Origin of the sequence: Streptomyces sp. NPDC092369 (genome assembly GCF_044755245.1) — a bacterium.
Lineage (GTDB): Bacteria > Actinomycetota > Actinomycetes > Streptomycetales > Streptomycetaceae > Streptomyces.
Genome location: NZ_JBIVQP010000004.1, coordinates 1 through 57,671 on the forward strand (window position 1 = coordinate 1; position 57,671 = coordinate 57,671).

42 protein-coding genes and 2 pseudogenes (1 of these 44 running past the window's edge) are annotated in these 57,671 nt (G+C 71.2%); 28 read left to right on the forward strand and 16 right to left on the reverse strand.

Going from position 1 to position 57,671, the window contains the following annotated elements:
* From ACIQI8_RS23900 to ACIQI8_RS23955, 12 genes are all read left to right on the forward strand, one after another.
* Positions 1-2,820 (forward strand): amino acid adenylation domain-containing protein (locus ACIQI8_RS23900; RefSeq protein WP_402354169.1); only part of this gene is annotated, 2,820 nt, incomplete at its 5' end.
* Positions 2,821-2,854: 34 nt separating this feature from the next.
* Positions 2,855-9,427: an amino acid adenylation domain-containing protein gene (locus tag ACIQI8_RS23905; protein WP_402354172.1), complete on the forward strand. Its 6,573-nt coding sequence runs from the start codon at positions 2,855-2,857 to the stop codon at positions 9,425-9,427.
* Positions 9,428-9,557: 130 nt separating this feature from the next.
* Positions 9,558-10,748: a cytochrome P450 gene (locus tag ACIQI8_RS23910; RefSeq protein ID WP_402354175.1), complete on the forward strand. Its 1,191-nt coding sequence runs from the start codon at positions 9,558-9,560 to the stop codon at positions 10,746-10,748.
* Between the two features lie 8 nt (positions 10,749-10,756).
* Positions 10,757-11,965 carry a cytochrome P450 gene (locus ACIQI8_RS23915; RefSeq protein ID WP_402354178.1) on the forward strand — a complete coding sequence of 403 codons (1,209 nt, stop codon included), beginning with the start codon at positions 10,757-10,759 and terminating at the stop codon, positions 11,963-11,965.
* Positions 11,966-11,976: 11 nt separating this feature from the next.
* Entirely contained in the window at positions 11,977-12,240 is a 264-nt protein-coding gene (locus ACIQI8_RS23920; protein WP_402354181.1) for a ferredoxin, read from the forward strand.
* Positions 12,237-12,548 (forward strand): phosphopantetheine-binding protein, encoded by a 312-nt coding sequence (locus tag ACIQI8_RS23925; protein WP_402354184.1) that lies wholly within the window; start codon positions 12,237-12,239, stop codon positions 12,546-12,548. The genes ACIQI8_RS23920 and ACIQI8_RS23925 overlap by 4 nt, the downstream gene beginning before the upstream one ends.
* A 157-nt stretch (positions 12,549-12,705) precedes the next feature.
* Positions 12,706-13,269, forward strand: a complete 564-nt coding sequence (locus tag ACIQI8_RS23930; RefSeq protein WP_402354187.1) for a hypothetical protein — start codon at positions 12,706-12,708, stop codon at positions 13,267-13,269.
* On the forward strand, positions 13,266-14,579 hold the full coding sequence (locus tag ACIQI8_RS23935) for a peptidoglycan-binding protein (RefSeq protein WP_402354190.1): 1,314 nt from the start codon (positions 13,266-13,268) through the stop codon (positions 14,577-14,579). The genes ACIQI8_RS23930 and ACIQI8_RS23935 overlap by 4 nt, the downstream gene beginning before the upstream one ends.
* Entirely contained in the window at positions 14,576-15,301 is a 726-nt protein-coding gene (locus ACIQI8_RS23940) for an ABC transporter ATP-binding protein (RefSeq protein ID WP_402354193.1), read from the forward strand. Before ACIQI8_RS23935 ends, ACIQI8_RS23940 begins: the two co-directional genes overlap by 4 nt.
* On the forward strand, positions 15,298-16,554 hold the full coding sequence (locus ACIQI8_RS23945; protein WP_402354196.1) for an ABC transporter permease: 1,257 nt from the start codon (positions 15,298-15,300) through the stop codon (positions 16,552-16,554). The genes ACIQI8_RS23940 and ACIQI8_RS23945 overlap by 4 nt, the downstream gene beginning before the upstream one ends.
* Positions 16,555-16,659: 105 nt before the next feature.
* Positions 16,660-17,724 (forward strand): 3-deoxy-7-phosphoheptulonate synthase, encoded by a 1,065-nt coding sequence (gene aroF, locus ACIQI8_RS23950; RefSeq protein WP_402354199.1) that lies wholly within the window; start codon positions 16,660-16,662, stop codon positions 17,722-17,724.
* A gap of 305 nt (positions 17,725-18,029) precedes the next feature.
* Positions 18,030-18,980 carry a ParB N-terminal domain-containing protein gene (locus ACIQI8_RS23955; protein ID WP_402354202.1) on the forward strand — a complete coding sequence of 317 codons (951 nt, stop codon included), beginning with the start codon at positions 18,030-18,032 and terminating at the stop codon, positions 18,978-18,980.
* A gap of 194 nt (positions 18,981-19,174) precedes the next feature.
* Here ACIQI8_RS23955 and ACIQI8_RS23960 read toward each other — a convergent pair whose 3' ends face one another.
* Together ACIQI8_RS23960 and hppD are read right to left on the reverse strand one after the other, a co-directional pair.
* Positions 19,175-20,296, reverse strand: coding sequence for an alpha-hydroxy acid oxidase (locus ACIQI8_RS23960; protein ID WP_402355944.1), 1,122 nt, complete (start codon positions 20,294-20,296; stop codon positions 19,175-19,177).
* 46 nt (positions 20,297-20,342) lie between these two features.
* The gene (gene hppD / locus ACIQI8_RS23965) at positions 20,343-21,467 is read right to left on the reverse strand and encodes a 4-hydroxyphenylpyruvate dioxygenase (protein ID WP_402354205.1); all 1,125 of its coding nucleotides are present in this window, start codon (positions 21,465-21,467) and stop codon (positions 20,343-20,345) included.
* Between the two features lie 216 nt (positions 21,468-21,683).
* Between hppD and ACIQI8_RS23970 the strand changes: the two genes are divergently transcribed.
* From ACIQI8_RS23970 to ACIQI8_RS24005, 8 genes are all read left to right on the forward strand, one after another.
* The gene (locus ACIQI8_RS23970) at positions 21,684-22,952 is read left to right on the forward strand and encodes a prephenate dehydrogenase (protein ID WP_402354208.1); all 1,269 of its coding nucleotides are present in this window, start codon (positions 21,684-21,686) and stop codon (positions 22,950-22,952) included.
* Positions 22,953-23,624: 672 nt separating this feature from the next.
* On the forward strand, positions 23,625-26,855 hold the full coding sequence (locus ACIQI8_RS23975; protein WP_402354211.1) for an AAA family ATPase: 3,231 nt from the start codon (positions 23,625-23,627) through the stop codon (positions 26,853-26,855).
* Between the two features lie 159 nt (positions 26,856-27,014).
* A complete protein-coding gene (locus tag ACIQI8_RS23980) occupies positions 27,015-28,415 on the forward strand; it encodes a PLP-dependent aminotransferase family protein (protein ID WP_402354214.1) in 1,401 nt (466 codons plus the stop codon).
* Positions 28,416-28,545: 130 nt separating this feature from the next.
* Positions 28,546-29,703 carry a 3,5-dihydroxyphenylacetyl-CoA synthase DpgA gene (dpgA, locus tag ACIQI8_RS23985; RefSeq protein WP_402354217.1) on the forward strand — a complete coding sequence of 386 codons (1,158 nt, stop codon included), beginning with the start codon at positions 28,546-28,548 and terminating at the stop codon, positions 29,701-29,703.
* Positions 29,704-29,729: 26 nt separating this feature from the next.
* Positions 29,730-30,395 carry an enoyl-CoA-hydratase DpgB gene (gene dpgB, locus ACIQI8_RS23990; protein ID WP_402354220.1) on the forward strand — a complete coding sequence of 222 codons (666 nt, stop codon included), beginning with the start codon at positions 29,730-29,732 and terminating at the stop codon, positions 30,393-30,395.
* On the forward strand, positions 30,392-31,699 hold the full coding sequence (dpgC, locus tag ACIQI8_RS23995) for a (3,5-dihydroxyphenyl)acetyl-CoA 1,2-dioxygenase DpgC (protein WP_402354223.1): 1,308 nt from the start codon (positions 30,392-30,394) through the stop codon (positions 31,697-31,699). The genes dpgB and dpgC overlap by 4 nt, the downstream gene beginning before the upstream one ends.
* Complete coding sequence (gene dpgD / locus ACIQI8_RS24000; RefSeq protein ID WP_402354226.1) at positions 31,696-32,514, forward strand: enoyl-CoA-hydratase DpgD; 819 nt, start codon at positions 31,696-31,698, stop codon at positions 32,512-32,514. The genes dpgC and dpgD overlap by 4 nt, the downstream gene beginning before the upstream one ends.
* A gap of 53 nt (positions 32,515-32,567) precedes the next feature.
* Positions 32,568-33,368: an alpha/beta fold hydrolase gene (locus ACIQI8_RS24005; RefSeq protein WP_402354229.1), complete on the forward strand. Its 801-nt coding sequence runs from the start codon at positions 32,568-32,570 to the stop codon at positions 33,366-33,368.
* 68 nt (positions 33,369-33,436) lie between these two features.
* On the opposite strand, the gene ACIQI8_RS24010 is transcribed toward ACIQI8_RS24005, so the two are convergent.
* Positions 33,437-34,924 (reverse strand): MFS transporter, encoded by a 1,488-nt coding sequence (locus ACIQI8_RS24010; RefSeq protein ID WP_402354232.1) that lies wholly within the window; start codon positions 34,922-34,924, stop codon positions 33,437-33,439.
* 86 nt (positions 34,925-35,010) lie between these two features.
* Between ACIQI8_RS24010 and ACIQI8_RS24015 the strand changes: the two genes are divergently transcribed.
* Positions 35,011-35,388 (forward strand): MarR family transcriptional regulator, encoded by a 378-nt coding sequence (locus tag ACIQI8_RS24015; protein ID WP_124001032.1) that lies wholly within the window; start codon positions 35,011-35,013, stop codon positions 35,386-35,388.
* A gap of 20 nt (positions 35,389-35,408) precedes the next feature.
* Here the strand turns inward: ACIQI8_RS24015 and ACIQI8_RS24020 are convergent, their stop codons facing one another.
* Positions 35,409-36,149, reverse strand: coding sequence for a maleylpyruvate isomerase family mycothiol-dependent enzyme (locus ACIQI8_RS24020; RefSeq protein ID WP_402354236.1), 741 nt, complete (start codon positions 36,147-36,149; stop codon positions 35,409-35,411).
* Between the two features lie 147 nt (positions 36,150-36,296).
* Between ACIQI8_RS24020 and ACIQI8_RS24025 the strand changes: the two genes are divergently transcribed.
* From ACIQI8_RS24025 to ACIQI8_RS24035, 3 genes are read left to right on the forward strand one after another with little or no spacing between them, the layout of a single operon-like run.
* Positions 36,297-36,896: a sulfite oxidase-like oxidoreductase gene (locus ACIQI8_RS24025; protein WP_402354239.1), complete on the forward strand. Its 600-nt coding sequence runs from the start codon at positions 36,297-36,299 to the stop codon at positions 36,894-36,896.
* Between the two features lies 1 nt (position 36,897).
* Entirely contained in the window at positions 36,898-37,608 is a 711-nt protein-coding gene (locus tag ACIQI8_RS24030; RefSeq protein ID WP_402354242.1) for a ferredoxin reductase, read from the forward strand.
* A gap of 12 nt (positions 37,609-37,620) precedes the next feature.
* Positions 37,621-37,938, forward strand: a complete 318-nt coding sequence (locus ACIQI8_RS24035) for a DUF6510 family protein (RefSeq protein ID WP_402354245.1) — start codon at positions 37,621-37,623, stop codon at positions 37,936-37,938.
* Between the two features lie 48 nt (positions 37,939-37,986).
* Here the strand turns inward: ACIQI8_RS24035 and ACIQI8_RS24040 are convergent, their stop codons facing one another.
* Together ACIQI8_RS24040 and ACIQI8_RS24045 are read right to left on the reverse strand one after the other, a co-directional pair.
* Complete coding sequence (locus tag ACIQI8_RS24040; protein ID WP_402354248.1) at positions 37,987-39,156, reverse strand: MFS transporter; 1,170 nt, start codon at positions 39,154-39,156, stop codon at positions 37,987-37,989.
* Positions 39,157-39,225: 69 nt separating this feature from the next.
* Positions 39,226-40,341 (reverse strand): annotated as a pseudogene (locus ACIQI8_RS24045) (IS110 family transposase); the annotation flags it as partial.
* 408 nt (positions 40,342-40,749) lie between these two features.
* Between ACIQI8_RS24045 and ACIQI8_RS24050 the strand changes: the two are divergent.
* Positions 40,750-41,517 carry a Stf0 family sulfotransferase gene (locus ACIQI8_RS24050; RefSeq protein ID WP_402354251.1) on the forward strand — a complete coding sequence of 256 codons (768 nt, stop codon included), beginning with the start codon at positions 40,750-40,752 and terminating at the stop codon, positions 41,515-41,517.
* Here ACIQI8_RS24050 and ACIQI8_RS24055 read toward each other — a convergent pair.
* From ACIQI8_RS24055 to ACIQI8_RS24080, 6 genes are all read right to left on the reverse strand, one after another.
* Positions 41,482-42,129 carry a DUF5825 family protein gene (locus ACIQI8_RS24055; protein ID WP_402354254.1) on the reverse strand — a complete coding sequence of 216 codons (648 nt, stop codon included), beginning with the start codon at positions 42,127-42,129 and terminating at the stop codon, positions 41,482-41,484. The two genes, ACIQI8_RS24050 and ACIQI8_RS24055, sit on opposite strands and share 36 nt — an antisense overlap.
* Positions 42,126-44,069, reverse strand: coding sequence for a RiPP maturation radical SAM C-methyltransferase (locus ACIQI8_RS24060; protein WP_402355947.1), 1,944 nt, complete (start codon positions 44,067-44,069; stop codon positions 42,126-42,128). The genes ACIQI8_RS24055 and ACIQI8_RS24060 overlap by 4 nt, the downstream gene beginning before the upstream one ends.
* Before the next feature lie 26 nt (positions 44,070-44,095).
* Complete coding sequence (locus ACIQI8_RS24065) at positions 44,096-44,863, reverse strand: hypothetical protein (protein WP_402354257.1); 768 nt, start codon at positions 44,861-44,863, stop codon at positions 44,096-44,098.
* Complete coding sequence (locus ACIQI8_RS24070; RefSeq protein WP_402354260.1) at positions 44,860-45,876, reverse strand: DUF692 family multinuclear iron-containing protein; 1,017 nt, start codon at positions 45,874-45,876, stop codon at positions 44,860-44,862. Before ACIQI8_RS24070 ends, ACIQI8_RS24065 begins: the two co-directional genes overlap by 4 nt.
* The gene (locus ACIQI8_RS24075) at positions 45,873-47,900 is read right to left on the reverse strand and encodes a B12-binding domain-containing radical SAM protein (RefSeq protein ID WP_402354263.1); all 2,028 of its coding nucleotides are present in this window, start codon (positions 47,898-47,900) and stop codon (positions 45,873-45,875) included. Before ACIQI8_RS24075 ends, ACIQI8_RS24070 begins: the two co-directional genes overlap by 4 nt.
* Positions 47,901-47,961: 61 nt before the next feature.
* Positions 47,962-48,114, reverse strand: coding sequence for a hypothetical protein (locus tag ACIQI8_RS24080; protein WP_365440292.1), 153 nt, complete (start codon positions 48,112-48,114; stop codon positions 47,962-47,964).
* A gap of 243 nt (positions 48,115-48,357) precedes the next feature.
* Here ACIQI8_RS24080 and ACIQI8_RS24085 point away from each other — a divergent pair, with 243 nt between their 5' ends.
* Positions 48,358-51,441 (forward strand): lantibiotic dehydratase, encoded by a 3,084-nt coding sequence (locus ACIQI8_RS24085; RefSeq protein ID WP_402354266.1) that lies wholly within the window; start codon positions 48,358-48,360, stop codon positions 51,439-51,441.
* 672 nt (positions 51,442-52,113) lie between these two features.
* Positions 52,114-53,169: pseudogene (locus ACIQI8_RS24090) on the forward strand (helix-turn-helix domain-containing protein); the annotation flags it as partial.
* 34 nt (positions 53,170-53,203) lie between these two features.
* Here the strand turns inward: ACIQI8_RS24090 and ACIQI8_RS24095 are convergent.
* On the reverse strand, positions 53,204-54,343 hold the full coding sequence (locus ACIQI8_RS24095) for a M23 family metallopeptidase (RefSeq protein WP_402354269.1): 1,140 nt from the start codon (positions 54,341-54,343) through the stop codon (positions 53,204-53,206).
* A gap of 96 nt (positions 54,344-54,439) precedes the next feature.
* Between ACIQI8_RS24095 and ACIQI8_RS24100 the strand changes: the two genes are divergently transcribed.
* Complete coding sequence (locus ACIQI8_RS24100; RefSeq protein WP_402354272.1) at positions 54,440-55,066, forward strand: DUF2461 family protein; 627 nt, start codon at positions 54,440-54,442, stop codon at positions 55,064-55,066.
* A 25-nt stretch (positions 55,067-55,091) separates the two neighbouring features.
* On the opposite strand, the gene ACIQI8_RS24105 is transcribed toward ACIQI8_RS24100, so the two are convergent.
* The 3 genes from ACIQI8_RS24105 to ACIQI8_RS24115 form a co-directional block, all read right to left on the reverse strand.
* A complete protein-coding gene (locus tag ACIQI8_RS24105; protein WP_402354275.1) occupies positions 55,092-55,892 on the reverse strand; it encodes a DUF427 domain-containing protein in 801 nt (266 codons plus the stop codon).
* A gap of 105 nt (positions 55,893-55,997) precedes the next feature.
* Positions 55,998-57,410 (reverse strand): NAD(P)/FAD-dependent oxidoreductase, encoded by a 1,413-nt coding sequence (locus ACIQI8_RS24110; RefSeq protein WP_402354278.1) that lies wholly within the window; start codon positions 57,408-57,410, stop codon positions 55,998-56,000.
* Positions 57,407-57,671: the 3' end of an MAB_1171c family putative transporter gene (locus ACIQI8_RS24115; RefSeq protein ID WP_402354281.1), read on the reverse strand. Its footprint extends 911 nt past the window's final position; the window shows 265 of its 1,176 coding nt (coding positions 912-1,176); its start codon lies beyond the right edge, outside the window; its stop codon occupies positions 57,407-57,409. Before ACIQI8_RS24115 ends, ACIQI8_RS24110 begins: the two co-directional genes overlap by 4 nt.

Consider the following 57,671-nt stretch of genomic DNA (forward strand, 5'->3'; position numbering starts at 1 on the left):
TTGGTGGCGCTGCGGCCGGATCATGCGGCGTATGTGATCTACACGTCCGGCTCCACGGGCACGCCCAAGGGCGTCATCGTCCCCCACGCCGGACTCGGCAATCTGGCGAAGGCGCAGATCGAACGCTTCGCGGTGGGACCGGAGTCCCGGGTGCTGCAGTTCGCGTCGGTGAGTTTCGACGCGGCCGTCTCCGAACTGTGCATGGCCCTGCTGTCAGGCGCGTCGGTCGCCGTATCCGCCCCGGACCGGCTGCCGCCGCAGGTGTCCCTGTCCGAGGCGCTGCGCGAAACCGGCGCCACCCATGTCACCGTGCCACCGACCGTCCTCGCCGTGGAGGACGAACTGCCCCCGGAACTAAGGACGGTCGTCGTGGCCGGTGAAGCCTGCCCCGTCGGGGTCGTGGACCGCTGGTCACGGGACCGTCGCATGGTGAACGCGTACGGTCCGACCGAGGTGACCGTCTGTGCCACCATGAGCGAGCCGCTGACACCTGGTGCGGACCTGGTGCCGGTAGGCCGCCCGATCTCCAACGTGCGCACCTTCGTCCTCGACCCGTTCCTGCTGCCGGTGCCGCCCGGCACGGCCGGTGAACTCTATGTGGCCGGCGCAGGGTTGACGCGGGGCTATCTCGGCCGCCTGGCACTGACGGCGGAGCGGTTCGTGGCGTCTCCGTTCGCCTCGGGCGAGCGGATGTACCGCACGGGCGACGTGGTCCGCTGGACCGACGACGGTGAACTCCTCTTCGTGGGCCGGGCCGACGACCAGGTCAAGGTCCGCGGCCACCGCGTCGAACCGGGTGAGATCGAGGCGGTCCTGGCCACCCACCCGTTCGTCGCCCAGGCCGCGGTCGCCGTACGCGGGGACCGCCCAGGTGACGAGCGTCTGATCGCCTACGCGGTGGCCGACCCCACCACGGACGCCGTACGGCGGAAGGACGATCTGCCCGCCGTCCTGCACGACTTCCTGCGGGACCGCCTTCCGGAGTACATGGTGCCGACGGCCGTGATGGTCCTCGACACCCTCCCCCTGACCCCGAACGGCAAGGTGGACCGGGCATCGCTGCCCGCTCCCGATTTCGCCGAGCGGGCTGTGGGGCGGGCGCCCGTGGGTGAGTTGGAGGAGTTGCTGTGTGTGCTGTTCGCCGAGTCCCTGGGGCTGGAGCGGGTGGGCGCGGATGACAGCTTCTTCGAGTTGGGCGGGGACTCGATCATGTCGATGCAGTTGGCATCGCGTGCTCGCAGGGCCGGTCTGGTGATCACGCCTCGGCAGATCTTCGAGGAGAAGACCGTCGAGCGACTGGCCGACGTCGTCGAATCCGCGGACTCACAGGCGAACATCGTCATAGAAGACGTGGCCGAAGGAGAAGTGCCGTGGACGCCCGTCATGCGGACACTCGGCGACCGGGTCGTGCGCCCCGACTTCGCGCAGTGGACGGTGGTCGGTGCTCCATCGGACCTGGACCCGGACGTACTGGGCCGGGCGGTGGGCGTACTGCTGAACACGCACGGCATGTTGCGGGCGCGGGTGGCCGCAGGCGGCGAGTCGAGGTTGATCGTGGACGAGCCGGGTTCGGTGGATCCGTCGGCCCTGATCACTCGGGTCGAGGCGGGCGTTGAGGAATTGGACGCGGTGGCGGGGCGTGCGGCCCGTGAGGCGGTCAGCCGTCTTGATCCGGCGGCCGGGGTCATGGTCCAGGTCGTGTGGGTGGACGCGGGCCCGGGTCGGGTGGGCCGACTGGCATTGGTCGTGCATCACTTGGCGGTGGACGGGGTGTCGTGGCGGATTCTGCTGCCGGATCTGCAGACTGCGTACGAGGATCTGGTGGCCGGTCGTTCGCCTGTGCTCGATCCGGTGGGTACGTCCTTCCGTCGCTGGGCGGGGGTTCTGGCCGAGCAGGCTGTCAGCCCCGAGCGGACTGTCGAACTCGACGCCTGGCTGGCCTTGTTGGGCGAGGAGGGCCCGACGCTGGGCCGTCGCCTCTTGGACCCGGTTGTGGATGTGGCCCGGACGTTGCGGCGCCGTGAGTGGGTGGTGCCTGCCGGGCAGGCGGCCACGCTCGCTGGTCGGACGCCGGCGGCGTTTCACTGCGGTGTTCATGAGGTGTTGTTGTCGACGCTGGCCGGCGCGGTGGCCAGTCGTCGGCCGGACATGAGCAGCGTGCTCGTGGACATCGAGGGCCACGGTCGTGAGCCGTTGGAAGGTACCGAACTGTCGCGCACCGTTGGTTGGTTCACCAGCGTGCAGCCAGTCCGACTCGACGTGAGCGGCATTGACGTGGAAGGGGTGTTCCGGGGCGGATCCGCGGCCGGGGACCTGGTGAAGGTGGTCAAGGAGCAGGCCCGCGCGGTGCCCGGTGACGGGATGGGCTACGACCTGCTGCGTCACCTCAACCCGGAGACGGCGCGGGTGCTTTCGGCGGCTCCGGCTGCGCAGATCGGGTTCAACTATCTGGGCCGGTTCTCCGCCGCCTCGGCGGATGCGGGTCCGGCCAGGCCCTGGCAGATGGCCGGGAACAGTGCCGTGGGTGGTTCGGCCGATGCCGACATGCCCGTGGCGCACGTACTGGAAGCGGGTGCCGTCATCCGTGACACGGCTGAGGGTCCGGAGCTGACGCTCACTCTGAGCTGGCCCGAGGGAGCACTGGACACAGCCGATGCGGAAGCCCTCGGCACGGCCTGGACGGACCAACTCGCCGGACTTGCCGCGCACACCGACGCGCCCGCCGCCGGCGGACACACCCCCTCCGATTTCCCCCTCCTGAACCTCGCGCAGAGCCAGATCGAGGAACTCGAAGCCGGACTCGCCGGCGAACAGCAGTAGCCACAGTCGCAGGACTCTGTGAGGAGAGAGTGCAATGACCCGATCCCTTGTCGAAGACGTGTGGCCGCTGTCGCCGTTGCAGGAGGGCATGTTGTTCCACGCGGCCTTCGACGGAGGCCCCGACGTCTACACGGTGCAGTCCGCCCTGGACATCGACGGACCCGTCGACGCGGTCCGGTTCCGGGCCTCCTGGCAGGCGCTCGCCGCCCGTCACGCGGCCCTGCGTGCCTGCTTCCGCCAGGTCAGCGGTGGCCAGATGGTCCAGGTCGTCGCACGGGAGGTGAAGCTGCCCTGGCGGGAGACCGATGTCTCGCAGCTGACCGAAGGCGAGACGGCGGCTGAGGTGGACCGGCTGGCCGCGGAGGAACTGGCCGAACGGTTCGACCTGGCGACCGCGCCCTTGTTGCGGTTGCTGTTCATCCGGCTCGGACAGAACCGGCACCGGCTGATCATGACCTTCCATCACGTCCTGATGGACGGTTGGTCCATGCCGGTCCTGCTCGGCGAACTGTCCGCGATCTACGCGGCCGACGGCGACGCCTCGCGCCTGCGCCGAGCCCCGTCCTACGGCCAGTACATGAGCTGGCTGGCACGCCAGGACAAGGAGGAGGCGAGGACCGCCTGGCGAAGGGAGCTGTCCGGTGCCGACGAACCGACCCTGGTCGCACCGGCGGATCCCACCCGGGCCCCCGTCTTCCCGAACCATGTCTTCGGCGAACTCCCCGAGGACACCACCCGTGCCCTCGGTGACCTCGCCCGCAGCCACGGCCTCACCATGAACACGGTGGTGCAGGGCGCGTGGGCACTGGTGCTGGCGCGCCTGGCCGGACGCGACGACGTCGTCTTCGGAGCGACGGTGGCCGGTCGGCCCGCCGAACTGCCAGGCGTGGAATCGATGGTGGGACTCCTCATCAACACGCTCCCGGTACGGGTCGCCCTCGACGGCACGCAGTCGGTGCTCGACCTGCTGCAACGGCTTCAGGAACGGCAGACCGGGCTCATGTCCTACCAGTACATGGGACTTTCGGAGATCCAGAAGGTGTCCGGCCCCGGAGCCGTGTTCGACTCGCTTGTCCTGTACGAGAGCTTCCCTGCCCCGCCTGCCGCTCCGGCGCTCCCCGACGCCGTGTCCATCAGGCCGTCGGGCATGGCGCGCGACGCGTCCCACTATCCGATCACCCTGGTTGTCACTCCGGGTCCGCGGCTGCGCTTCAAGCTGGACTACCGCCCCGACCTCTTCGACGAGACCACCGCGGAGTCGATCTTCCGGCGAGTGGTCCGGGTGCTGGAGCAGATGGTCGCTGATCCCGCGGCTCGGGTCGCCTCCATCGACGTACTGGATGAGCGTGAACGCGCGGCGGTGGTAGGGGAGTTCAACGACACGCGGCGGTCGTTCCCCGACGGGACTCTGCTGGATCTGTTCGGTTCTCATGTGCGGGCGATACCTGAGGCGGTGGCGGTTCGTTCCGGCAACGAGGGGTTGTCGTATGGGGAGTTGGATGCGCGGTCGGATCGGCTTGCGCGGTTTTTGGTGGGTGCTGGGGTAGGTCGTGAGCGGGTGGTGGGTCTGTGTCTGCCGCGTGGGGTCGACATGGTGGTGGGGGAGTTGGCGGTGTGGAAGGCGGGTGGTGCCTTCGTGCCGTTGGATCCTGACTATCCCTCGGACCGGTTGCGGTTCATGGTCGAGGACAGTGGTGCGGGTGTGGTGCTGGCCACGGCGGAGACCCTGGCCCGGGTGCCGACCGGCCCGGCCCGTGTGGTTCTGCTGGAGGAGGTGCCTGAGGCACCTGAGGCGAGTGCACTGCCGGGTGTGACCGATCAGGGTCAACTGGCCTATGTGATCTACACGTCGGGTTCGACGGGTCGTCCCAAGGGCGTGGCGGTCGCTCATCGCGGTGTGGTGAATCTGGTGCAGGCGATGGCGCCTGCTCTGGGTGCGGGTCCTGGTGTGGTGACGTTGCAGTTCGCGTCGTTCAGTTTTGATGCGGCGATCCTGGACGTGGCGGTCGTGCTGGGGTCGGGCGGGACACTGGCGGTTGCTACCGGTGAGGAGCGTGCGGAGCCCGGCGCGTTGGCCGGGATGATTGCCGCGCACGGCGTGAGCACGGCCAGTGTGGTGCCTTCCCTGCTGGGAGTGCTGGATCCGGAGCAGGTGTCCGGTATGAACACCTGGGTGCTGGGCGCGGAACGCCTCAGTGCCGACCTGGCGGCGAAGTGGGCGCCTACGGCGAAGATCTTCAACACCTACGGCCCGACCGAGGCCACGGTCATGGTGACGGCCGGCCCTGTCGTCGACGACATCAAACCGACCAGCGAGGCACCCGCCATCGGCCGCCCGTTGTCCAACTCCCGTGTGTACGTGCTGGATTCCTTCTTGCGGCCGGTGCCTCCGGGGATCACGGGTGAGGTGTATGTCACGGGTGCGGGTCTGGCCCGCGGCTATGTCGCCCGCGCCGATCTGACGTCGGAGCGGTTTGTGGCCTGCCCGTTCGCGGACGGTGGGCGCATGTACCGCTCGGGTGACTTGGCCCGCTGGAGCACTGATGGTGAGTTGTTCTTCGTCGGTCGGGCGGATGCGCAGGTGAAGGTGCGTGGCTTCCGTATCGAACTCGGCGAGATCGAGGCTGTGTTGACGGCGCATCCTGCTGTTGCTCAGGCCGTGGTCGTCGCACGTGAGGATGGTCCCGGCGACAAACAACTCGTCGGCTACCTCGTACCGCAGAGCCGGCCCGAGAGCCAAGGGCAGGACATCGACATGCGCCAGGTCCGCGCGCACCTCGCCGACCGGCTTCCGGAGTACATGGTCCCGGCCGCACTCCTGGTTCTCGACGCGCTGCCCCTCACTCCCAACGGCAAGATCGACCGGGCCGCCCTGCCCGCCCCCGACTTCGCCGGACGGGTCTCGGACAGTGCGCCGGTCGGGGAGACGGAGGAGAAGCTGTGCGCGCTCTTCGCCGAGGTGCTGGAGCTGGAGCGGGTCGGCGTCGACGACAACTTCTTCGACCTGGGCGGTGATTCGGGGCTGGCGATGCGGCTCGCCGCCCGTATCCGCGAGGAACTCGGTTCCGACCTGAGCATGCGGCAGTTCTTCGGCGCTTCGACGCCCGTGGGTGTGGCCCGCATGCTCGCGGCGAAGGCACGGCCGGAGCTCGGGCCGGCCGAACGGCCGGAGGAGATACCGGTCTCGGTGGAACAACAGCGCACCTGGCTGATGGCGGGCCTGGCCGAGGAGGCGGGTGGCGCCCACCGGAGTTCGGTCGCCCTGCGGCTCAGCGGCGCCCTGGACCGGTCGGCTCTGGAAGCGGCGCTCGGGGACGTCGCCGTGCGGCACGAGATTCTGCGCACGCGGTTCACCGGCGGACGGGCCGACGACCTGCGTCAGCGGGTTCTGGATGCCGACGATGTCGCGGCCAGGCCCGCGCTGTCCTTGACCCGTGCCGGTGAGGAGGATCTCGCCGGACTGCTCGCCGAGCGGTCGGGTCGCGCGTTCGATCTCGCGCGTCAACTGCCCTGGACGGCGGACCTGTTCGAGTTGTCCGAGACGGAGCACGTGCTGTTGCTGGTCGTGCACCGGATCGCCGCCGACGACGCCTCGCTGGAGATCGTCGTCCGTGACCTGGCCGCCGCCTACGGTGCCCGCCGTACGGGACGCAGGCCCGAACGGGCCGCGCTGTCGCTTCAGTTCGCCGACTACGCGCTGTGGGAGCGGGAGCTGCTGCGGGGCGCGGAGGAACCGGACAGTCTGGTCAGCGACCAGCTCACCTACTGGAAGGAGCGGCTGGCCGATCTGGAGCCGGAGCTGCCGCTGCCGTTCGACCGGCCGCGACCGGTGCTGGCCGACCACCGGACCGGGTCCGTGCCGCTGAGCCTCGACGCGGACACGCACGACCGGCTGGTGGACACCGCCGAAGCCGAGGACGCCTCGGCCTCCATGGCCGTACAGGCAGCCCTGGCGCTGCTGTTGACGCGGCTCGGTGCCGGTGACGACATCGTGCTCGGAACCCGGCTCTCGCGGCGCTACGAGGAGGGCGACCTGGAAGGCGTGGTCGGGCCGCTGACCCACCCGCTGGTGCTGCGGACCGACACGTCCGGTGATCCGACGTACCGGGAACTGCTGCGCCGTGTGCGGGAGGTGAACCAGGAGGCTCTGCGGCACGCGGACGTCCCGTTCGAGCGGCTCGTGGACGTGCTCGGGCAGCCGGCCTCGGCGGCCCGCCACCCGGTGTTCCAGGTACTGGTGGAGGTCAGCGACCTGAGTGTGGACGAACTGGACGCGGCGGACCTGCCCGGACTGCGCACCACGCGGCTGGACGGCGTCCTGGGCGACACCGAGCTGGATCTGTGGTTCGCGCTGAACGAGCGCACCCACGGGGACGGCACGCCCGACGGCATCGAAGGCCTGCTGCGGTACGCCACCGAGCTCTTCGACGCCTCGACGGCAACCGCGCTCGCGGGTCGGCTCGTTCGGGTGCTGGAGCAGGTCGCCGCCGATCCGGAGGCACGGCTGAGCGAGGTGGACGTGCTGCTCGGGGAGGAGGAGCGGCGCCGGCTCCTCGGCGAGGCCGGGGACCCCGGGGGGGACCTCGCCCACGACACCGTGCTCGGTCTGCTCGCCGAGCAGGTGGCACGGACGCCGGAGGCCGTCGCGGTGAAGGGGCAGGACGGGACGCTCAGTTACCGGGCGCTGGACTCGGTGACCGACCTGCTCGCGCGCCGGCTGTCCCGGCGGGGCGTGGGTGCGGAGCAGCGGGTCATCGTGATGCTGCCGCCCGGTGTGGGCTTCACCGTCGCCCTGATCGGCGTACTGAAGGCCGGTGGTGTGTGCTCCTTCGTCGATCCGACCCGGCCGTTCATCGGCGGCGCGGACGGTCCGGGGACGCGCAGTCGGCCCGCCGCGCTGGTCTGCACGGCGGCCATGGCGGGGCGGATGAACGCGGACAGCAGGATTCCGGTGCTGTGGATCGACGACCTGACCGAGGAGGGCGCGGAGTTTCCGGCCGTCGGGGCGACGGACGGGATCGCTCCGCCGTCCTTCCGGTCCGGTGGGGCGGCCGTCGTTCTCGACGCGCCGGTGGCGGACGGATCCGTTCCCGGCTCGGTCGTCGACCACCGGGCGCTGCTGCACCAGACGGCGCACCGGCTGCGTACCGCGGTCACCGGCACCGCACCCGCGCTGCTGGACGCGCGTGCTCCCGTCGGCGCGTTCCTCGTGCCGCTGCTCGCGTCGCTGAGCGGGGGCGGTGGCGTCCGGTTCGTCGTGCCGGGAGAGGACGCGGTGGCCCTGGCCGACGGGCACGACACGACCCTGGTCACCACCCGGGAACGGCTGCGGAAGGTCATCGGGCCGGAGGCGGGACACCGTCCGTTCGCCGAGGTCACGGTGGTGGAGGACGGTCGGCCGGTCACCGACGAGGAGGCGCGCGAATGGCTGGACCTGCATCCGCGGACCCCGCTGGTGAGCAGCTTGGCCGCGGTCGGGACCGCGGGGCCGTGGCTCGAACACCGGCCGCTGCCCAGCGATTCGGCGCCGGCGCGGCTTCCGGCGGGCAGGCCCGTGCACGGCAGCCGGGCGCTCGTCCTGGACGACCTGCTGCGCCCGGTTCCGCCGGGGGTCGTGGGCGACGTCTACGTGACCGGCACCCCGCTGTCCCGCGGACTCACGGGCGGCGCCTCCCTGACCGCCGAACGCTTCGTGGCCTTTCCCTACGGAAAGGCGGGCGAGCGGATGCTGCGCACCGGGGAACGGGCGCGGCGGAGCTCCACCGGGCTGCTCGTACTGCGCGACCCCGGCGAGGAGCGGGACAGGACGTCCCGGGCCCGGCGCACGGTCACCGACAGCCGGGAGCTGGAGGTGCTGCTCCCCCTGCGGGCCACGGGCGACCGCCCGCCCCTGTTCTGCCTGCACGAGACGACCGGACTGAGCTGGATCTACGCCGCCCTCCTCCAGTACCTGCCGCAGGACCTGCCGGTCTACGGCGTCCAGGCACGGGGTCTGACCGGCGCCGAACCGCCGGCGGACAGTATCGAGGAGATGGCGGCGGACTACGCCGAGCAGATCCGCTCGGTGCAGGCCACCGGCCCCTACCACCTGCTCGGCTGGTCGCTCGGCGGGGTCCTCGCCCACGCCGTGGCCGCCCGGCTGGAGGAACTGGGCGAGGAAGTGGCCCTCCTCGCGATGCTCGACGCCTATCCACGCAACGGCGTCGGCACGTCCCTCTACAGCTACGACGACGAGGAGACACCCGAAGGACGGGACAGCGGGCGCCGGATGCAGCGCGGCCCCGGCGGTCAGGACATCACCGGGGTGAGCGGCCCGGCCCTTGAGAACGTCAGGAAGGTCATCCAGAACACGGCCGGATTCATGCCCGACCACACACCGGGGCACTTCCGCGGCGACCTGTTGGTCTTCGTCGCGACGCAGGACCGCCCCGAGGACAAGCCCATAGGGGAGGCCGTCGCGAGCTGGACGCCGTACGTCGGTGGAGACGTCGAGTCCCATGAGATCGCCGCCCGGCACAAGGAGATGCTCAAGCCCACCCCGGCCGCGCACATCGGACGCGTGCTCACCGAGAAACTCGGTAAATACGTCGGCGCGGAAAAGGAGTGAGATTCCGGCACTCCCGTATTCCCTCTCGGAATTGGTCAGTTGGACATTCGTTGACGCTCACGCCGTGCGATTTCACACTCGGACAGTGGGCCACGGAACCCGCGGTGAGAACTGAGAAAGGGAATCGCCGATGCCGAAACCCCCGGAAATACCTCTGCACAACCGCCGGGCCGGACTCGATCCGCTGCCCGAACTGGGTCGTACGAGCCGGGAGTGCCCCTTCACGGAGACCGCCGCGCCGGGCACCTCGGCGCGTGCCTGGCTCGCCTCCGGCAATGAGACGGTCCGCACGGTCCTCGGCGACGCCGAACGGTTCAGCACCCTGCCGCCGGCGGACAGCAAGGAGGACTCCCGCCGGCTCATCCAGCCCGGCAACCTTCTCCAGTACGACCCGCCCGAGCACACCAGGCTCCGCCAGCTGCTCACCCCCGAGTTCACCCTGCGCCGGATGCGGCGGCTGGAGCCCCTCATCGCGGACATCGTCGCGGACCGGCTCGACGCCCTCGAACTGGCCGGTCCGCCCGCCGACTTCATGCGCCACTTCGCATGGCCCGTGCCCGGCCTGGTCAGCTGCGCGCTGCTGGGCATCCCGCAGGACGACCACGCCGAACTGGCCCGGAACCTCGACATCACGCGCGCCACCAACCGCAGCCGGCAGCAGCAACAGGCCGCCGGAAAGGCCTACATGGCGTACATGCACAAGCTGATCGGGAACAAGCGGCGCGATCCCGGCGAAGACCTGCTCGGCAGGCTGATCCGGGAGCACGGCGACGACATCACCGACGACGAACTGGTCGGCACCGCGGCCACCACCATGGCCGCCGGGTTCGAGAACGTGGCGGGCACCCTGGGCCTCGGCGCCCTGGCGCTGATGCAGCATCCAGACCAACTGGCGCTGTTCCAGGACCGGCCCGAGGTGGTCGACCGGGCCGTCGAGGAGCTGATCCGGTACGTCTCGGTCATCGCGACGGCCTCCCCGCGCACCGCACTGACGGATCTGACCATCGAGGGACACGAGGTCAAGGCGGGGGAGACCGTGGTGTGTTCACTGATGGCCGTCAACCGGTTCCAGGCCGTGCCGTCCCCGCAGGCCTCGCGCGAAGAACTCGACATCACCCGGGAGATCACCTCCCACCTGGCCTTCGGACACGGCATCCACTACTGCCTGGGTGCCCCGCTGACCCGGCTGACCCTCCGGATCGCCTTCCCGGCGCTGCTCGCCCGCTTCCCCAAGCTGCGGCCCGCGGTGCCGCCGGAGGAACTGCGCTACCGCACGCTGGCTCCCAACTACGGCGTCGACGCGCTGCCGGTCACCTGGTAGGGGACGAGATGCCACGCGAAACGACCGAGCTGCCCGTACACACCCGCCGGACCCGCTTCGACCCCTCGGACGACCTGCGCACGCTCGCCGGCGGTCGCCCCGTCGCGCGCCTCCCCGTGGGCCCCGGCACGGACGGCCGGCCCGTCTGGCTGGTCACCGGATACGAGGAGGTGCGCCAGGTCCTGGGCGACCACACGCGCTTCTCCACCCGCCGGCGCACTGGCACCCCGCACGGGCCGCGGACGCCCGACACCGGCCGGCCGGAGCAGTCCGTCGGCCAGCTCATGGACTACGACCCGCCCGAGCACACCCGCCTGCGCCGCCTGCTGACACCGGAGTTCACCCTCCGCCGGCTGCGCGGGATGGAGCCGTACATCACCGAGACCGTGACCGAACGCCTCGACGCCATGGAGGCGTTCGGGCCACCGGCCGACCTGGTGGAGCGGTTCGCGTCGCCGGTGCCGGGGGCGGTGCTGTGCGAGCTGATCGGAGTGCCCCGCGACGACCGCGACGACTTCCTGCGCCGGGGCCACGCGCACCTGTCGGCCGCACGGGGACGACAACGCCGGGCCGGCGCGGGGGAGTCGTTCCTGCGGTACCTCACCGGCCTGGTGGAACGCCAGCGCAAGGAGCCCGACGACGGCTTCCTCGGCGCCCTCGTGCGCGACCACGGCGACGAGCTGACCGACGAGGAACTGCGCGGCCTGTGCGTCCTGTTGATGCTCGCCGGACTCGACAACATCTCCGGCATGATCGGCCTGGGCACCCTCGTCCTGCTGGAACACCCCGCCGAACTGGCCGCCCTGCGCGCGGACCCGAAGACCGCGGACCGGGTGATCGACGAGCTGCTGCGCTATCTGTCCGTCCCGCACGCCCCCACACCCCGGATCGCCCTGGAGGACGTCCTGATCGGCGGGGAGCTGGTCCGCGAGGGCGAGAACGTCGTCTGCTCGCTGCCGATGGCCAACCGCGATCCCGCCCTCACCCCGGACCCCGACCGCTTCGACCCCGGCCGCGCCCCGGTGCCCCATGTCGCCTTCGGGCACGGCATCCACCACTGCCTGGGCGCCGCGCTGGCCCGCGTCGAACTGCGCGTCGCGCTCACCGCGCTGCTGACCCGCTTCCCTTCGCTGCGCCCGGCCGTACCCGCCGAAGAGGTGCGCTTCCGGGTCCGGTCGCCCGCCTACGGGCTGGAGCGGCTGCCGGTCGCCTGGTGAGAGGAGAACGCGTGGACGGGGAGCTGGAGATCGAGGTCGACCGGGACAGATGCGTGGGCGGCGGCATGTGCGCGCTGTTCGTGCCCGCGGTCTTCGACCAGTCGGACGACGACGGCAAGGTCCTGCTCAGGATCCCGGTACCGGGTGCCGGGCTGACCGGATCGGTGCGGGGGGCCGCCACGCGGTGTCCCTCGGGCGCGATCACACTCCATGAACGGCGAGGGGACACCATGAAACACGGGGAGGACACCATGAGTACGAGGGGGACACCATGAACGAGGACACCGCCGGCCAGGCCGGCCCGGGGGAGCTGCGCCGGTTCGTGGTCACCCTGTGGTGCGCCGAACTCGGCGTACCGGACGTGGGCGACACGGACGACTTCTTCGCCCTGGGCGGCCATTCGCTGGCCGCGCTGAACGTGCTGACCGACGTCGAGGACGCCTACCAGGTCGAGTTGGACACCCGGGCCGTCGTCGAGCATCCGACCTTGTCGGACTTCATCTCGATGCTGGCCTCGCTGATCGGCGTCGCCCCCGCGACCCCCGACGACGTCCGTGCGGCGGCCTCCGGGAGCGCCGCCTGACCGACCACCGCACACCGACCCACGGCCCGGTGGGCGGCGGGACGAGAGACCCTCGTCCCGCCGCCCGCCGGGCCTCTTCGTGCCTCGATGTCATGGGTGTTGCTGGTGCCGCCTTTTGTGTCCGTCGTGTGACCGCCCGCTGCGTAGAACTGGGCGCATGTTCACTCCGAAGAAGCGAGCTCTCTCGCACACCGCACTGGCCGCGTCGGCACTCGCTGTCGCCCTCTTCGTGACCGGGTGCTCCGACGACCCCAAGACCGAGGCGTCGACCGACGTCGGCGCCGGCGCCTCGGCCTCGCCGACCAGCCCCTTCGAGAAGGCCCTGGACTACGCGCAGTGCATGCGCTCCAACGGCGTCCCGAGCTTCCCCGACCCACAGCAGGACACCGGTGGGGTCCGGATCAGCCCGGGTGACGTCGACCCGAACTCCAGCGAGTACCAGAAGGCGGAGGAGGCCTGCCGCGACAAGATGCCGCAGGGCGGGGGCGGCGCGGCCGCCGGCGGCGGCCAGCTCGACTCGGCCAAGGTCGCCGAATGGGCCAAGTGCCTGCGGGAGAACGGGCTCACCAAGCTGCCCGACCCGGAGATCAACGGCGGCAACATGACCATCGACCCCAAGGCGGCGGGGATCACGCCCGAGCAGTTCCAGCAGGCGCAGCAGGCCTGCCAGGACAAGTACCCGGGCGGTGGCCTGATGCTGGGACCGGGGCCGGGCCAGTGACGACCTCCGACGAGACCGAACTCGCCGTGCGCGGCGAGGAACCGAACGCCCTGGAGCGCAGGGCACCGGACACCGTGGCGGACACCCGGGCCGGCGAGGGCGCCGAGCCGCCCGCCACCACGGGCGACGACGGCGGATCCGACACCGACGACCCGGCGCCCGCCCGCGGTGGCCGCAGGCGCCGTCCGCTGCGCACCGCGCTGCTCGTGGTGATCGCCATCGCGGTGGCGGCGGCCGCCGGGATGGCCGCGTCCGGCACGTTCGGCAGCGACGGCGAGAACTCCGCGGACACCGCGCCGTCCGGGCCGCCCGCCACGACCAAGGTGCAGCGCACCACGCTGACCGCCACCGAGACGGTGAACGGCAACCTCAGCTACGGCGACGCGACCGACGTACAGGCGCCCGCCGCCGCGTCCGGCACCGGCCAGCAGGGCTCCGGCGGGAGCACCGGGGCGGGCGTTATCACCTGGCTGCCGACCGACGGCGTCGTCCTCAAACGCGGCGACACCGTCTACCGCGTCGGACAGGAGAAGGTGCCGCTGCTGTACGGCTCCATCCCCCTGTACCGCACCCTGGAGACCGGGGACGAGGGCGAGGACGTCAAGATCCTCGAGAAGAACCTCAAGGCCCTGGGCTACACGGGGTTCACCGTCGACGACACCTACACCTCCGACACGGCCGACGCCGTCGAGGAGTGGCAGGAGGACCTCGACCGGCCCGAGACCGGCACCGTCCAGGTGGGCGACGCCGTCGTGGCCTCCGGTGCCCGCCGCGTCGCCGAGGTCAAGTCGGTCCCCGGCGCCCTTCTCAACGGCAGCGTGCTGTCCTGGACGGGCACCGCGCGGGTCGTGAACGTCGACCTCGACCCGCAGTACGAGGACCTTGTGAAGAAGGGCACCAAGGCGACCGTCACCCTCCCCGACGACACCACCGTCGAGGCCGTGGTGACCGACGTCGGCACCCCGCCGCCCACCCAGGGCGGCTCCGGCACCGACTCGGGGGAGCAGTCCGGCAGCGGCGGCAGCGACGAGGCCACCATCCCCGTACAGCTGGAGATCAAGGACCAGAAGAAGCTGGGCCGTTACCAGGCCGCCCAGGTCGACGTCGTCCTCAAGGCCGAGACCCGCGAGAACGTCCTCGCCGTACCCGTCAACGCGCTCACCGCGCAGCGCGGTGGCTACGCCCTGGAGGCCGTCACCGACAAGGGCGTCGAGTACGTCCCGGTCAAGCTCGGCATGTTCGCGGGCAACCTGGTCGAGGTGACCGGGACGGACATCAAGGCCGGCATGGTCGTGGGGGTTCCCAAGTGACCGGTCCGTCCCACCCCGTCGTCCATCTGAGCGGGGTAACCAAGACATACGGCGACGTCCACGCCCTCAAGGGCGCCGACCTCGTCATCCGGCGCGGCGAACTGCTCGCCATCGTCGGGCCGTCCGGCTCGGGCAAGTCGACGATGCTCAACATCATGGGCACCCTCGACCGGCCCACCGACGGCACGGTGCGCATCGCCGGACACCGCACGGACGAACTTTCCGACCGTGAGCTGTCCGCACTGCGGGCCGGCACCATCGGCTTCGTCTTCCAGCAGTTCCACCTCGCCCCCGGCGTGGCGTCGGTGGACAGCGTCGCGGACGGGCTGCTCTACAGCGGCAGGCCGCGCGCCTGGCGGCGCCGCAAGGCCGAGACCGCGCTGCGCCGGGTCGGCCTCGGCCACCGGCTCGACCACCAGCCGCACCAGCTGTCCGGCGGTGAGAAACAGCGGGTCGCCATCGCCCGCGCCGTACTGGGCGATCCGCCGCTGCTGCTCGCCGACGAACCGACCGGCGCGCTGGATTCGCGCTCGGGCGCGGTGGTGATGGAACTGCTGCACGAACTTCACGAGGCGGGCACGACGGTGGTGGTCATCACCCACGACCGGGACATCGCCGGGTCCCTGCCCCGCGAGGTCCGGGTCAGGGACGGCCTGATCGAGTACGACAGCGGCCGTCCGGCGGAACTCGCCGACCGAGTCCCCCAGGAGATCACCTCATGAGCACGCTCCACACCGAGCCGGACACGGCGGAACGGGACCGGGTGGCGCTGCCGCCGCCGGCCCGCCCCAAGCCGGCCAGGATGGGCCCGGCGGACGTGGTCCGCGTGGGCGGTTCCGGTCTGCGGTCCCGGCCGATGCGGGTCTTCCTGTCCGCGCTCGGCATCGCGATCGGCATCGCCGCGATGGTCTCGGTGGTCGGCATCTCCAGTTCGTCCACCGAGGGGCTCAACCGCAGGCTCGCGGCGCTCGGCACGAACCTGCTCACCGTCACCCCGGGGCAGTCCATCAGCGGCGACACCGCGCATCTGCCCGACGAGGCGGTCGGCATGATCGGCAACATCGACGCCGTCGAGTCGGTCTCCGCCATCGGCAAGACGAGCGCGAAGGTCTACCGCAACGACCACATCCCCAAGGAGGAGACCGGCGGCCTCACCGTCGACGCGGCCCGCACGGACCTGCCGAAGAGCATCGGGGCCACGCTCGTCGACGGACGGTGGCTGAACGGCGCCAACAACCGCTATCCGGCGGTGGTGCTCGGCGCCAAGGCGGCGCAGCAGGTCGGCGTGCACCAGGCGGGCGAGGACGTCCAGGTGTGGATCGGCGGACGGTGGTTCACCGTGGTCGGTCTGCTCGCCCCCAACGAACTCCTCCCGGAACTGGATTCCGCGGCCCTCGTCGGATGGCCGGTCGCCGAGCAGCTCCTGGACTTCGACGGGTACCCCACGGCCGTCTACACCCGGACCGACGAGTCCGCCGTCAACGACGTGCAGGCCGTCCTCGGTGCCACCGCCAACCCCGAGAACCCCAGCGGTGTCAACGTCTCCCGGCCCTCCGACGCGCTGGCCGCCAAGGAGGCCACCGACGACGCGCTCAGCGGGCTGCTGCTGGGCCTGGGCGGGGTGGCCCTGCTGGTGGGCGGTGTCGGTGTCGCCAACACGATGGTGATCTCCGTACTGGAACGGCGCTCCGAGATCGGCCTGCGCCGTTCACTGGGCGCCACCCGCGGGCAGATCCGCACCCAGTTCCTGTCCGAGGCACTGCTGTTGTCCGCGCTCGGCGGACTCGGCGGCGTGCTCCTGGGCATCGGGGTCACGGCTGGCTACGCCGCCTACCAGGGTCTGCCGTCCGTGGTGCCCCTGTGGGCGATGGTCGGTGGCGTCGGCGCCACCCTCGCCATCGGCGGCCTCGCCGGCTTCTACCCGGCCGTCCGCGCCGCCCGGCTGCCGCCCACCGAGGCCCTGGCCACCACCTGATACGGCGACACCCCCACCGGTGATCCCCCGCACGGAGGGGGTGTCGCCTCCCCGCACCCGCCTGTCGTCCGCGCCATGCGGCCGTCAGCAGACAGAGGAGAAGTCATGGTCGTGGTGATGGCCCCGGAAGCCACCCAGGAAGACATAGAGGCCGTCGTCGAACTCGTGCGCGCGGCGGGCGGGGACGCCTTCGTCAGCCGCGGGGTCTCCCGCACCATCGTCGGACTCGTCGGTGACGTCCAGGACTTCGAGGCACTCAACCTGGGCGCTCGCCGCGGTGTCCTCCAGGTCATGCGTGTGTCCGCCCCGTACAAGCTGGTCAGCCGGGAGCATCACGCGGCGCGCTCCGTGATCAGGGTCGGCGGGGTGCCGATCGGGCCCGGCACGCTCAGCCTGATCGCCGGGCCCTGCGCGGTGGAGAGCGCCGAACAGACGCTCCAGGCCGCCCTGTTGGCCCGGAAGGCGGGCGCTTCGTTGCTGCGCGGCGGCGCGTTCAAGCCGCGCACCTCGCCCTACTCCTACCAGGGGCTCGGCGAGGCCGGTCTGCGGATCCTCGCCGAGGTCCGCGCAGAGACGGGGCTTCCGGTGGTCACGGAGGTCATCGACCCCGCCGACGTCGACATGGTCGCCTCCTACGCCGACATGCTTCAGGTCGGCGCCCGCAACATGCAGAACTTCGCGCTGCTCCAGGCGGTGGGCCGGTCGGGCCGGCCGGTCCTGCTCAAGCGCGGTCTCAGCGCCACCATCGACGAATGGCTCAGTGCCGCCGAGTACATCGCCCAGCGCGGCAACCTCGACATCGTGCTGTGCGAGCGCGGCATCCGCACCTTCGAGAGCGCCACCCGCAACACCCTCGACATCAGCGCCGTCCCGGTCGTCCAGCGGCTGTCGCACCTGCCCGTCATCGTGGACCCCTCGCACTCGGGTGGCCGCCGCGACCTGGTCGTACCACTGGCCCGGGCCGCGCTCGCGGCCGGCGCGGACGGTGTCATCGTCGATGTGCACCCGCGGCCCGACCAGGCGCTGTGCGACGGCGAACAGGCACTCACCGGAGACGACATCCGGGAGATCGCCGACGCCGTCACCATCCTGTCGCCGCTGATGGGCCGCTCCCTCGCCATGCCGCTGGCCGCCCGTCCCGGCACCCGGCGCGTCGCCCGCGCGAACTGACCTTCGCACAAACCCCGTACCCTTCCCGGGGAACATTTCATTCCGGCCGTTTACCCGGCTCCCGCAACCCCTAGGAAACAGGGGGTGTAAGGGTCGTCCGGGCGCTGCGAGCAGGGGTTTCGATGTGGATTCGATGCTGTTAATTTCGGACACATACGCGGAAGCACGACAACCGCTGAAATCTTTTGCTCCACATCGTCCGGGGGGAGTCGAGGGCATTGGAAACAGGGTGGTTCCCGCAATCCCAGGCAAAGCGAGGCGCCGGGACCGAACCCGAGGAGGAAGAGCTCGACCAACAGCCGGTCGTGGAAGTCGAAATCGACACGCTCGATCTCTCGGGTTCACCACGACTGGCCGGAGAACGGCCCGAACACATTCATCTGCTGGCCGCGATCCAGGATCCGCTGCCGCCCATCACGGTGCACCGGTCGACGATGCGTGTCATCGACGGCTTCCACCGGCTGAAGGCGGCCCGCCTTCGGGGCGGACACACCATCACCGCCAGATTCTTCGACGGGGACGAGGCGGCGGCCTTCGTCCTGGCGGTGAGACTGAACGTCGCCCACGGTCTGCCACTGGCCCTGTCGGACCGTAAACGCGCCGCCGACCGCATCATCGTGACGCACCCTCAGTGGTCGGACCGGCGGGTCGCCTCCGTCACCGGGATCTCCCCGGGGACCGTCGGCGACCTGCGGCGCCGGATGAGCTCGGACGTCGCGCCGACCGGGCACCGCCTGGGCCAGGACGGCCGGCTGCGACCGGTCGACGGCAGCGTGGGGCGGCTGCACGCACAGGAGTTGCTCACCGAGGACCCGAGCCTGTCACTGCGGCAGGTGGCCCGGGCGGCGGGCATCTCCCCGGAGACGGCCCGCGACGTACGCAACCGGCTGCGCAACGGCGAGGACCCGCTGCCGCGCAGGCGCCGAGGCGCGACCGAGACCCGGACCGACCGGTCCGAGGTCACCGCACTGGGGCTCGCCCGCACGGGCGGCCGTTCCCGCGGCGAGCCGGTGCTGGACCGGGCCGCGCTCGTGAAACGTCTGACGGCCGACCCGGCCCTGCGGTTCACGGAGACGGGACGCAACCTGCTGCGCCTGCTCGCGCTGCACACGGTGCGCAAGGAGGAGTGGGACGCCATCATCAACAACGTCCCGCCGCACTGCACCGACATCGTTGCCGACCTGGCCCGTCAGTTCGCCGACCTGTGGTCGGAGTTCGCGGTGCGGGTCAGCGACGAGGTGCCGCAGATCGGCTGAGCGCCGACGGGACCGGGCGTCCGAGTGTCGAAAACGGACGGTTGGACGCCCGGTTTCCGGTACCGGGGTTCAGCGATGAACAGGGGGTGGGGGGGGGGGGGGGGGGGGGGGGGGGGGGGGCGGGGGGGTGGGGGGGGGCCCCCCCCCCCCCCCGGGGGGGGCCCCCCCCCCCCAAACCCCCGACCCCCTGTTCGCTACTCACTCCCGTAGGGGTTCACCGCCTGCGCGCCGGTGCGGACCGTGCGCAGGCGTCCCGCCTCGGCGACGCCCGCGCAACCGGACAGCCCGAGGGCGTCCCGCAGTTCGTCCGCCAGCAGCGCCAGCACGCGCGCCGCGCCCGCCTCGCCGGCCGCGGCCAGGCCCCACATCAGAGGCCGACCCACCAGGACGCCGTCGGCGCCGAGCGCGAGCGCCCGCAGCACGTCGGTGCCTGTGCGCACCCCGCTGTCCATCAGCACCTGACAGTGCGTCCCGACGGCCTTCGCCACCGGCCCCAGCGCCTCGACGCTGGGGAGGGCGCCGTCGAGCTGACGGCCGCCGTGGTTGGAGACCACGACCGCGTCCACCCCGGCCTCCGCCGCCCGCACCGCGTCCTCCGGTGCGAGCACGCCCTTGAGCACGAGCGGCAGGCTCGTCCACTCCCGCAGCGCCCGCACGGTACGCCAGGTCACCGAGGAGGAGAACGTCTGCCGGGTGTGGGCGGCCACCGCCGACACCTCGTCCCCGGGACGGCGGTGCGCCGCGGACACCGCGCCCCGCGCGAGGTGCTCCGCCGTCACCCGTGCCGGCAGCGTGAAGCGGTTGCGCACGTCGCGCATCCGGCGCCCCATCCAGGGCACGTCGACCGTGAGCACGATCGCCTCGCAGCCCGCGTCCTCCGCCCGGCGCACCAGGTTCAGGGACCGCTCCGCCTCCCGCAGCCAGTACAGCTGGAACCACACCGTGCCCCCGAGGGCGGTCAGTTCCTCGACCGGGACGCTGCTGAGCGTGGTGGCGGTGAAGGGCACACCCGCCGTCTTCGCCGCGCGGGCCACGGCCAGTTCGCCCTCCGGGTGCAGCAGCCGCTGGTACGCCACGGGGGCGACCGCGACCGGCATGTCCGCGGGCCGGCCCAGCAGCGTGGCGTCCGTCGTGCACGCGGAGACGTCCCGCAGGATCCGGGGGACCACGAAGACACGGTCGAACGCGGCGCGATTGGCGCGCAGCGTCGTCTCGGCGCCGCTGCCACCCGCGACGAAGTCCCTGACATCGGCGGGCAGTACGGCCAGCGCCGCCTGTTCGAAATCGCCCAGGGAGTGGGCCCGTTCCGGATCCATGACGAGCGGACTCACCACGCCGGCGCCGCCCGCCGTCGGCTCCGGATCAGGGCTGGAAGCCACGCTGACCCGTCCGCTCCAGTTCCACGGCCTCGTAGAGCGCCTTGATGTTGGAACTGCCGAAGGTCTCGGCGCCCTGCCGCTCGATGACCTCGAAGAACAGGGTGTGCTTCGGGTGGGTGGAGGCGGTGAAGATCTGGAACAGCTGCCCGCCGTGGTCGGCGTCCGCGAGCACGTGCGTGGCCCGCAGGTCCGCCAGCCGCTGCGGATCCAGCTCGATGCGCTCGCCGAGCAGGTCGTAGTAGGCGGACGGCGTGTTCAGGAAGTCGACTCCGCGACGCCCCAGGGCGCGTACGGACCGGACCGCGTCCTCGGACGAGAACGCCAGGTGCTGGACGCCCGCGCCCTGATGGCCCTTGAGGAACTCGTCGATCTGGCCGGGCTGGGCGGACGCGTCGGGCTGGATCAGCGTCAGGGTGACCGAGCCGGAGGGACTCTGCACGACCTTCGAGTCCATGGCCTGCGCGCCCACCACGATGTGCTCCTCGAAGACGTCGAGGAACCCCAGGGCGCGCATGTAGTAGTCCACGGTCGGTGCCAGGTCACCGGCGTCGAGGCAGACGGCGACGTGGTCGATGTCCACCAGGCCCACGTCGTCGGCCCGTTCGTCGTGGCCGCGCAACGCCGGCACGAACCCCGACGGCAGTCCGGGGCCCGCGCCGGGAGCGCGCTGTACCAGCGTGTGCACGACGTCGCCGAAACCTTCGAGGACGGCGCTGACCTCGGGGCCGCCCGCCGTGCCGGGGCCGCCCTCCGTGTGCCGGGTGGGAGCGCGGCGGCTGCGGGCGCCACGGGCGACGGCGGCGGTGAACGCGGCCCGTACGTCCGCGGTGCGCAGCGCGATGTCGGCGACACCGTCGCCGTGCGCGGCGACGTAGGCGGAGGCGGGGTGCTGATCCGAGGTGGCCTGGGTCAGCACCAGGGTGATCAGGCCGTGGCGCAGCGCGATGCTGCGGTGGTCGGCCGAACCGCCGGTGCCGTCGACGGTGAAGGCGTACCGGTCGACCCAGTTGAATACCGCTTCCTCCAGATGCTCGACGTACAGCTCGACATAGTCGACGGAGAGGTCGCCGAGCGGATCGGCGGCCCCGGTACTCGATATATCCCGCATGTGTCCCCCAACCAGAAAAGGAACGAGTTTTCTGCACTGTAGGGCGCGTCCTGCGGAAAAGGCCACGCGCGACGGGCGGCATTGGTTGGACGGGAAAACGGAGCCGGCCGGATCCATATCGGTATTCGTCCGCTCTGGCAGTCGGAGGGGACGGCTTCATAAACTCGGTCCGCATTTCACTCGCACGTCGATGGCTTTTGGACGGAGTGATGTCTCATGGTGCGCACGATGGCCGTCGTCGGTACGGGGCTGATCGGCACCTCGGTGGCGCTCGCCGCGAGCCTGCGCGGAGTGACGGTCTTTCTCTCCGATCGTGACCCGGTGGCCGCGCGGACGGCCGCCGCGCTGGGGGCCGGGCTGGCCGAGGAACCCGTCGGGCCGGTGGACCTGGCGGTCCTCGCGGTGCCGCCGAGCGCGGTCGGTGAGGTGCTCGCCGGGGCCCAGCGGCGGTTCCTCGCCCGCAGCTACACCGATGTGGCCAGCGTGAAGTCCGTGCCCGTGCGGATGGCCCTCAGCCAGGCTCCCGACCCGGCCCGCTTCGTCGGCGGGCACCCGATGGCAGGACGCGAACGGTCCGGTCCGCTGGCCGCGCGGGCCGACCTGTTCCATGGCCGGCCCTGGGCGCTCACCCCGTCGGAGTGCACCTCCGACCTGGCGCTTGCGTTCGCCCGGGAGCTGGTGGAACTGTGCGGCGCGGTCCCGGTGTTGACCGGCAGTCGCGACCACGACGAGGTCGTGGCCCTGACCTCGCACGTGCCACACCTGGTGGCCAGCCTGATGGCCGCGCGGCTGCGAGAGGGGCCCGAGGGGATGTCCCGGTTCGCCGGACAGGGGCTGCGGGACGTCACCCGGATCGCGGGCGGTGACTCCCGGCTCTGGGGCGACATCCTCCAGGCCAACGCCCCGGCCATCGCCGGGGTCGTCAGGGAACTGCACGCCGACCTGTCCCGTCTGGTGACGGCCTTCGACCTACTGGCCGAGGCGGCCGCGGAGACCGGGTCCGGGTTCGATGCCACATCCGGATCCACCGCCGACCTCGGCCCCGCCCCCGGCCCGAGCGGACATGAGCGCGGTCTGCGGGCGATGGTCGATCTGCTCGACCGGGGAGTGGAGGGCCTGGCCGAGCTGCCGGTCGTCGGGGCGGGCGGCGGGGTGGCCGACGCCGGGATACTGGTGGCCGTCCCCCTGCGCCCCGGTGCGCTGGGCGAACTGCTGCGTGTGGTGGGGGAGTTCGGAGTCGCCCCGGAGGAGACCGCGGTCCTGCCGGCCGGCGGCGACGCGGTCGGCGGGGCGCTGGAGATACGGATCCCGGTCCCGTCCGCGCTGGCGAAACCCGTACTCCGTACCCTCCGTGCCGAGGGGTGGGCAGCCGAGCCGGCGGCGCCACCGCGGCCGGTGCCGGGATCGCCGACCGGGTCCCGGCGGCAAACATTCCACTTGCATGGCTCAGATCGATCTACCGGCAGAGCCGACGCGCACCTCTGACGCATGGGGCCACAGAAGTGTTTCGGCCAGTTGTGGCGAGGGTGACCTTCCGGCCGTCCGCGTACACCCGGGTGGTACCGGCCACGGCCGGGACGCGAGTGCGGTGTGCTGAAGTGGAGGTACGAGGTGCCGTCCGGCACGCGTCGGCGTCGGCGGCCCTTCGCCCGGGTCCTTGGCACGCGTGCTTTCCGCCGGATCGCCGCGTACTGGTTTGTGCTGTTTGGTACGCGCGCAACCCGCGTCACATTGTGCGGGGCCACCGTCGGAACCCGCTGACTCATCCCCTCGGGCCTGCGCCCCGGCCTGTGCGTTTCAAAATGTGGACAGTTCCCGGCCCGGGCATCGCGCCCGGACCATTTCACGGCACCGAAATAGAAGATGTCTCAAAACGATCGATGCACTCCGGCCCACCTGTCCGAAATCCAGACGACGGGCGACCGGATCGAGCCGGTATCCTGAAGGTATCGCTTCTTCCGCATCCGGCAGGGCTGTATCTCATCCCCCCACATCTGTATCGGTCGCCGGTATCGGCTGTCTGCATCGGCGCAGGCCCGAGGCGATTCAAATTGAATCCTGAACCAATTGCGAGGGTTTCTCGAGTCGGCGGCATCGAGTGCGGCGCCGCCGTGCGTACGGAAATGGATCACGGGGGGTCCTTTGAAGTTCCGAGACGTGAATCTCAGTGAAAGGGACGCAGAACTACGACTGCTGCAGCAGATCTATTCGAGATCTGTGGACGGCAAGGGCGCGGTCGCTCTGGTGAACGCTCCTGTCGGCTGTGGGAAAACGGCTCTGATCCAGAGCTTCGCCGGTTGGGTCGGAACACAGGAAGGCCGTTTCCTTTCGGTGACGGCTTCGGCCAGCGAGCGATTCGACTGGCTCGGTCTCGTCGACCGACTGATGAGCGCCATGCGGGCGGAGGGGATGGTGGAATACCCCTTCGCCGCGGAGGACGGTGCGGGTGCTGTCACCGGTCTCGCGGCGATCGAGGCCGGGAGGGTCCCGCTCGCCCTGCTCCAGCGCATCTGCCGCGCCGTCATCGGCTTCGCCGGCGAGGGACCGCTGGTCATCGCGGTGGACGACGTGCATTTCGCGGACGACGCCTCACTGGACTGCCTCAGCTATCTCATCCGCCGTATCGACACGGCCCCGATCATGGTCGTGCTGACCGAGAGCTCGTGCCACGAGCAGGGCCTGGTGACCTTCCACGCCGAGACCCTGCACCTGCCCTCCAGCCACCGCGTCCGGCTCGGCACGCTCGGACTCGACGGTGTCGCCGGGCAGTTGGCCGCGCGCGGGATCATTCCTCCCGGTGCCCGGGAGGCGGCCGAGCCGTGGACGCGCACGAGCGGCGGGAACCCGCTGCTGCTGCACGCCCTCATCGACGACGTGGTGGGGGACGGCACACCGCGGGAACCCGGCGCACCGGGTTGGCGGGCGGGCACCGCTCAGGACCCGCCCGTACGGAACGGTTCCACAGGACCGGGTGCGTCGCACCAGGAGGTGTCCAGCGGCCAAGTCCCTCTGGACCGTGGGACGTTCACCGGGGCGGGCACGCCCGACCGGGAAACACCCGCTGGCCAGGTCCCGTCGAACCGGACGGCAGGCGCCGGCCACATCCCGTCCCGTCAGGACGCGCACGGGGCCTCCCTCGCCGCCGGCCCGGAACAGGCCGGTGACCGGCTGCTCCTGGACCCGGAGGCAGCCGGCGAGCGGCCGCCCGCCGGCGCGGCCCCGACCGTCGGGCGCGGTCCGGCCGGGCAGGGGCTCGTCGGTGTCCGCATCCGCGTCCCGGTGCCGGGGGAGTCCTTCCGCTACGCGGTACTGCGCTGTCTGCACCGCGGTGAGGCGGCGCTGCTCTCCGCCGCCCGGGCCCTCGCCGTACTCGGTGAACAGGCGAGCCCGGCGCTGGTCGCCGACATCCTGGGCGAGGACATCACCGCGGTGCGCCGCAGCATCGCCGAACTGCACGCCGCCGGCCTGGTCTCCGGCGTGCGTTTCCGGCACGAGCGCGCCCGGACCGCCGTCCTCGCCGACATCCCCACCAAGGACCTGTTCGCGATGCGGTCCGCGGCCGCCCACCTGCTCCACGAGAGCGGGGCCTCCGCCGTCGCCGTGGCCGAACAGCTGCTCGCCACCCACGACCCCGGCGCCGCCGCCTGGCAGCCCGGCATCCTCCGGCGCGCCGCCCGGGACGCCCGGGACGCGGGAGACATCGGCACCGCCGTCGAGTACCTGCGGCATGCCTCCGGCATCTGCACGGACCCGGGCCAGGAGGCCGCGGTGACCGCTGCGCTCGCCGAGACGCAGTGGCTGATCGACCCGCCGAGAGCCTCCCGGTATCTCCCGCAGCTCGACCGCATGGTGCGCGACGGCCGGTTACCCGTGCCCCTGGCTCTGGTGGCCGTCGAACAACTCGCCTGGCGCGGTGACTTCGCCCAGGCCGACACACTGCTGCGGATCATCGAGGGCCGGGCCGCCGCCGAGCCCGCCGACCACTGGGACGGCGCCGGCCCGGCCTCGTCGGCCGTCCGGGCGGGCCTGCGGCTGGTCCGGCTCCAACTCTCCTTCTGGCAGCCCGGGTCGGAAGGAGATCCAGGGACCGACGCACCGCCCGGACCGGACCTCATGTCCACGGTCCCCGCTCGGCTCCCGGCCGGGGCCATGGTCGACCTGACGGCGGGGGTGGCCACCTCGGAGCACGGCCCACCGGGAACGCGCGGCATCGCACCCGTCACCCGACTTGCGAGCCCGCCCACCGGACTGTTCCTCCGTACGACCGAGGGACGCCGCCCGGACGACCCCGTGTCGTGGCCCCAACGACTGCTGGAGGAACCGGGAAACCGGCGTGTGCCCATGCGGCGTGCCCTGCTCGAAGCACACGCCGCGGCGGAGGCGCTGGGCGCCGGCGACATCCCCTCGGCGGCCGAGGCGGCCCGGGCGTCGCTGACTCTGGTCGGCTCCGAGGCGTGGGGTGTCGTGATCGGCGTCCCGCTGTCCCTGGCGGTGCGGGCGGCGACGACGGGCGGCGACTTCGACACCGCCATGGCGTACCTCGACGTGCCCGTGCCCGCGGCCATGTTCGAGACGCCCTTCGCCCTTCCCTACCTCCACTCGCTCGGCCGCCACCACCTCGGCGCGGGACGGCCGGGCGCCGCGCTGCGGCACTTCGAGACCTGCGGGGAACTGATGGCGCGGTGGGGGCTCGACCTGCCCGAACTCGTCGACTGGCGGGCGGGCGTGGCGGCCGCACTCGAAGCGATGGGCGACAGCGGTCGCGGACGGGAGACCCATCGGCAGCGACCGGCCCCGCGCGGGGAGGAACCACGGCATGGGGCGAGCGGCGAGCCCTGGCACCTGACCGGCGACGGGTCCCGCTCCGCGTTCGCGACCCTCCGCGCGCTGGTCGCCACCAGCGCTCCGGACGAGCGACTGCCCCTGCTCCAGGGGGCGTTGCGGCTCCTGGAGGCAGCTGGTGACACGGAGTTCAGGCGACCACCGGCCGATACGGAGGCCGTACGGTCGGCGTACCGGCACACCGCGGAGCGGGAGCGGGCGTGGCCCTGGGAGGCTCCGACGGGGCGCCCGGAACCGGAGGCACTGCCGCAGCACCACCGCTCCGCGGACGCCGGGCTCTTCCGCGATCCTACCGGCGAGCTGTTCTCCACGAACGGCGTGCCGGACTCCTTGCTCGAACTCACCTCGGCGGAACTGAGGGTGGGCGCGCTCGCCGCGGCCGGCTGCACCAACCGGGAGATCGCCGGCAAGCTCTTCATCACCGTCAGCACGGTCGAGCAGCATCTGACGAAAATCTACCGGAAGCTGAAGGTACGCAGACGAAAGGATCTGCCCGCGGAGCTCCGACGTTTCACGGATCTCCCCTGCGCACCCAACGGAGGGTAAAAACGTACGGCATTGTCGGGCGCCAGGGAAATGTCTCGGCAACTCCCCGTCCAAGTGAGCATTTTGGCGTGTTGGACAGCATTGTGACGCCGGTCGGAATCGTGTGATCCTGGCCGCCGAAATCAACACGCCGAAATGCGAACCGCCGAGGGGATATCCATGGCCGGACGGAGCCTGGACGACTATGCGCGGCTGACCCGAGAAGACCCGGTGCCCGTCCTCCCGGAATTCCGCACGGAGCCGGCGGCGACGGGGGCCGGGCCGGATCTACGCCGGAGCGAGCTGCATCGCAGCCTCGCCGACCCGGTCCTCGACACGATGAACTTCCTCAACGAGATCACGCACCGCTACCCGGACGCGATCTCCTTCGCCCCGGGACGGCCCTACGACGGGTTCTTCGAGACGGAGCGGATCTTCGACCATCTCCGAACGTACCTGGATCACCTGGAGGCCCAGGGCCGGTCGCGGGACGAGGTGCGGACCGCCATGTACCAGTACGGTCCGACGGCGGGGCAGATCCGTGACATCGTCGCCGACTCGCTGCACGTGGACGAGGGCATCGACGTGCCGGCCGAGTCGATCGTCATCACGGTCGGCGCGCAGGAGGCCATGCTGCTGATGCTGCGGGCCCTCTTCCGCGGCCCGGACGACGTCCTCCTGGTGGCCAGCCCCTGTTATGTCGGCATCACCGGCGCGGCCCGGCTGCTGGACGTGTCGGTCACCGCCGTGGCGGAGCGGGAGGACGGGCTCGCCTGCGCCGACGTCGAGGCGGCGATCCGGCGGGAGCGGGCGGCGGGGCGCCGGCCCCGTGCCGTCTACGTGGTCCCCGACCACTCCAATCCCTCCGGCACCACGATGGACGCGGCGAGCCGGGCCGCACTCCTGGAACTGGCCGAGCGCCACGGCATCCTGGTCATCGAGGACAGCCCCTACCGCAGGGTGAGCCCGGGGGTATCGCTCCCGACCCTGAAGTCCCTGGACCGCTCCCGCACGGTCGTGCACCTCGGCTCCTTCGCCAAGACCGTCTTCCCGGGGGCGCGGGTGGGGTTCGTGGTCGCCGACCAGACGGTGGCCGACGGCACGGGCCGCACCGGTCTCCTCGCGGACGAACTCGCCAAGATCAAGAGCATGGTGACGGTCAACACCTCGTCACTGAGCCAGGCCGCCGTCGCCGGAGCCCTGCTGTCGGCGGCCGGCCGGATCTCGGAGCTGAACGCGGAACCGGCCGCCCACTACGGGCGGGCCATGAGCTCCACGCTGCGCCGGCTGGACCTCCGCCTGCCGGCCGCCCGGCGCGCGGACCTCGGCGTGCGGTGGAACGAACCGACCGGCGGATTCTTCCTCACCGTCCATGTCCCTTTCCCGGCGGACAACGAGGCCCTGACCCGGTCCGCGGAGGACTTCGGCGTCATCTGGACGCCGATGAACTACTTCTATCCGCAGGGCGGCGGCCTCAATTCCCTTCGACTGTCCACGAGTTATCTGACGGACGCGGACATCGAAGAGGGCATCACCCGGCTCGCCCGATTCATCGAGGCGTCCAGCGCGCAGGCGCGCTGACGAAACGCACTCACGTCAATTCACCATCGTTTCCCGCCCGTTCCACGGAGAAAGGCGACGAGGACAAAGTGACCGCTGTCAGCGCACGGAAACCGCGCGGCAAGCCGCGTATGTGGGGGTGGACCTTCCGATGACCACAAGCCTCGACCGACTCGATGGCCTCGACCGGCTTGACACGCTCGACCGACGTCCGGTGCTGACCGGCGACGGGGCCCTGAAGACGCCGTACCGGCCGCGGATCGTGGGCGTGGGCACCGCCACGTCGCCCACCGCCTACACCCAGCAGGAGGTGCTCGACGCCTTCGACATCACCGACCCCCGGATCGGCTCCGTCTTCCGCAACAGCGCCATCGACCGGCGCCATCTGACCCTGCCCGAACCGGACGCCGACGGCGTCCGCCGGCCGGAGCCGCAGGGCGACCTGCTGGACAAGCACAAGGCCATGGCCGTCGGCATGGGCGCCGAGGCGCTGCGCGCCTGTCTGAAGCGGGCCGGTGCCGAACTCTCCGACCTGCGGCATCTGTGCTGCGTCTCCTCCACCGGCTTCCTCACCCCCGGCCTGAGCGCTCTGATGATCCGTGAACTCGGCATCGACCGCCACTGCGGCCGCAGCGACATCGTCGGCATGGGCTGCAACGCGGGCCTCAACGCGCTGAACGTGGTGGCCGGTTGGTCCGCCGCCCACCCCGGCGAACTCGCCGTCGTGCTGTGCACGGAGGCGTGCTCCGCCGCGTACGCGATGGACTCCTCGATGCGTACGGCGGTCGTCAACAGCCTCTTCGGCGACGGAGCCGGCGCGATCGCCCTGCTGTCGGGGCCGGGTGACGAGGTGTCGGGGGCCTCCGAGGGGCCGGCCGTCCTCAAGTTCGCCAGCTGCATCATTCCGGACGCCATCGACGCGATGCGCTACGACTGGGACCGCGAGCTGGACCGGTTCAGCTTCTACCTCGACCCGCAGATCCCGTACGTCGTCGGCGCGCACGCCGAGATCGTCGTCGACCGGCTGCTGGCCGGCACCGGCCTGCGGCGCAGCGACATCGGCCACTGGCTGGTGCACTCCGGCGGCAAGAAGGTCATCGACGCGGTCAGCGTCAACCTCCGGCTGTCCCGCCACGAACTGCGGCACACCACCGAAGTCCTCAGGGACTACGGCAACGTGTCGAGCGGCTCGTTCCTGTTCTCCTACGAACGGCTTCTCGACGAGCAGGTGACCAGGCCCGGCGACTACGGGGTCCTGATGACGATGGGTCCGGGATCCACGCTCGAGACGGCGCTGGTCCAGTGGTGACGACGGGGGAGAACACAGTGCGAGACGTGAGTGACGTACTGACCGCGACCGTGGACGGGACCCGGCCGCTGACTCTGGGGACAGTCAAGGACCTGTCCGTCCTGTGCGACCGGGCCGAAGACGGGGACGCCGGGGGGATCGTCACCCTGCGCGTCACCGGCGCGCCCGAACCGGGCTGGACGCACGCCCTGGACGTGGCCCTGGTCAGCAAGTGGGAGCGGGTGCTGCGGCGGCTGGAGCGACTGCCCGCCGGGGTCGTCGCCCTCGCCGCCGGCGACTGCGGGGGAGCGGCGCTCGACGCGTTCCTCGTCGCCGACATCCGGATCGCGACCCCGGACACGCGGCTGCTTGTGTCCTTCGACGGAGAGTCCACCTGGCCCGGCATGGCCGGCTATCGGCTCGTCCGCCTCGCCGGCGCCGCCCGCGTCCGCCGCAGCGTGCTGTACGGGCAGCCGCTCACCGCGGCCGACGCCCTCGAACTGGGCATCGCCGACGAACTCGCCGAGAACACGGACGCGGCGGCGGCCGCCACGGACCAGCTGATCGAGGAGCTGTCCGGCAAGGAGATCGCCATCCGCCGCCAGTTGCTGTTCGACGCCCAGCACACCAGTTTCGAGGACGCCCTCGGGCCGCACCTGGCGGCCTGCGACCGCGTACTGCGACGCGGCGCCGCCGACGAGGTGGCCGCATGACGACGGCACCGCCCCGGCCAGGACCCGTCCTCGACGGCTGGCAGCGGCTGACCGACACCGTGCGGCAGGCCGAGAAGACGCTGTCCGCGCTGCCCACGCCGGCGGACCGCACCGCCGCGCAACGGGCCGCGGCCGACGCCGTGAAGAACCGGGCGCGCGCCGAGCGGGCGGGCTTCCTCGACATGCACGCCGACGCCGTCTACGACCGCCTCACCGACGGCCGCGCCCGCGAACTGCGCATCGGTGAACTCGTCGAGGCCGCCGCCACCGCCTACCCCGGTCTCGTTCCCGCGGCGGACCTGCTGGAGCGGGAGCGGGCGCGCCCGCAGGCGGACAAGGAAGGCCACGAGATCGACCAGGGCATCTTCCTGCGGGCCGTCCTGCGCTCACCCGTGTCCGGACCCCACCTCCTGGCGGCCATGCTCCGCCCCACGGACCGCGCGCTCGCGCTGCTGCCGGAGTTCCGCCGGACGGGAGTCGTGCGGACGACGGCCGTACGACTGGAGCGGCGCGACGGGGTCGCCCGGCTGACGCTCTGCCGGGACGACCGCCTCAACGCCGAGGACGACCAGCAGGTCGACGACATGGAGACCGCCGTCGACCTGGCCCTGCTCGACCCCGAGGTCCGGGTCGGCCTGGTGCGCGGCGGCGAGATGAGCCACCCCCGCTACCGGGGCAGGAGGGTCTTCAGCGCGGGCATCAACCTCAAGAACCTCAGTTCCGGTGACATCTCCCTGGTCGGCTTCCTGCTCCGCCGAGAGCTGGGCTATCTGCACAAGCTGGTCCGCGGGATCCGCACCGAGCACCCCGCCGCCTGGCACACGCCGTACACCGAGAAGCCCTGGGTCGCGGCCGTCGACGGCTTCGCGATCGGCGGGGGCGCCCAACTGCTGCTGGTCTTCGACCACGTCCTCGCCGCCTCCGACGCCTACCTCAGTCTGCCGGCCGCCAAGGAGGGCATCATCCCGGGCGTCGCCAACTTCCGCTTCGGCCGGTACGTCGGGCCGCGGCTGTCCCGCCAGGTCATCCTGGAGGGACGCCGGATCCGGGCAGCGGAGCCGGCGGCCCGGCTGCTGGTGGACGAGGTGGTGGAGCCGGAGGAACTGGACGCCGCCGTGGAGCGCTCGCTGGCCCGGTTCGACGGTGACGCGGTGCTGGCCAACCGGCACATGCTCAACCTCGCCGACGAACCGGCCGACGCCTTCCGCGCCTACATGGCCGAGTTCGCGCTCCAGCAGGCGCTGCGGCTGTATGGGGCGGACGTGATCGACAAGGTGGGACGGTTCGCGGCGGGCTCCTCGTGACGGCGGGTGCCGGCGACGCCGACCGCCCTCGGGTGCGGTACGAGAAGAAGGACGGCGTCGCTTACGTGACGCTGGACCGGCCCGAGGTCCTCAATGCCATGGATCTGCGCACGCACGAGGAGCTCGGCGCGGTCTGGGACGACGTGGAGGCCGACGACGAGGTCCGCGCAGTGGTCCTGACCGGAGCCGGGGACCGGGCGTTCTCCGTCGGCCAGGACCTCAAGGAACGGGCCCGGCTCACCGCGACGGGCACGGCGCCGACGACGTTCGGCAGCCGCGGCCTGCCCGGCTGGCCACGGCTCACCGAACGGTTCTCCCTGTCCAAGCCCGTCCTGGCACGCGTGCGGGGCTACGCACTCGGCGGCGGCTTCGAACTGGTGCTGGCCTGCGACCTGGTGGTCGCCGCCACGGACGCGGTGTTCGCCCTCCCCGAGGCGCGGCTGGGGCTGGTCCCCGGCGCGGGCGGCGCGTTCCGGCTGGCTCGGCAGCTGCCGCTGAAGACCGCCATGGGCCATCTCCTCACCGGCCGTCGGATGGACGCGGCCACCGCGCTCCGTCTCGGTCTGGTCAACGAGGTCGCCGAGCCGGGGGAGTTGGACGAGCGGGTCGCCGCCTGGACCGACGACCTGGTCCGCAGCGCCCCGCTGTCGGTGCGGGCCATCAAGGAGTCCGTCATGCGCTCGCTCGACCGCCCCCTGGAAGAAGCCTTCGCCACTCGCTACGCGTGGGAGGAACGGCGCATGCGCAGCGCGGACGCGGAGGAGGGCCCCCGGGCCTTTGCCGAGGGGCGCGACCCGGTCTGGTCCGGGCAGTGAGCGCGCCGCGGTCCGCGCGCTGAAGCGATCAGCCGTCAGGGAGGAGTACACCGATGCCGATGGCGCACGTGAACGGAGTGGATCTCTGGTTCGACGACCACGGTCGTGGTGAGCCGGTCGTGATGGTGCCCGGCACCGGTACGCCAGGCCGCGTCTGGCGCGCCCACCAGGTGCCCGCGCTGCGGCAGGCGGGCCTTCGGGTGATCACCGTGGACAACCGGGGCAGTGGACTGACCGCCGCGGGAGCCGCGGGGTTCACCCTCGACGACATGGTCGCGGACGTCGCGGCTCTGATCGAGCACCTGGGGGAGGGGCCGTGCCGGGTGGTCGGCCACTCGCTGGGCGGGATCATCGTGCAGGAACTCCTGCTCGCCCGGCCGGACCTCGTCGGCCGGGCGGTCCTGATGTCGAGCTGCGGCCGCGCCGACGAGCTGATCAGGGCCATGGCCGCGGCCGACCTCGAACTCGCCGACAGCGGAGTCGAACTCCCGCCCGCGGTGTCCGCGTACCGGCTCGCGCTGCAGAACCTCTCCCCGCGCACCCTCAACGACGAGGAGCGGCTGCGGGACTGGCTGGCCGTGCTGGAGTTGACCACGCCCGACCCGGTGGCGGTCCGTCGCCAACTCGGCCTGGAGGTCATTCCGAACCGTCTGGCGCACTACCGGTCGATCGACTGCCCGTGCCTGGTCATCGGCTTCCAGGACGACCTGGTCGTCCGCCCGCACCTGTCCCGCGAACTCGCCGAGGCGGTTCCGGGGGCGCGGTACGCCGAGATACCGGACTGCGGTCACTACGGCTACCTGGAGTGCCCGGACACCGTGAACAAGGTCCTGACCGACTTCCTGACGGCGTGAGCAGCCCGCTCAGCAGTGTGCCCGGCGGGACACAGACCCCACCGGGCACACACTGCGGAGGCGTTCCCCTAGTCGCGGACCGTGACCCGCTCCTCCGCCTCCTGGGAGGTGGACTGGCTGGACTTGGCGACCACCACGGACCGCTGCCTGCGTCGGGTGCGCAGGCCGGGGAGGGTGATCAGGAGGCCCGCGCCGGCGATGGCCGTGACCACGATCAGGCCCGGACGGTAGCTGTCCAGGACGGCCTGCGGGTCGGCGTTCCCGGGGGCGCCGGCCGTGACCACCGCGGTCACGACGGCCAGGAAGATCGCGCCGCCCACCTGCACCGAGGTGTTCAGCAGCCCGGAGACCATGCCCTGTTCGTGGTCCTCGACGCCGTTGGTGGCCTGGATGTTGAGCGAGGGGAAGATCAGCGCGAAGGCCCCGCCGATCAGCACCATCGACGGCAGGATCAGCGTCGCGTACGTCGGGTCGAGACTGACGCGCAGGAACAGCGCGTAGCCGGTGATCATCAGGACGAAGCCCACGACGATCAGCCGTTGCGTGCCGAACCGGTCGACGATCGCGCCCATCTTGGTCGCGGACAGGGCGACGATCGCGCCCGCGGGCAGGAAGGCGAGCGCGGTGTGCAGCGCCGACCAGCCGAGCAGGGACTGCATGTACAACGTCACCAGGAACTGGAAGCCGACGTACGAACCGAACATCGCCATCGCACCGAGCTGGGCGCGGAGTTGGGTGCCGGAGCGCAGTACACCGAGCCGGATCAGCGGGCCGGCCGAGCGCAGCTCGATCCGTACGAAGACGGTGAGCATGACGGCGACGGCGAGGAAGGACAGCAGCGTGCGGACCGAGCCCCAGCCGGACTCCGGTGCCTGGACGACCGTGTAGACGAGCAGCAGCATCGACGCGGTGCCGAGGATGGCGCCGGGGACGTCGTAGCCGTTGTGGTCCTTCTCGCGCTCACTGCGCGGCAGCAGCTTCAGGCCGGCCACCAGGGCGATCAGCGCGATGGGCGCGGGCAGCAGCATGGTGAGCCGCCAGCTGGCCTCGGTGAGCAGGCCGGACAGCACCAGGCCCATGGAGAAGCCGGTGGCCGCGCAGGTGGTGTAGATCGACAGGGCCCGGTTGCGCAGCGGGCCCTCGGCGAAGGTCGTGGTGATGATCGACAGGCCGGCGGGGGCCGTGAAGGCCGCGCTCAGGCCCTTGATGAAGCGGCTGGCGATCAGCAGCGGGCCCGAGTCGACCAGGCCCCCGAGCAGCGAGGCGAGCGCGAAGACGCCGAGGGCGACCAGGAAGACCTGGCGCCGGCCGAGCAGGTCCGCGGTGCGGCCGCCGAGCAGCAGCAGACCGCCGTAGCCCAGGATGTAGCCGCTGACGATCCATTGCAGCGCCGAGGTGGACAGGTCGAGGTCGGAGCCGATGGACGGCAGGGCCACGCCGACCATGGACACGTCCAGCGCGTCCAGGAACATCGCGGCGCAGAGCACCAGCAGGGTGCCCCAGAGCCGGGGAGTCCAGCGTCCGTCGGACGCGGGGATGGTGAGCGGTGAGGTCATGACGAGAGACACTACATGCACATGCATGGAATGCAAACGCATTTAATGTGCGTGCAATAATCTTGGTTCTCTGCTACGGTGCCCGCATGGCGGCCAAGAATGCCGAGCAGGGGCTCGTGGACCAGTGGCGGGACATCCTCGCGCTGCACGCGCGCACCCAGTGCGAACTGGACCGCGCGCTGCATCAACACGGCCTGTGCGCCAGCGACTTCGAGGTCCTGGACGTCCTCGCGGGAGATGCCTGCGCCTACCGCGTGCAGGAGATCTCCGAGCGCGTCCACCTCAGCCAGAGCGCCCTGTCACGGCTGATCGCCCGGCTGGAGAAGGACGAGCTCGTCGAGCGCACCATGTGCCCCGAGGACCGGCGGGGCGTGCGCGTGGGACTCACGGACAAGGGCCGCTCACTGCACGGTGAGGTGCTGCCGGTGCAGCGCGCGGTACTGACGCGGATGCTCACCGCCTGACGGTCGGCGACGGCTGACGGTCAGCTCCAGGTGACCGCCGACTTGTCCCGCCACAGCGAGGCGATGGTCGCGTCCCCGGTCACGCTCGGGAACGGCCGCCGGTTCCACAGCGCCGGATACAACTGCGCGGCGGGCCCGGCCAGTTCGCAGTCGGCCGCACCGGTCTCGTCCCGGACGGTGACGGGCGGTTCCTGCGACAGTCGTACGGTCCACACGGCGCCGTCGACGTCCGTGGCCCGCACCCGAAGCACCCGCGGCTCCTCGCTGCGGACCCGGCTCTTGGACCGGGCGTGGAAGCTCCGCAGCAGCTCGTCGATGCCGTCGGCCGCGAAGTCCGTGGAGATCTCGCTGGGCGTGCCGCCCCGCGCCGACTCGGCGTCGATCCGGTGCACGGTGGTCTCGTGCGCCTGCCGCCGGGCCCAGAACGCGAGCGGCGAGGGCGCCGGCATGAACTGCCAGCACCGGACATCGGGAGCAGCGGCGGACAGCGTCTCGACGAGATACCCGTGGCCCTCGCGGAACCAGGCCAGCAGCTCGGCGCCGTCGAGCTCGGGCAGCCCGCCGTCGGGGTGGTAGGCCGTGTGCCCCTCGGCGACGAACGCGGCCGCCCAGCGATGCACCATGCCCGTGTGCCGCACCAGATCCCCCACCCGCCACTCCGGGCAGGTCGGGACCTCCGCGTCGGTCCCCGCCCGCTCGGCCGCCGCGGCCAGCAGACGGCCCTCCCGGTCCAGATGGGCGACGAAGTCCGTGGTGTCCATGGGGGCGAGTGTGCCGTATCGAGTGCGGTCGAGGGGGAGTGCGGCACATGATGGACGTGCGTCCGGGAGTGCCCCGGCGATGTGCGGCCGTGCCCGGCTCCGGCTGTTCTCGGCCGCGGCGCCCGACGAGGTCAGGAGATGACGTCCATGAGCTCCTTCTCACCCGGATTCCGTGGGCGTGCCCGGTCCCTGGCGGACCGGTTGCCGCCCGGCCAGTACCCGACCGAGCAGTTCCCCGTGCTGTCCGCGGGGCCCACCCCGAAGGTGGCGACCGATTCGTGGGCCTTCACCGTGACGGCCGAGACCGGTGAGACGCACAGCTGGACCTGGGACCAGATGCTGGCCCTCCCGCAGGAGGACACGACGAAGGACATTCACTGCGTGACCCGCTGGTCGAAGTTCGACACGCGGTGGCGCGGGGTTCCCGTCGAGGCCTTCCTCGAGAACGTCGACACCACGGCCGCGTACGTCGTCGCCCACAGCTACGGCGGCTACACCACGAACCTTCCGCTGACGGACCTCCTCGGCGGCAAGGCATGGCTCGTGCACACCTACGACGGCTTCCCGCTCTCGCCGGAGCACGGCGGCCCGGCCCGGCTGCTCGTGCCGCACCTGTATTTCTGGAAGTCGGCCAAGTGGGTGCGCGGACTGCGGCTCACCCACGACGACCAGCCGGGTTTCTGGGAGTCGGTCGGCTACCACAACCACGGCGACCCCTGGCGCGAGCAGCGCAACTGGGGCGACTGACGTGGCCATCGTCTGGCGTGCCGCACGCCTCGACGAGCGCGCCCGGCAGACCGCCACGGCCCGCTCCCTCGTCTTCACCGTGCCGGGGTGGCCGGGTCATCTGCCCGGCCAGCACGTCGACGTGCGGCTCACCGCCGACGACGGCTACCAGGCCGTACGCAGCTACTCCCTCGCCGCGCCCGCCGACGGCGACCGGATCGAACTCGGCGTGCAGAGCGTCCCCGACGGCGAGGTCTCCCCCTACCTCGCGGACGAGTTGCCGCAGGGAGCCGAGGTCGAGGTGCGCGGTCCGCTCGGCAACTGGTTCGTGTGGCGGCCCGAACAGCCCGAGGCCGCCCTCCTGGTGGCCGGCGGCTCCGGAGTCGTACCCCTCGCGGCCATGATCCGAGCCCACCGCGCGGCCCGTTCCGACGCCCCCCTCCAGCTGCTGTATTCGGTGCGGACCCCCGACGACGTCTGGTACCGCGACGACCTGACCGAGCGGGACCCGCACCTCGACGTGCGCCTGCTGTACACGCGACAGGCCCCGCCCGGCAGCACCCGCCACCCCGGCCGCCTCACTCCGGCCGACCTCGACAAGACGGCCGCCCGGCTCGAACCCGCCAGTCCGGTCTACGTCTGCGGCCCCACCGGCTTCGTGGAGACCGTGGCCGACCTCCTCGTCGACCTGGGGCGGGACCCCACCACCATCCGTACCGAACGCTTCGGCTGACCGGAGGCCACGATGGCTGACGAAACCCCGCACCTCGACGGCAACTGCCTCGCCGGCCCGCTCTCGGAGATCCTCGCCGCCGAGCCCACCACGGCATGGTGGCGCTGCCCGGAGTGCGCGAGGTCGGGCCCGCTCGCCGGGCTCCACGTCTACGGGCCCGAACCTGGCCTCACCGCCCGGTGTCCCGGTTGCGACCACATCGCGCTCAGGCTGGTCAGGGAGGGGGAGTACGTGTGGCTGACGGTGGGAAGCGGCGACGGCGCCTTCCGCTTCGCCACCGCCGCTGCCACCACTGCGGCCGTCAACGGCGGGCGGCCAGACACTCCGTGATCCACTCCCGCCTGAACACCGAGGACTCGCGGGCCCCGGTTCGGCGGGTCAGCGCTCCGCCGCGCCCCGTGTCACGAGCCCGATCACCGCTGCCGTCGCCGCCAGTACCGCGACGCTGGTGAGGGCGGCCGGCAGGGAGAACCAGTCGGCCATGAAGCCGATCGCGGGTGGGCCGAGCAGCATGCCGCCGTAGCCGAACGTGGAGGCGATGGCGACGCCGTCCGGGCCGGCGAGGGTGCCGGCGCGTTCGATGGCGACGGGGAAGAGGTTGGCGAGACCGACCCCGGTGATCACGAAGCCGATGAGCGCGGCCCAGAGGGTGGGGGCGAGGGCGCCGAGCAGCATGCCGAGGGCGGCGACCGTGCCGCCGGAGATCAGGGTGCGGGTGCGGCCCAGGCGTTCGAGCAGCCGGGTGCCGGTGAGCCGGCCGACGGTCATGGCGAGCGCGAAGCAGGAGTAGCCGACAGCCGCCGCGCCGGCCGAGGCTTCGAGGTCCTGTTCCAGGTGCAGGGCGCTCCAGTCGGCCAGGGCCCCTTCGCCGTAGGCCGTGCACAGGGCGATCAGGCCGAAGGTGATGACCAGGCCGCGGGTGCGGGAGTCGAGGCGGCGCGGCGGCGGCTTCTCGTCCGGTGCGGTCTCCGGCGGCTCCGGGGGCTGGATGCGCAGCAGGACCCGGCCCGCGAGCGCGGTGACGAGCAGGCCGAGCACGGTGAGACAGAGCAGGTGCTGGGTCGGGGTGAGCGCGCCCGCGACCAGCCCGCCGAGCCCGGCGCCGACCATGCCGCCGAGGCTGAAGGCGGCGTGGAAGCTGGGCATGATGGGCCGTTTCAGGGCCCGGACGAGGTCGACCGCGGCGCTGTTGAAGGCGACGTTGATCCCGCCGTACGCGGCCCCGAAGACCAGGAGGACGAGGCCGAGGGTGAGGACGGAGTGGGTGAGTGGGGGGAGGGCGACGCTGAGGGAGAGGATGACGGCGCACACGACGGTGACCTGGTGGTTTCCGTAGCGGCGGCAGAGGCGGCCGGTGATCATCATGGTGATGACGGCGCCGGCGGAGACGCCGAGGAGGGCGAGGCCGAGGGTGCTGGCGGTGGCGCCCGTCTGGTGCTTGATGGCGGGGATGCGGACGACCCAGCCGGCGAAGATGAAGCCGTCGAGGGCGAAGAACACGGTGAGGGCGGTACGGAGGCGTGCGAGGTCGCTGTGGCTGCCCGGCACGACGGTGTGCGATCGGGTTTTGTTTATTAGCGGCACAAAATCAGGCTAGGTGGCGGAAGGGGGAGGGGCAAGGGGGTGCCTCTGTGTCTTTGGTCTGGCTCTGCGTTTGTCGTAGTAGGTGCGGGAGGCGGGATCGTGCAGGGCGGCGAACACGGGTAGGACCATCGCGCGTTCGAGTTGTCGGTTGCCGCCTCGTGGTGCGTGTTCGCCGTGGATCGAGGTTCCCGACGACCTCGTCGTTGGGGCGAGGCCGGCGTAGGAGGCGAGGTGGGCGGCGGTGGGGAAGCTGGTTCCGTCGCCGACGGTGACCAGCAAGGTGGCGGCGGTCCTGACTGCGACCCCCGGAATCGAGGTCAGGACCGCGGGAAGGGGGTGGGCCTCCAGCAGTTGTCCGATCTGCGTTTCCAGGGCTCGTCGCTGTTCGTGGACGGCGGCGAGCGAACGGGCCAGGGACGGGATCACGATGTCGAGGGTGCCGGTGCCCCGGACCACGATGGTCTGCTCGTCGAGCGCGTCGAGGACTTCGTCGATCAACCGCTGGGCCATGCGCGGGGCCCTGGGCCGGACGGATCACCTCAACGAGCCTGCGGCGACCGGCCTTTCGCAAGCCGACCGGGGATCCGTAGCGTTCCGGCAGCCAGGTCACCGCGGGGTGGTCCAGGCGCGGGCCCAGGACGCGTTCCAGGCTGGGGTGGAACTGGGTGAGCAGGCCGCGTGTCCGGTTGGAGGTGCGGGTGGCCTCGGTCGCCAGGTCCTGGTCGAAGCCCACCAGCACGGTCAGCTCTACGGTGATCTCGTCGGTCAGTTCCAGCGAGCGCAGGGTGTGCGGCATGGTGCGGGCGGCGTCGGCGATCACCGCGGCGTCCTTCGCGTCGGTCTTCGCCTCGCCCGGGTAGAGGTCGGCGATCCGCCGCATCTAGAGTCCGGGCAGGAGGCGACCTTGCAGCCGGTGTCCCGGGCGACCGTCAGGGGCAGGGCTCCGATCGAGGCAGGCTGGTCCACGATCACCAGTACGGTGCCGAACTTCTCGGCCAGCTTGTCGAAGACGGCCCGCGGCTTCGGCTCGCTGTTGGGCAGCTGTTTGTCGAAGGCCTTCTTGCCGGCCGGGGTGAGCCCGTGCCCGTGGTGGGCGCTCTTGCCGACGTCCAGGCCGAGGGAGACGCCCACGTCGTCGATGTCGTCCAATCCATCCTCCCGAACAGGGTTCGTGCGGTGCCGGCCAGGTCGTTGGCGTCGTATGCGCGCATCCACGTCATGCAGACCTGCCGCCCGCAAGCGGCCAGGTATTGCGCCTGGCCAGGCGGTAGTCGGACCTCTCATCAGCGTCTCAACGGCGCCTCCCGGGTCCGGTGGCACCACCCCCCCCAGATCATCGGTTGGAGAGGGGGACAGCCATGCCGGGCCCGAAGGCCAGCGGCCCTCTTGCAGGACCGCGGAAAACACAACGGGGGTCCGGGAGCGCTTTCGGCGCGTATGGAGAAAGTGAGCCAACTTCAGTTCGTTTCATGTCGAGTCAGCCGCCAGCTGGGAGACAAGGCGTCGCGTGCTACGGAGCCGGTGACAGTCGCCGGTGCGGGGCGCGAAGGTGGTCTCATGGCGCTGCGCTATCGGACCAACGCTCCGGAGTTCGACTTCCCGCCCTTCACCGGCCTGCCCCCGGTCCGCTACGTGCTCGCGTCGACCCCCAGGTGCGGGAGCAACATGCTCGCCCGCGCCCTGTGGCACACCGGGCTGGCCGGCTTCCCCGAGGACTACTTCGCGGACGCCTTCGTACTGGACTACTTCGAGCGGTGGGGATTCGACTCCGCTGATCCGCAGGAGTTGGTGGCGGGCTATGTGCGGAACCTGATGACGTGCCGGACCAGCCCCAACGGCGTGTTCGGGCTGCGGGTCCACGCGGGGCATCTCGCCGGCCTGGAGGCGGACCCGTACGACATCCTCCGAGCACCCCGGTACATCTGGATCCAGCGCAGGGACCGATTACGGCAGGCCGTGTCGTACACCATGGCCGAGCAGACCGGTGTCTGGATCCTGGACGGCACCTTTCTGCCGGAGGGGAGTTCGCGCGCCGCTCCCCGGTACGGCTACGAGGAGATCCGCCGGCATCTGAGGATGCTCGACCGCGACGCGTCGGTCTGGGAGGACTACTTCGGGCGGCATGATGTCGTCCCGTATGTCGTCGTCTATGAGGACCTGGTCGCCGACTACGAGGCAGTCCTGCTCGGCTGCCTCGACTTCCTCGGTGCCGGCGCCCCCTCCTCCGTGCCGGCTCCGGGGATCAGGCGTCAGGCCGACGAGTTGACGGAACGGTGGGTCGAGAGGTTCCTACGGGATCGTCGTGCTGAGCGGCCAGCGTCGTAGGCGGTACGGCGTCCACCACAGGTAACGGCCGGTGCGGTGGACGAGGTTCTCGCGCAGGTGACGCTCAAGGGCCCGCTCCGTCGACGCCGACGCGACCGCCGGGACGCCGTCCAGCAGTCTCTGGAACGCCGTGCTGCGGGGGGCGTTGACGACCAGGCGCCGGAAGGAACCCCAGCGGTGGTCGCGGATCTCCAGGAAACCGGGGCCGCGGCGGTAGCCGCACTTCGCGATGTGGAACGAGTCGCGCCAGGCCGTGACCACGTGGTCTTCGTTCTCCGCTCCCTCGGGGCCTCGGAAGACGGCTGCCGGGGGGTGCAGATGGCTCAGCGGCCGCCACTGGGCCGGGTCGGGCATCCGTAGTGTCCAGTCCACCGCGATGCCGTGGCTGGTGAGTTCCCGGACGACGAGGAGAACGGCTACCGCGGACGCGCCGTCCGGATCCGTGAGGTCCACGGGCTCGCGCACCTGGACGAACTGGACGCCCTCGGAGGCGAGTTGCGCGACGGCGTCCACCGGCTTGTCCGGCGGTCCGTCGAGGGTGCCGCAGTGGATGCCCGGCAGAAGCATGGCCCCCGGGTCGCGGTCCTTCCACAGCGTCAGCTCCGGGTTCATCGCGTGACTCCCGTGGAGGGGGCCGCCAGAGCCGGGACCAGCGCGGTGTCGTCCTTGTGCAGTCCGGTGCCGTCCAGGCGCAGCAGGTCCTGGTTGGCCACTGCGGGCGCGACCTGCACGTAGTGACCGCCCTCGGCGAAGACCAGGCCGAGGGTCCGCCAGCGCGTCAGCAGTTCGGCGACCCGCTCCTGCGTCACCTCGCCGGCCGACTCTCCCGCGTCCGCGCACCGGGCGGCCGCCTTGCGCACCAGCGCCGGCAGGCTGTGCGGCGCGTCGAGCAGCCGGAACACCGTCACCTCGAACGGGTCCGTGAGGTCGAGCAGCCGCCAGGAGAACTCCGGCCGGGTGTCGACCAGGACGATGTGCGTGCCGAGGTCGCAGTGGGTCAGACGGCTGCGCGGGTACGCGCCCGTCCAGTCGGCGACGGCCGCGCGCAGCCGGTCGCGGCAGCCGTCGGCGATGCCACGGTTCGGTGAGTCGAAGATGTAGACCAGGTCGGCGAGTTCGGCCTCGGGCAGGTCGTAGATGTGGTGGTAGTGCGAGGCGGGGCGCAGGTCGCCGAAGCCCAGTTCCGGCCGGTCGAAGTAGGGGCTGAACCGCTCGACCTTGAGGCGGGTGGAGTTGGCCGGTGGCCCGAGATGGTGCAGTGCGGGCAGCTGGTCGATGATCTCGTCGTAGTCCTGGTCGGTTTCCCCGGGGAAGCCGTAGAGGTAGTTCCAACTGAGGTTGACTCCCACGGTCTCCGCGTCCCGCAGCAGCCGCACGTTCTGGCAGCCGGTCACGCCCTTGTCCATCAGCTTCAGCACCCGGCTGCTGAGGCTCTCGACGCCCGGCTGCACGTAGCTGATTCCGGCCGCGTAGAGCGTCGCCAACTGCTCGCGCCGCAGGTTCGACTTGATCTCGTAGCACAGCCGCAGGTCGTATCCGCTCTCCTGCAGCAGCGGTGCCATGGAGGTGATGTAAGCCATGTCGAGGATGTTGTCGGTGACCCAGACGTCCAGGACGCGGTGGCGTTCGACCAGGCCGAGGATCTCGGCCACGAACCGTCGCGGGTCCTTGCTGCGGAACTCCATGAACGAGCCGTTGAGTCCGCAGAAGGTGCAGTGGTGTTTCTCGCCCCACCAGCAGCCGCGTGAGGCCTCCACCACCAGCCGCGGCTCCACCCAGCCGCCCGCGGTGGACCGCGCGTGCCGCTCGAAGTAGTCGCCGTAGTCCGGGGTGACCAGTGCTCCCGGGGGCAGTGGGGCGGCGTCCATGGGATGGGCCACGGACCGGCCGTCCGGGTCGCGGCGGCACAGGCCGGGGATGGCGGCCAGGTCGTCGGCGTCGCCGTCGCGGAGCGCGGCGAGCAACCGGGGGAACGCGATCTCGCCCTCGCCGCGCACCACGAAGTCGACGTACTCGAAGTTGCGGTGCAGCGCGGCGCCCTGCGGCCCGTCGCAGTTGGCGCCGCCGAAGACGGTGGTGGTGCCGGGCGCCAGTTCCTTGACCACGCGGGCCGCGGCGAGGGCCGCCGCGTTCTGCGCGAACGTGGTCGTGAAGCCGACCACGTCCGGTGCCGTTGCGGCGATCTTTGCGGCTGTCTCCCGGACGAACAGCGGCGCGAGTTCGTGCAGTTCCCGCGCCTTGGCGAGCATGCGCTCCGGCATCTTCCCGCCGAAGTGCTCCGTGAACTCGGCCACCCGCCACAGCGGTTGATCGTTGAGCGCGGCCGAGAAGATCCACTCGCTGTGTCCGGAGAAGTACGAGGTCGAGCAGAACTCGTACTCCTCGAAGCCGTATTCCGTACGCGCGGACACCCAGTCGGCGAAGTCGAGGTTGGCGTGCACGACTTCGACGTCCGCGGCGCCGTCGGGGAAGACGTCGAGGATCCGGCGTTTGAGAATGCCGAGGGCGAGGGACGGCGCGTCAAGCGACGACCACGGCATGTCCACCAACACGATGTGCAAGGCGGTTCCTCTCCCCGTCACCACAGTCCGCGGCGTGCGAGCGCCCGCCGCGCAATCTCGCGCCGGTCCGACGGTTCGGCCTCGAAGGCCGCCGCCACCCGCCCGGACACCACGCCGTGAGCCAACCCGGCGGACGTGGTGAAGTACGCGTAGTGCACTGCTTCCGCGGTCGCGGCGGGCGCAGTTGACGCGGGGCGCTCGGCTGAGGTGGCCGCCCAGTCGGCCGCGGACGCCGCCGCGTACGTACGCACGGCTGCATGACCCTGGCCGGTGGCGACGATCCCCTCCGCCTCGATCACGAACGACAGCGGCTGTTCGCACGTCAGCGAGGTGAACAGGGCGATCATCAGCTCGTGGGTCACGGTGTCGCGCAGCGCCTCTGAGGCGGAGTCGTCCAACAGGTAGGAGGCGAAGGCCTCTTCCGCCGACAAGCCAGGAGCGGTGTACGGGATCAGCCGGTACCGGGAGAAGTGCGGTGAGCCCAGGAAGCCGGTGAGCAGGTCGGACTCCGTGGCACCGGCGTCCTGGAGCAGCCGCAGGCTGCGCGGGAACGTGGTGGCGAGGCTGCCGCCGCTGCCGGGCCGCCAGACCTGGGAGCGCAACCGCCGTGCGGTGGTGTCCAGTTCGGCCAGGTCGACGGAGGCCAGGCACTCCAGCTCGCCGGGGTTCGCCGCCACCGCCTCCGGGCCCTCGTCGGCGAGCCGGGCCCGCAGGTCCGCGTCGAGCAGCAACCGCATGAGCAGGTCGGTGAGTTGCTCGCCGTCCAGGGACGCGCCCGTGGTCACGCCGCCTCCCCGCGCTGCCAGGCGGCGACCAGCTCCCGCAACCGCGCGTAGTTCCGGCGGGACTTCTCGACCAGCTGTCCGTCCTCGCGGTACATCGGGTCCTCGTACGAGACCCCGAGAAGGTTCGGGCAGCGCGGCAGCAGATACGCGGTGAGCTCCAACTGCTCGTCCAGCAGCACGCCGTGGTGCAGGTCGCGGAACTTGCCGCCCACGATCTGGCAGCCCGACAGGTGCAGTTCGCGGCAGCGGGACAGGGGCAGGGCGTCGATCCCGTCGTACATGCTCTTTCCGGTACGTCCCCTCAGCCACTGGTAGCTGAGCAGATGGCCGACGTCGAGCGTCACCCGTACGTCGGCGTCCTCGGCCAGCCGGGCGAAGTACTCGAAGGCGTCCATGTGCCCCAGGACGAACGAGCCGCCCTCGGTGAAGCCGGGGAACTCGACGTGCAGCGGCGGTTCGAGCAGCCGGGCCGCCTCCGCCACGTTCCTGGTGGCGATCTCCAGGCCCGGCTCGGTCAACGGCGGCGGCAGCGGATAGGGCATCGGTATGCCGCGCAGGCTCCAGATGCCCAGGTCCTCGACCACCCAGGAGAAGCCGTAGCGGGCGGCCAGTTCATTGGTGAACTCGGCGGCCGGGCGGCGGTCGTAGCGCTCGGGCGTGCCCATGTTCAGCTCGGTCTGGTGGAAGGCGCGGGCCGGCCCGGTGGGCACCGCCTCGAAGAAGCGGTCGTAGGCGCGCACGTAGTCGGCCGGCCGTACGCGGGCACGTGAGCGCGGTTGGAACGCGAGCGCCGAGTAGGCGAAGTCGCCGCCGTGGCGGTGCAGGAAGGCGCGGACCCGGTCGGTGATGTCTCCGCCGCCGTCGTCGCTCTCCACGAATCCGATGCCGCGCCTGCCGAGGCGTCCGCCGCCCCACGGCATGTCCATCAGGACCCCCAGGCCCATCCGGTGCGGGGCTTCGGCGACGGCGACGGTTGAGGCGCCGCCGGGTGCGGTGCGCGGCGGTTGCGTCATGACGAACTCCTGGCTGAGGGGGCCGGGTCGGCTGCATACGCTGGGTCGGCCGGAGGTGCAGGGTCGGGAACGCCTGCTGCCGCGTCGGCCAGGCGGCCCAGCAGTCGGCGGCCGCGGTCGGTACGGGCCGTGAGCAGGCCGTCGGGGCGCTGTTCCACGTCCGTGCGGGGGAGTGCGTAGAAACGCTCCCGGACGAGGTCGGCGAGAGTGACACGGTCGGCCGGGCGGGCGTCGGCGTACGCGGGCACCGTGCGGACCCACGTATGGGGACGCAGGGCCGCGACGGCGAGTGGGTGACGGTCGTTCGCGGTGGAGCGGGTGGGGGCCGAGGCATTCGTCCGACCCGGTTTGACGGTGTCGAAGATCCGCACCAGCCGGTCCAGTGCCTCGGTGCGCGTCGGGCCGCCGGGGACCGACAGGGGGTGGCCGACCCGGCCGGCCAGATAGCTCAACTCGGGGTTGCCCGCGAGGCGGTCCGAGGTGTCGAGGGCGAGGCCGTAGTCCGCCGGGCTGTCCACGAGTCGGCTGCCGGGCTCCGCGACCATCAGCTCCAGCGCGTCGATGCCGATCCGCCGCTCATTGTCGACGAGGAAGCGCAAGGACGCCTCGAACTCGTCCGGCGTCTCGTCCAGGACCTGGCCCATCACCGTGAACCGGACGGTGATGCCCGCCGCGTCGAGGTTGTCGAGGATCCGCTGGTAGTCAGCCGCGCGCACGCCCCGGTCCACCCGGTCCAACAGGCGCTGCGAGGTGCCCTCGTAGCCGACCGAGATCATCGCGCAGCCGACCGCGGCGAGCTCGTGGCAGAACTCCGGGTCGGTCAGGGCGGATTCGAGTCGGCTGCGCACGCCGAACCGGACCCGGACGCCCCGTTCGCGCACCGTTTGCATCGCTCTCCGGATCAGCCGCAGGTTGGTGTTCTCGTCCGCGACCGAGACGTACCGGGTGCCCGTGGCGCGGACCACCGCTTCCACGGCGTCGGCGATCTGAGGCGCGGTCCCCTGCTGGTAACTCCCTTGCGGCAGCGACCGGTTGCCGTACGAGCAGAACGCGCACCGCCCCCAGTAGCAGCCGACGCACGAGACGATCGCCAGCTCCAGGGCGTCGTTGAGATAGGAGCGGAACGGCAGTCCGGTGAAGTCGGGTGGTCCGAGGTCACGGAAGCGCAGGGTCACCGGGGGGCCTGTGCGCGGCTCGGTTCCGGATCGTGGCAGCCAGGTCATGCCGGGTACGGCGGTGAGCGGAACCGTTCCGTCCAGCGCGTCCAGCCAGCGTTCGAGGGGCTCTTCGCCGGCGGTCGGGCACAGGGCGTCGACCGTCTCCCGGACTCCGGGCAGTCGGGCGAGGCTGTCATGACGGAGCATCACCTGCTGGCCGCCCAGACAGATCCGGGTGTCCGGCGACAGCCGCCGGACCCAGGCGGCGATCAGCAGCGCGGGCGCGAGCTGGCTGAAGAAGGCCACCGACAGACCGACCACCCGGGGGCGATGCCGGCCGAGCAGCCCGGTCAGCAGGCGGTGCAGCGATGCCACCGGTACGTCCGACGCGGTGGGCGGCCGGTCCGCGGCCCGGCGTACGGCATCGTCGAGTTCGCCGAGGTCCTCCCAGGTCCGCACCAGGAAGGTGTCGCGGACCAGCAGTTCCAGGGCCAGGCCGGCGAGCCGGACCGCGCGGTCGGGGCCCAGCTCGCCGGCCGACTCCTTGTGCAGGACATGGGCACGCAACTCGCCGATGTGCGCGGCGAATACGTCGGCCACCGCTCGGCGGTACCAGTCGCTCACGGCCTTGCCGTCGTCGCCCGTGTCCTGGGCGCGGACCGCGTCGTCCAACAGCGCGGGACGGCGCAGCAGTTCGTGGAGCACGGCGATGTTCAGGTCGGCCTGGTGCACTCGCCGACCCCGGCGCCGCAGGTGGCCGGTCAGGTAAGGCAGGCTCAGATACGGGAAGAACCTGGCCTCGGTCTGCGGCGGGAAGATCAACAGGACGTCGGTGCGGGTACGGTCCGCCGACTGGCTGGACGGCACGACCCACCTCCTCGTCCCACCGGGCTCGTCCGTCGGAGAGTTGCCTTGCCTCCGGGGCGTGCTAGTCGGGGATGTCCTCCGTGTTCTCCGCCGCGATGTAGGTGTACGTGTGGTACGCCGCGCCGAGCTTCAGCTCGCTGGAATCGATCACCTGGAGTTCTTCGAGCTCACCGAATTCCTCATCGGCGAGTTTCTCAGGAGACACAGCTGTCATGATTCTCTCCCCTTCGCGAACATGATGGGAATGTGCCGTTTGCCGTGTGCGGCGCCCAGGCTAAGCCAGACAGTCCGTACGGCAACAGCCCATACGTCGTCGTTTAGTTGGGGCGGCATTCAGCCAGTTCAGTGGCTGATGGAGACTCCGCGGCACCGGAGTGGCGCGGCAGCCGGCGAAATGACCATGACTCATAATCTTCTCCGGCACCTGGTGGTGGGGAGGAATCGCGGACAACATCCCATGGAGGACAACGCCGTTGAGCTGCTGGGGGGCTGTTTGTACCGCCATGTCGACGCGGCCGTCGTTCGGGCGGCGGTCCGGTGTCCCGACCGCCCGGTGGTCTGGCCGGACCTGACCGGCTCGTCCGCGCACACGGAGTCGTGGCGGGCGTGGCTTCAACGGCTGTGGCAGGAAACCGACTTCGCCGACGCGGTCGAGTTCTCCAGCCCGGTCCTGGCGAGACGGGTGCATCAGATATGCGTCGGCGAGCCGGTGCCGGAACCCGCCGTGCGGCGCGCGGTCGTGTCGGTGGTGCGCTACCTGCTGCGGGCCCGCTCGCGTGCCACTCCGTTCGGTCTGTTCGCCGGGGTCGCGGCCGCCCGTACGGGGGCCGCTCCCGTGCTGCGTGCGGGTACCGAGCACCGAGCGGTCACCAGACCGGACGCGGCGTGGACCGCGGCTCTTGTCGACCGGTTGGAGGAACTCCGTGAGCTGCGGCCCCAGTTGACCCTGCTCGCGTCCAGCCTCGCGTTCGAGCGTGACGGACGGCTGATGGTCGAGCACCGCGCGAGCAGTGCGCACGACGGCGACCCCGTGCACGTGGGGATACGCGCGACCGAGCCCGTCCGCATGGCCATGGAGGGGGCGCGGACGCCGGTCCTGTGGGCGGATCTCGCGGCAACACTGTCCGTCGGCTTCCCGGCCGCTTCGCCCACCGCTGTCGAGAACCTGCTCGCCAACCTCGTACGACAGCGATTCCTGATCACCGGTCTGCGTCCTGCGGTCAGGGCCTCCGACCCGATCGCAGCCCTCCTCGGACTGGTGCCGCAGCTGCCCGTGGCCGCCGAATTGTCCGAGGTCGCGGCGGGATTGGCACGGCATGACGACGCAACCGCCGCGGGTGTGGGCGCTCGCGCCGAACGTGCGCGGGTGCGCGCCGTGATGAGACGGCTGTGTCCCACCGCCGAACCCGCGCTCGCCCTCGACCTGCGGCTGGACTGGGACCTGGTGATCCCGGAGGCGGTGGCCGAGGAGGCGGCGAAGGCCGCCGCGGCGCTCACGCGCCTGGCGCCGCGGGCGGCGCTGAGCCCGGCATGGGTCGCCTGGCACGGTCGCTTCCTCGATCGCTACGGCCCGGGAGCCGTGGTCCCCGTCCTGGACGCCGTCGACCTGCTCGGCTACCCGTCCGGCTACCTCGGAACCGCCGGCGCGTCGACGGGCCCGTCGCTGACCGCCCGGGACAGCCAGCTGCTGCGGCTCGCGTACACCGCCGCGACCGGGCGCCGCCGGCACGTCCGGCTCGATGATGCCGCGATCGACGAGCTGGCGGTGGCCGATCCCGGCAGGCCCGTGCAGCCGAGTACCGAGGTGACCGTGCGGGTCCACGCCGCGAGCGTATCCGCCCTGGAACAAGGGGAGTTCACGCTGCACGTCGTCGGTGTGGCCCGTGCGGCCGGAATCGCCACCGGTCGCTTTCTCCACCTGTTTGACGCGGACGACCGCCGCCGGATGACCGACGTGTACGCCGGCCTGCCCGGCGTGCAACGGGACGCCCTGATCGCGCAGATCAGTACCACGCCGCTGTACATGCGCTCGGTGAACGTCGCGCACGCCCCGCGGACGGCGGAGTGGGTGATCCCCGTCGGCGACCACCACGGCCCGGACACGGGCCAGTTGCCCGTGACGGACCTCGCGGTGACCGCCGATGCCGAGCAACTGCACCTGGTCTCGGTCTCCCGTGGCCGCCCGGTGCACACGACGCTGCCGAACGCGGTGGATCTGACCCGACACACCCATCCGCTGGCGCGGTTCCTCATCGAGGCACCCGTGGCACTGGCCGTGCCGTGCACCGGGTTCTCGTGGGGAGCCGCCGTCTCCGGCCTGCCGTTCCTGCCCGCACTGCGCTACGGGCGCACCGTACTGTCCCCGGCCCGCTGGACCCTCGCCGGCGCCGACCTGCCCGACGCGCGGACGCCGTGGCCGCAGTGGGACAAGTCCCTGGCCGAATGGCGGCGTGAGGTTCTCCTGCCCCAGCACGTGTACCTGGGTGACGGAGACCGGCGCATGAACCTGGACCTGGCGCAACCCTCGCACCGGCTCCTGCTCCGCACCCACGTCGAGCGTGACGGCAAGGTGCTGCTGCGTGCCGCACCGGAACCCGGGGACCTGGGCTGGACCGGCGGGCGCGCCCACGAGATCGTCATCCCCCTGGCCGCTGTGGCCAAGCCCCGTGCACCTGTCCGCGGATCGGGCGACATCGTCACTCGGGACGACGGCCGTCCGCCTGGCTGCGGCAACGTGATCTCCATCAGCTTGTACGGCCACCGCGACCGTCAGGATCCGCTCCTGACCCGGCATCTGCCCTCCCTGATCGGGGAGTTGGGCGGGCCTCGCTGGTGGTTCGTCCGCCACCGTGATCCCGAGGACCACCTACGTCTGCGTCTGACCCGCGCGCCCGGTTCACTCGGCGCCGCTGTCGGACAGATCGGCGAGTGGACCCGGCGGCTTCGGCACGCGGGGCTGATCACCCACGCGAGCCTGGAGACCTACTACCCGCAGACCGCGCGCTTCGGCGGCCCCACGGCGATGGAAGCGGCCGAGGAGTACTTCGCCGCCGACGCGGCCGCCGTCCTCGCCCAACTGACCGCGCAGGCGGATCCGGGCGCTCCCGACGCTCGTGCGACGACCGCCGCGAGCATGGTCGACATCGCCGTCGGCCTGCTCGGGGACGACGAGAAGGCGATGCGCTGGCTGGTGGGGCACACCCACACGGACAGGAGCGCCCCACTTCGAGCGGTCTACGACCAGACCCTCGCCCTGACGACCGCCCTCCTCATGCCCCGGGCCTCCGGCACCCCAGTCCTGGACGCGCGCGTCACCGCGAGCTGGTCCGCCCGCCGCGTCGCGCTCGCCGCGTACCGAAGGGTGCTTGAGGGCGCGGGAACGCTGCCCCCGCAGGACCTGCTCCCGGACCTGCTCCATCTCCACCACGTCCGCATGCACGGGCCGGGGCGTGCCGAGGAACGCGCACACCTGCACCTGGCCAGAGCCGCGGCGCTGAGCTGGACGGCACGAGCCAGTGCACATCGTCACCGTGAGTCATGAGGGTGCCGGCGCGACCGGAGCGTCAGCGCTCGCGATCGGTCGCTCCGCACAAGGGAGGAAGTCCTGGAGGTCGGCCCGGTCCCGTCCCTCGATCCGGGGAGTCGCACGAGTTCAAGTCCGCACCGGGTGTGCAGAATTGGTCATTCCTCCTACGGTGTTTCCGGCAGACCACGGGCTGCCGGAAACAGCGCTGGGGAATCGAGGGCTTCGTTGAACGACTTCGTCGCGGTCTGTGCGGCTGAGCTGGTGACGCACATGCGGGACGGCGCCTGGCCGGTGGTCCGCGACGCCCTTGTCACGTTTCTCGTCGACAACGAACCGGGGAGCGAGACGCGCGCGACCGGAGTCCGGAACGAGTTGGACCGAGCCAGGAGCGATCTGCTCCACGCCGTCGAGCAGGGCGAGCAGGACACGGCCGCCGACGTCGAGGCGGAGCTGCGCCTGCGTCTGCGTCGTGTGCTGCGGAACCGACCGAGTGCCGCCACTCCGCTCCGCATGCTGGTCGGCCACTTCAGGCCGACGGCACCAGCCACACCGGCCACCGGGCCCCGCGAGGAATCCGGCCGCCAGGTCGACCGGCCCCAGGTGCCCCCACAGCCGCCATCCCCTTCCCCTTCCTCTTCCCTATCCTCCTCCCCGTCCCCGTCCCGGTCTCCATCCGCGGCGCAGAGGATCCCGCGAGGCTCCCGCAAGGAGACCGTCGCGGCACTGCTGTTCAGTGGCGGTCCCCTCTTCGAGAGCTCCATACCGCTGTCGGTGTTCGGGGCCGACCGCCAGGACGCCGGCGTGCCGCGCTACCGACTGTTGGTGTGCGGCGGCGAAGAGGGCCCACTGCGGACCACGGCAGGCGTGGAACTCATCGCACCGTACGGCCTGGATGCGATCTCACGCGCGGGGACGGTCGTCGTACCGGCCTGGCGCTCGATCACTTCACCGCCGCCCAAGGACGCGGTCGACGCCCTGCGCAGGGCGCATGAGGAAGGCGCCCGTATCGTCGGGCTCGGCACGGGCGTGTTCGTGCTGGCCGCGGCGGGTCTGCTGGACGGCCGCCCCGCGACCACGCACTGGATGTACGCGCCGACGCTGGCCAAGCGCTATCCGTCGGTGCACGTGGATCCGAGAGAACTCTTCGTCGACGACGGAGACGTCCTGACCTCGGCGGGCACCGCGGCCGGGATCGACCTCTGCCTGCACATCGTCCGCGCCGACCACGGCAACGAGGCGGCCGATGCGCTGGCCCGTCGCCTGGTCATCCAGCCGCGCCGGACGGGAGGCGACCGCTACCTGGACCGCTCGTTGCCGAACGAGATCGGCACCGACCCGCTCGCCGAGGTCATCGCCTGGGCGCTGGAGCACCTCCACGAACAGTTCGACGTCGAAACGCTGGCCGCACGCGCGTACATGAGCCGCCGCACCTTCGACCGTCGTTTCCGTGAACTCACGGGCAGTGCCCCGTTGCAGTGGCTGAGCGCACAGCGGGTTCTCCAAGCGCAGCGCCTCCTGGAGACCTCCGAGTACTCCGTCGACGAGATCGCCCAACGCTGCGGCTTCCGCTCCCCGGTGGCCCTGCGGGGTCACTTCCGCCAGCAGATGGGTTCCTCCCCGGCCGTGTACCGGGCGGCCTACCGTGCTCGCCACCCCGTTGAGGGCGGCCCCCTTCACACCTCGCCCGGGCCCTCACCGGCTCCGGACGACGAGGAATGGCCGGCCCCGCCGCCCGCATCGCCGACCGACTAGGCAAGGCCACCGGCGGTTTGGGCCCTCACCCGGTCGGCCTGAGCCAAGGGACCGGGTCCGTGTACTGGCCGTCCAGGAGAACCTCGAAGTGCAGGTGGGGCCCGGTGGACAGACCGGTGGAGCCGACGAGACCGATCGGTGAACCGGCCGTCACCGACTGGCCGGCGGTGACCTGGAGGGCGGAGAGGTGGCTGTACGTCGTCTCCAGCCGTTTGCCGTCGATGGTGCCGTGGTCGATCACCACGCGGAGGCCGTACGCCGTGGTCATGCCCGCGAACTCGACCCGGCCGTCCCGCGCGGCCGACACCTGGGCGCCCTTGGGCGCGCCGAAGTCCACCCCGGTGTGCAGCTTGGTGACGCCCGTGAGGGGGTGCTTGCGCGAGCCGAAGGGAGAGGTGATCGTGAGGGTGGTGACCGGCGGGGACAGGAGGGCGGAGGCGTTCTGGCCGCCGGTGTCCTCGGGAGTCCGCCGTACGAGCGCGTCGTACTGCGGACGCCGTCCCGTGACCCCGTCGACGAACGTGCGCGCGCTGCCGGAGACGCGGCCCGCCTTCGCCACCGCCTCCGTCCCGACCGCGTACGCGGCCAGGGTCAGATCCGTGAGGTCGCCGTTGACGGCTCCCTCGGTCCTGAGGGCCGTCACCTTCTTGGCCAGTGAGCAGTCCTGCCGGCCGAGCGCCATGATCGCGTCCACCGGATCGTGGGGCGTGGACCGGCCGTTGCCGTCGGCGTCCTTGCCCCACCTCCGCCACTGGGCGTCCGTGAAGCGGGCGATGCCCTGCTGCGAGAGGCTCGCGCTGTCGTCGTTCCACCCCGAGAGCTGATCGATCTGGGCGGCGAGCACGGCCGGTGTGACGACCGTGCAGTCGGCGGTCGCCTTGCGCAGCCAAGGGACGTACGAGGCATCGACGTTGCTGATGTCCGTCGGTGCCGCATCCGGGTCCTGGGACTGGGCGGGGGAGAGGCCGCCGGTGAGGGCCAGGTAGCCGGACACCCCGACGAGCGCCAGCAGAGCGGGTGCCACGATCAGGAGGAAGGGGCCGGGACCGCGGCGGCGCGGACGGTCTCCGTTCGGCGGCTGCGGAGTCCGCACCACCGGCTCGGCATCGGCCCGTTCGGGGACGCCGCCGACGGCCGGATCCGCCGGCGGGATGTTCGAGCTCACGCTCGGACGCTAGCGGCCGACCGGCAGGACGTCATGGGCCGCGAAGACAGGGTCGGGGGCAGTGGAATTGCCCCCACGGGCAAGTAGGCTCTCCGCATGGGCGGACAGTTCACGGGGTGGCCCGAGGGGGCGTTCGACGTGCTGCTCCAACTGGAGGGCGAGCCCTCGCAGTCGGTGCGGGAGAGGTGCCGCAAAGAGCGCGAGCAGCTGGTGCGGCAGCCGATGATCGCGCTGCTCAACGACCTCGCGGACAGGGACGCCGCGTACGAGGACTTCTCCGTCTGGCACTACCGGACGAACTCCTGGTGGTGGCAGCACCAAGGCGCCGTGATCCGGCTCGCGCGCCATGTCGAGTTCGGGCTGCGCTTCGACCTCGACGGACTGCGGATCCAGGGGGCCTGGTGGTATCCCGTTCCCGAAGAGATCCGCACCTTCCGGCAGGCGGTGGCCGCCGAAGGCAGCGGTCGCGAACTTACCGCCATTGTCGAGGAGTTGAGGAAACGGGACTACGACATCACCGGTGACCTCATGAAGCGGGTCCCCCGCGGATACCCGGCCGACCATCCGCGCGCCGAACTGCTCCGGCACCGTTCGCTCATCGCGGTGCGACCGCTGGGGTGCGACGACCGGCTGCACACCCCGGAGGCGGTGGACGTGGTGCTCGACGTGCTCGGGGACCTCGGCGACATGATGTCCTGGCTCGTTCGGCACGTGCGGGTCTGAAACCTCCGCGCCCCCGACTCCCGCTCTACGGCAGCTTCTTGCTGAAGTGGGTCACCGGACGTTCGAGGCGCTCGCCGTCCACGGTGATGTCGAGCACCTCGTTGTAGAAGGCGAGCAGCCCCTGGATCGCGCCCACCGCGGGCAGCGGAGCGGCGTAGCTCCACAGCAGGTTGGGTGGGACGTCCCCTTCTCCGGCCCAGGACCAGTACGCGGCCGTGCCCTTGTAGGGGCAGCCGGTGTGGTGGTCGGTGGGGGTGAACAGGTCGAGGCGGACGTCCTCGCGCGGGAAGTAGTAACGGGTCGGCAGACCGGTTTCGAAGACGAGCACCGGATTGTGCGTGTCCGCGACGACCGTGCCCTCGATCTCGACCTGGACGTGCCTGCTGCTGGCGATGGCGTCCACCCGCTTGTGCGGGTCACGGGGGTGGACGAAGATCTCCTCTTCCTCCTCGTACCAGTGGTCGAGGCCCTTGCCGGTACGGCGGAACCACTCGAAGGCGATGTGGTCGGCGAGGTCGGCGGCGGGGAACGTCCACGCGGCGTTCTCCAGCGACTCGCCGTCGACTTCGAGGTCGTAGAAGATCTGCGAGCCCGTGTGCGTGCCGGTCGGCGGGTTCTTCGCGGGGCGCAGCAGGTCCTCGCGCACCTCCGCGCGCGGGAAGGCGTACAGCGGCACCGGCACGCCGGGCTCCCAGACGAGGACGGGATGGTGGCTGTCGACGACGGTCACCTTGTCCTTTCGGCCGCGTACCCAGCGATCACTGGGTTCCCAGAGGAGGCCTTCGGGGGTGCCGCGGAGAGACTCGGCGGTGGTGAGCGCGGTCATGTCCGTTCTCCTTCTCCCTCGGGTACGCGCCTGATACGTACGCGGTCATCAGCGTAGCCACGGGCCGCCTGGGCGGAGATCGGCAAGTTGCCTGAGCAGGAGACGCTAGGTGGACTCGATGGCACCGATTTCCTCGGGGCTGAGGGGCGGTTCGGTGAGCTGAGGTTTGAGGGGGCCCCGCACGGCCGCCACCAGGGTGCTGGGCTTGAACAGCGACTCAGGTCCCTTCTGGAGCGTCATCACGTCAGTGAGGTCGCGTGCCATTCGGCCGGAACCGGTGGCCGTGAGGGTGAGGCGGTCCACGAAGCGTGCGGCCATACGATCGGACAGCGTGGGACCGCCCTCGGTCGCGCCGTCGTAGAAGACGTCCGTGCCCACGGCGAAGGTCCACGCGAGGCCGACATGGCGTGCGATCGCCTTCTGCACGCGTCTGGTGAAGCCGGGGGTCCCGTAGCCGTGACGGTCGATCATGTCGCGCAGGGTCAGCGCGCTTTGCGCCGCGACCGACATGCCGTGTCCGTAGGTGGGGTTGTAGGCGGCCACTGCGTCACCGAGGACGAGGAAGTTCTCCGGCAGTGCGGTCTTCTCGTAGAAACGGCGACGATTGGCCGTCATCCGGCTGACGTGGACGGGTCCCAGCGGCTCCGCCTTCTTGATCATCTCGCCGACGATGGGGTGGCGCAGGCCCAGGGCGAAATTCATGAACTCGCCGGAGTCGCCGGTCGGTTCGCCGCCGCGGGTACCCGACAGCGTGACGAGCCACCGTCCGTCCTCGATGGGCAGGATGACGCCGGCCTGCCCCGGACCGTCACCGCGGGGGTTTGCCTGCACGTTGATGATGGGCCAGCTCTCCGGGAGGCCGTGCGGGGCTTTGTAGAGGCGGCTGGCGTAGACGAGTCCGGAGTCGACCTCTCGGACGGGCGGCTCGGGGGCGCCGAGTTCGTTGAGCCAGACCGGGGTTCGGGACCCCTTGCCACTGGCGTCGACGACAAGGTCGGCCAGGAGGGTCTCGCTCGTCCCGTCGTCCCTGCGGACGTGGACGCCGGTCACCGCGGAAGGGCTGCCCGCGAGGCCGAGCACGGTGGTGCCCGGCATGACGGTGATGCCGCTGTCGCTCGCGCCGAGGACCTGACGGCGGATCACCCAGTCGAGCAGGTCCCGGTGGCAGGCGATGGCGTAGTGGCTCTCCTGCCAGCGCCGGAACCACCCCTGCGGGCTGAGGCCGACCATGCCGCTGGTCAGGGGAATGCGCCGGGCGCCTTGCGACTCGAGGTCCTTCAGGACATCGGGCAGGAGCGTGGCGATGGCTTCCGCCCCGCCGGACCACAGCAGGTGCACATGGTGCGCCTGCGGCAGGCCCCTGCGATGCTCGGGTGCCTCCGGCAGGGAGTCCCGCTCGACGACGAGCACGTCGGTGCGCCTCGACAGCGCCTGCGCGGTCAGCATGGCCGTCAGACCCCCGCCGATGACGATGGCCCGGTGCTGCCGGCCGACGGGGGAGTTGGTGCGGGCATTCATGACGTCACGGTTCCTTCTGATGTCGGGTGGGAACCGACCGCGTGCAGGGTGGGCAGGTCGCGCAGAGCACGGGAGATGGCGACGATGTCCCCGCTCTGGTTCGGGCTCGTCCGCGCGGGTGGCCTCGCCGCCCGGCGGTCGGCATCCTCCGGAGCCGCGGCAGCGGCCACGATGGCGGTGGCCTCCGCGAGGACCTGTGCCTCGTCCGGCGTCTTCCCCTGATCCAGGTAGCGCTGGACGGCCTTGTCGCGCTCGCCCATG

Excerpts from the sequence above, each read along its gene's own strand:
- ACIQI8_RS24085 (WP_402354266.1), top strand. The coding sequence starts at position 48,358 with ATGGAGGACAACGCCGTTGAGCTGCTGGGGGGCTGTTTGTACCGCCAT.
- ACIQI8_RS23930 (WP_402354187.1), top strand. The coding sequence starts at position 12,706 with ATGTTCACTCCGAAGAAGCGAGCTCTCTCGCACACCGCACTGGCCGCG.
- ACIQI8_RS24015 (WP_124001032.1), top strand. The coding sequence starts at position 35,011 with ATGGCGGCCAAGAATGCCGAGCAGGGGCTCGTGGACCAGTGGCGGGAC.
- ACIQI8_RS23915 (WP_402354178.1), top strand. The coding sequence starts at position 10,757 with ATGCCACGCGAAACGACCGAGCTGCCCGTACACACCCGCCGGACCCGC.
- dpgC (WP_402354223.1), top strand. The coding sequence starts at position 30,392 with ATGACGACGGCACCGCCCCGGCCAGGACCCGTCCTCGACGGCTGGCAG.
- ACIQI8_RS24070 (WP_402354260.1), bottom strand. The coding sequence starts at position 45,876 with ATGACGCAACCGCCGCGCACCGCACCCGGCGGCGCCTCAACCGTCGCC.
- ACIQI8_RS24080 (WP_365440292.1), bottom strand. The coding sequence starts at position 48,114 with ATGACAGCTGTGTCTCCTGAGAAACTCGCCGATGAGGAATTCGGTGAG.
- dpgA (WP_402354217.1), top strand. The coding sequence starts at position 28,546 with ATGACCACAAGCCTCGACCGACTCGATGGCCTCGACCGGCTTGACACG.
- ACIQI8_RS24055 (WP_402354254.1), bottom strand. The coding sequence starts at position 42,129 with ATGAACCCGGAGCTGACGCTGTGGAAGGACCGCGACCCGGGGGCCATG.
- ACIQI8_RS23925 (WP_402354184.1), top strand. The coding sequence starts at position 12,237 with ATGAACGAGGACACCGCCGGCCAGGCCGGCCCGGGGGAGCTGCGCCGG.
- ACIQI8_RS24110 (WP_402354278.1), bottom strand. The coding sequence starts at position 57,410 with ATGAATGCCCGCACCAACTCCCCCGTCGGCCGGCAGCACCGGGCCATC.
- ACIQI8_RS23910 (WP_402354175.1), top strand. The coding sequence starts at position 9,558 with ATGCCGAAACCCCCGGAAATACCTCTGCACAACCGCCGGGCCGGACTC.
- ACIQI8_RS23905 (WP_402354172.1), top strand. The coding sequence starts at position 2,855 with ATGACCCGATCCCTTGTCGAAGACGTGTGGCCGCTGTCGCCGTTGCAG.
- ACIQI8_RS24050 (WP_402354251.1), top strand. The coding sequence starts at position 40,750 with ATGGCGCTGCGCTATCGGACCAACGCTCCGGAGTTCGACTTCCCGCCC.
- ACIQI8_RS24100 (WP_402354272.1), top strand. The coding sequence starts at position 54,440 with ATGGGCGGACAGTTCACGGGGTGGCCCGAGGGGGCGTTCGACGTGCTG.
- ACIQI8_RS24105 (WP_402354275.1), bottom strand. The coding sequence starts at position 55,892 with ATGACCGCGCTCACCACCGCCGAGTCTCTCCGCGGCACCCCCGAAGGC.
- ACIQI8_RS24005 (WP_402354229.1), top strand. The coding sequence starts at position 32,568 with ATGCCGATGGCGCACGTGAACGGAGTGGATCTCTGGTTCGACGACCAC.
- ACIQI8_RS23980 (WP_402354214.1), top strand. The coding sequence starts at position 27,015 with ATGGCCGGACGGAGCCTGGACGACTATGCGCGGCTGACCCGAGAAGAC.
- ACIQI8_RS24035 (WP_402354245.1), top strand. The coding sequence starts at position 37,621 with ATGGCTGACGAAACCCCGCACCTCGACGGCAACTGCCTCGCCGGCCCG.
- ACIQI8_RS24010 (WP_402354232.1), bottom strand. The coding sequence starts at position 34,924 with ATGACCTCACCGCTCACCATCCCCGCGTCCGACGGACGCTGGACTCCC.
- ACIQI8_RS24025 (WP_402354239.1), top strand. The coding sequence starts at position 36,297 with ATGAGCTCCTTCTCACCCGGATTCCGTGGGCGTGCCCGGTCCCTGGCG.
- ACIQI8_RS24020 (WP_402354236.1), bottom strand. The coding sequence starts at position 36,149 with ATGGACACCACGGACTTCGTCGCCCATCTGGACCGGGAGGGCCGTCTG.
- ACIQI8_RS23960 (WP_402355944.1), bottom strand. The coding sequence starts at position 20,296 with ATGGATCCGGAACGGGCCCACTCCCTGGGCGATTTCGAACAGGCGGCG.
- hppD (WP_402354205.1), bottom strand. The coding sequence starts at position 21,467 with ATGCGGGATATATCGAGTACCGGGGCCGCCGATCCGCTCGGCGACCTC.
- aroF (WP_402354199.1), top strand. The coding sequence starts at position 16,660 with ATGGTCGTGGTGATGGCCCCGGAAGCCACCCAGGAAGACATAGAGGCC.
- ACIQI8_RS23945 (WP_402354196.1), top strand. The coding sequence starts at position 15,298 with ATGAGCACGCTCCACACCGAGCCGGACACGGCGGAACGGGACCGGGTG.
- ACIQI8_RS23970 (WP_402354208.1), top strand. The coding sequence starts at position 21,684 with ATGGTGCGCACGATGGCCGTCGTCGGTACGGGGCTGATCGGCACCTCG.